Annotated in this window: 55 protein-coding genes and 1 rRNA gene (1 of these 56 only partly in view); 40 read left to right on the forward strand and 16 right to left on the reverse strand. The window is 73.3% G+C overall.

The window, feature by feature from the left end:
- Positions 1-88: ribosomal RNA gene (rrf, locus tag ACIQVD_RS03960) — 5S ribosomal RNA — on the forward strand; the annotation flags it as partial.
- Between the two features lie 81 nt (positions 89-169).
- Here the strand turns inward: rrf and ACIQVD_RS03965 are convergent.
- Positions 170-1,618 (reverse strand): FAD-dependent monooxygenase, encoded by a 1,449-nt coding sequence (locus ACIQVD_RS03965; RefSeq protein ID WP_402285878.1) that lies wholly within the window; start codon positions 1,616-1,618, stop codon positions 170-172.
- A gap of 93 nt (positions 1,619-1,711) precedes the next feature.
- On the opposite strand from ACIQVD_RS03965, the gene ACIQVD_RS03970 reads away from it, so the two are divergent.
- The 9 genes from ACIQVD_RS03970 (at position 1,712) to pstB (ending at position 12,339) form a co-directional block, all read left to right on the forward strand.
- Entirely contained in the window at positions 1,712-2,362 is a 651-nt protein-coding gene (locus ACIQVD_RS03970; protein ID WP_400682618.1) for a TetR/AcrR family transcriptional regulator C-terminal domain-containing protein, read from the forward strand.
- Positions 2,363-2,454: 92 nt separating this feature from the next.
- Positions 2,455-3,375 carry a mycothiol synthase gene (gene mshD, locus ACIQVD_RS03975; protein WP_402285881.1) on the forward strand — a complete coding sequence of 307 codons (921 nt, stop codon included), beginning with the start codon at positions 2,455-2,457 and terminating at the stop codon, positions 3,373-3,375.
- A 285-nt stretch (positions 3,376-3,660) separates the two neighbouring features.
- On the forward strand, positions 3,661-6,144 hold the full coding sequence (locus ACIQVD_RS03980; RefSeq protein ID WP_402285883.1) for an RNA degradosome polyphosphate kinase: 2,484 nt from the start codon (positions 3,661-3,663) through the stop codon (positions 6,142-6,144).
- Positions 6,145-6,257: 113 nt separating this feature from the next.
- A complete protein-coding gene (locus ACIQVD_RS03985) occupies positions 6,258-7,331 on the forward strand; it encodes a CHAD domain-containing protein (protein ID WP_400682611.1) in 1,074 nt (357 codons plus the stop codon).
- 53 nt (positions 7,332-7,384) lie between these two features.
- Complete coding sequence (locus ACIQVD_RS03990; protein WP_111554863.1) at positions 7,385-7,891, forward strand: NUDIX hydrolase; 507 nt, start codon at positions 7,385-7,387, stop codon at positions 7,889-7,891.
- Positions 7,892-8,144: 253 nt separating this feature from the next.
- The gene (gene pstS / locus ACIQVD_RS03995; RefSeq protein ID WP_400682609.1) at positions 8,145-9,290 is read left to right on the forward strand and encodes a phosphate ABC transporter substrate-binding protein PstS; all 1,146 of its coding nucleotides are present in this window, start codon (positions 8,145-8,147) and stop codon (positions 9,288-9,290) included.
- Positions 9,291-9,464: 174 nt separating this feature from the next.
- Complete coding sequence (pstC, locus tag ACIQVD_RS04000; RefSeq protein WP_400682606.1) at positions 9,465-10,448, forward strand: phosphate ABC transporter permease subunit PstC; 984 nt, start codon at positions 9,465-9,467, stop codon at positions 10,446-10,448.
- Entirely contained in the window at positions 10,445-11,521 is a 1,077-nt protein-coding gene (gene pstA, locus ACIQVD_RS04005; protein WP_400682604.1) for a phosphate ABC transporter permease PstA, read from the forward strand. The genes pstC and pstA overlap by 4 nt, the downstream gene beginning before the upstream one ends.
- Positions 11,522-11,562: 41 nt before the next feature.
- Positions 11,563-12,339 carry a phosphate ABC transporter ATP-binding protein PstB gene (pstB, locus tag ACIQVD_RS04010; RefSeq protein WP_111554838.1) on the forward strand — a complete coding sequence of 259 codons (777 nt, stop codon included), beginning with the start codon at positions 11,563-11,565 and terminating at the stop codon, positions 12,337-12,339.
- A 150-nt stretch (positions 12,340-12,489) separates the two neighbouring features.
- Here the strand turns inward: pstB and ACIQVD_RS04015 are convergent, their stop codons facing one another.
- Together ACIQVD_RS04015 and ACIQVD_RS04020 are read right to left on the reverse strand one after the other, a co-directional pair.
- Entirely contained in the window at positions 12,490-13,485 is a 996-nt protein-coding gene (locus ACIQVD_RS04015; protein WP_402285888.1) for an anion permease, read from the reverse strand.
- 5 nt (positions 13,486-13,490) lie between these two features.
- Positions 13,491-14,111 (reverse strand): DUF47 domain-containing protein, encoded by a 621-nt coding sequence (locus tag ACIQVD_RS04020; protein WP_014137429.1) that lies wholly within the window; start codon positions 14,109-14,111, stop codon positions 13,491-13,493.
- Between the two features lie 252 nt (positions 14,112-14,363).
- Between ACIQVD_RS04020 and ACIQVD_RS04025 the strand changes: the two genes are divergently transcribed.
- Entirely contained in the window at positions 14,364-14,717 is a 354-nt protein-coding gene (locus ACIQVD_RS04025) for a metal-sensitive transcriptional regulator (protein WP_400682597.1), read from the forward strand.
- 39 nt (positions 14,718-14,756) lie between these two features.
- On the opposite strand, the gene ACIQVD_RS04030 is transcribed toward ACIQVD_RS04025, so the two are convergent.
- The gene (locus ACIQVD_RS04030; protein ID WP_100836860.1) at positions 14,757-14,984 is read right to left on the reverse strand and encodes a hypothetical protein; all 228 of its coding nucleotides are present in this window, start codon (positions 14,982-14,984) and stop codon (positions 14,757-14,759) included.
- Between the two features lie 138 nt (positions 14,985-15,122).
- Entirely contained in the window at positions 15,123-15,953 is an 831-nt protein-coding gene (locus tag ACIQVD_RS04035; protein ID WP_400682593.1) for a hypothetical protein, read from the reverse strand.
- 159 nt (positions 15,954-16,112) lie between these two features.
- On the opposite strand from ACIQVD_RS04035, the gene ACIQVD_RS04040 reads away from it, so the two are divergent.
- Positions 16,113-16,313: a hypothetical protein gene (locus ACIQVD_RS04040; protein ID WP_400682591.1), complete on the forward strand. Its 201-nt coding sequence runs from the start codon at positions 16,113-16,115 to the stop codon at positions 16,311-16,313.
- 51 nt (positions 16,314-16,364) lie between these two features.
- Here ACIQVD_RS04040 and ACIQVD_RS04045 read toward each other — a convergent pair whose 3' ends face one another.
- Both ACIQVD_RS04045 and ACIQVD_RS04050 read right to left on the reverse strand, forming a co-directional pair.
- A complete protein-coding gene (locus tag ACIQVD_RS04045) occupies positions 16,365-17,117 on the reverse strand; it encodes a phosphatase PAP2 family protein (protein ID WP_400682588.1) in 753 nt (250 codons plus the stop codon).
- Positions 17,118-17,289: 172 nt separating this feature from the next.
- Complete coding sequence (locus ACIQVD_RS04050) at positions 17,290-18,348, reverse strand: NlpC/P60 family protein (protein WP_402285892.1); 1,059 nt, start codon at positions 18,346-18,348, stop codon at positions 17,290-17,292.
- Between the two features lie 250 nt (positions 18,349-18,598).
- On the opposite strand from ACIQVD_RS04050, the gene ACIQVD_RS04055 reads away from it, so the two are divergent.
- From ACIQVD_RS04055 to ACIQVD_RS04080, 6 genes are all read left to right on the forward strand, one after another.
- On the forward strand, positions 18,599-18,946 hold the full coding sequence (locus ACIQVD_RS04055) for a hypothetical protein (RefSeq protein WP_014137435.1): 348 nt from the start codon (positions 18,599-18,601) through the stop codon (positions 18,944-18,946).
- Between the two features lie 128 nt (positions 18,947-19,074).
- Positions 19,075-19,893, forward strand: a complete 819-nt coding sequence (locus tag ACIQVD_RS04060) for a hypothetical protein (RefSeq protein ID WP_402285894.1) — start codon at positions 19,075-19,077, stop codon at positions 19,891-19,893.
- Positions 19,883-21,169, forward strand: a complete 1,287-nt coding sequence (locus tag ACIQVD_RS04065; RefSeq protein ID WP_402285896.1) for a hypothetical protein — start codon at positions 19,883-19,885, stop codon at positions 21,167-21,169. Before ACIQVD_RS04060 ends, ACIQVD_RS04065 begins: the two co-directional genes overlap by 11 nt.
- 7 nt (positions 21,170-21,176) lie before the next feature.
- Entirely contained in the window at positions 21,177-22,748 is a 1,572-nt protein-coding gene (locus ACIQVD_RS04070; protein ID WP_402285899.1) for an SCO6880 family protein, read from the forward strand.
- Between the two features lie 26 nt (positions 22,749-22,774).
- A complete protein-coding gene (locus tag ACIQVD_RS04075; RefSeq protein ID WP_100836853.1) occupies positions 22,775-24,121 on the forward strand; it encodes an ATP-binding protein in 1,347 nt (448 codons plus the stop codon).
- A 144-nt stretch (positions 24,122-24,265) separates the two neighbouring features.
- Positions 24,266-26,074 (forward strand): bifunctional metallophosphatase/5'-nucleotidase, encoded by a 1,809-nt coding sequence (locus ACIQVD_RS04080; protein ID WP_402285902.1) that lies wholly within the window; start codon positions 24,266-24,268, stop codon positions 26,072-26,074.
- 66 nt (positions 26,075-26,140) lie between these two features.
- Here ACIQVD_RS04080 and ACIQVD_RS04085 read toward each other — a convergent pair whose 3' ends face one another.
- The 5 genes from ACIQVD_RS04085 to ACIQVD_RS04105 all read right to left on the reverse strand — a co-directional run bounded on the left by ACIQVD_RS04085 (position 26,141) and on the right by ACIQVD_RS04105 (position 31,656).
- Positions 26,141-27,517, reverse strand: a complete 1,377-nt coding sequence (locus ACIQVD_RS04085) for a sensor histidine kinase (protein WP_402285904.1) — start codon at positions 27,515-27,517, stop codon at positions 26,141-26,143.
- Between the two features lie 59 nt (positions 27,518-27,576).
- A complete protein-coding gene (locus tag ACIQVD_RS04090) occupies positions 27,577-28,350 on the reverse strand; it encodes a response regulator transcription factor (RefSeq protein WP_400682566.1) in 774 nt (257 codons plus the stop codon).
- Positions 28,351-28,465: 115 nt separating this feature from the next.
- Positions 28,466-29,656 (reverse strand): S1C family serine protease, encoded by a 1,191-nt coding sequence (locus tag ACIQVD_RS04095; RefSeq protein WP_402285906.1) that lies wholly within the window; start codon positions 29,654-29,656, stop codon positions 28,466-28,468.
- Positions 29,657-29,745: 89 nt separating this feature from the next.
- Complete coding sequence (locus ACIQVD_RS04100; protein ID WP_100836850.1) at positions 29,746-30,798, reverse strand: LacI family DNA-binding transcriptional regulator; 1,053 nt, start codon at positions 30,796-30,798, stop codon at positions 29,746-29,748.
- Between the two features lie 126 nt (positions 30,799-30,924).
- Positions 30,925-31,656: a response regulator transcription factor gene (locus tag ACIQVD_RS04105; protein ID WP_100836849.1), complete on the reverse strand. Its 732-nt coding sequence runs from the start codon at positions 31,654-31,656 to the stop codon at positions 30,925-30,927.
- A 679-nt stretch (positions 31,657-32,335) separates the two neighbouring features.
- On the opposite strand from ACIQVD_RS04105, the gene ACIQVD_RS04110 reads away from it, so the two are divergent.
- The 5 genes from ACIQVD_RS04110 to ACIQVD_RS04130 all read left to right on the forward strand — a co-directional run bounded on the left by ACIQVD_RS04110 (position 32,336) and on the right by ACIQVD_RS04130 (position 35,413).
- Positions 32,336-32,581 (forward strand): MoaD/ThiS family protein, encoded by a 246-nt coding sequence (locus tag ACIQVD_RS04110; RefSeq protein WP_100838544.1) that lies wholly within the window; start codon positions 32,336-32,338, stop codon positions 32,579-32,581.
- Positions 32,582-32,704: 123 nt separating this feature from the next.
- Positions 32,705-33,376, forward strand: a complete 672-nt coding sequence (locus tag ACIQVD_RS04115; protein ID WP_400682558.1) for a DUF2993 domain-containing protein — start codon at positions 32,705-32,707, stop codon at positions 33,374-33,376.
- Positions 33,377-33,890: 514 nt separating this feature from the next.
- Complete coding sequence (locus tag ACIQVD_RS04120; RefSeq protein WP_100836847.1) at positions 33,891-34,724, forward strand: sulfurtransferase; 834 nt, start codon at positions 33,891-33,893, stop codon at positions 34,722-34,724.
- A gap of 39 nt (positions 34,725-34,763) precedes the next feature.
- Complete coding sequence (locus ACIQVD_RS04125; RefSeq protein WP_014137449.1) at positions 34,764-35,054, forward strand: DUF1416 domain-containing protein; 291 nt, start codon at positions 34,764-34,766, stop codon at positions 35,052-35,054.
- Between the two features lie 77 nt (positions 35,055-35,131).
- Positions 35,132-35,413: a DUF3099 domain-containing protein gene (locus ACIQVD_RS04130; RefSeq protein ID WP_111554824.1), complete on the forward strand. Its 282-nt coding sequence runs from the start codon at positions 35,132-35,134 to the stop codon at positions 35,411-35,413.
- On the opposite strand, the gene ACIQVD_RS04135 is transcribed toward ACIQVD_RS04130, so the two are convergent.
- On the reverse strand, positions 35,407-35,769 hold the full coding sequence (locus tag ACIQVD_RS04135) for a DsrE family protein (protein ID WP_100836845.1): 363 nt from the start codon (positions 35,767-35,769) through the stop codon (positions 35,407-35,409). The two genes, ACIQVD_RS04130 and ACIQVD_RS04135, sit on opposite strands and share 7 nt — an antisense overlap.
- A 242-nt stretch (positions 35,770-36,011) precedes the next feature.
- Here ACIQVD_RS04135 and ACIQVD_RS04140 point away from each other — a divergent pair, with 242 nt between their 5' ends.
- The 3 genes from ACIQVD_RS04140 to ACIQVD_RS04150 all read left to right on the forward strand — a co-directional run bounded on the left by ACIQVD_RS04140 (position 36,012) and on the right by ACIQVD_RS04150 (position 38,183).
- Positions 36,012-36,614 (forward strand): FABP family protein, encoded by a 603-nt coding sequence (locus ACIQVD_RS04140; protein ID WP_400682553.1) that lies wholly within the window; start codon positions 36,012-36,014, stop codon positions 36,612-36,614.
- 85 nt (positions 36,615-36,699) lie between these two features.
- On the forward strand, positions 36,700-37,146 hold the full coding sequence (locus ACIQVD_RS04145; protein WP_100836843.1) for a Fur family transcriptional regulator: 447 nt from the start codon (positions 36,700-36,702) through the stop codon (positions 37,144-37,146).
- Between the two features lie 80 nt (positions 37,147-37,226).
- Positions 37,227-38,183: a glycine cleavage T C-terminal barrel domain-containing protein gene (locus ACIQVD_RS04150; RefSeq protein WP_100836842.1), complete on the forward strand. Its 957-nt coding sequence runs from the start codon at positions 37,227-37,229 to the stop codon at positions 38,181-38,183.
- A 138-nt stretch (positions 38,184-38,321) separates the two neighbouring features.
- Here ACIQVD_RS04150 and dtd read toward each other — a convergent pair whose 3' ends face one another.
- Positions 38,322-38,753 carry a D-aminoacyl-tRNA deacylase gene (dtd, locus tag ACIQVD_RS04155; protein ID WP_402285912.1) on the reverse strand — a complete coding sequence of 144 codons (432 nt, stop codon included), beginning with the start codon at positions 38,751-38,753 and terminating at the stop codon, positions 38,322-38,324.
- Between the two features lie 347 nt (positions 38,754-39,100).
- Here dtd and ACIQVD_RS04160 point away from each other — a divergent pair, with 347 nt between their 5' ends.
- From ACIQVD_RS04160 to ACIQVD_RS04170, 3 genes are all read left to right on the forward strand, one after another.
- Positions 39,101-39,619: an ABC transporter substrate-binding protein gene (locus ACIQVD_RS04160; RefSeq protein ID WP_282202210.1), complete on the forward strand. Its 519-nt coding sequence runs from the start codon at positions 39,101-39,103 to the stop codon at positions 39,617-39,619.
- A 60-nt stretch (positions 39,620-39,679) separates the two neighbouring features.
- Complete coding sequence (locus tag ACIQVD_RS04165; protein ID WP_400682544.1) at positions 39,680-40,630, forward strand: asparaginase; 951 nt, start codon at positions 39,680-39,682, stop codon at positions 40,628-40,630.
- Between the two features lie 152 nt (positions 40,631-40,782).
- The gene (locus ACIQVD_RS04170; protein WP_402285916.1) at positions 40,783-41,004 is read left to right on the forward strand and encodes a dodecin; all 222 of its coding nucleotides are present in this window, start codon (positions 40,783-40,785) and stop codon (positions 41,002-41,004) included.
- A 192-nt stretch (positions 41,005-41,196) separates the two neighbouring features.
- Here ACIQVD_RS04170 and ACIQVD_RS04175 read toward each other — a convergent pair whose 3' ends face one another.
- Positions 41,197-41,688 carry an inorganic diphosphatase gene (locus ACIQVD_RS04175; protein WP_030458155.1) on the reverse strand — a complete coding sequence of 164 codons (492 nt, stop codon included), beginning with the start codon at positions 41,686-41,688 and terminating at the stop codon, positions 41,197-41,199.
- 76 nt (positions 41,689-41,764) lie between these two features.
- Here ACIQVD_RS04175 and dacB point away from each other — a divergent pair, with 76 nt between their 5' ends.
- From dacB to folE, 6 genes are all read left to right on the forward strand, one after another.
- Positions 41,765-43,339, forward strand: a complete 1,575-nt coding sequence (gene dacB / locus ACIQVD_RS04180) for a D-alanyl-D-alanine carboxypeptidase/D-alanyl-D-alanine-endopeptidase (protein WP_402285919.1) — start codon at positions 41,765-41,767, stop codon at positions 43,337-43,339.
- Positions 43,340-43,697: 358 nt separating this feature from the next.
- A complete protein-coding gene (locus ACIQVD_RS04185; RefSeq protein WP_400682535.1) occupies positions 43,698-44,870 on the forward strand; it encodes a zinc-dependent metalloprotease in 1,173 nt (390 codons plus the stop codon).
- Between the two features lie 266 nt (positions 44,871-45,136).
- Positions 45,137-46,270 carry a tRNA lysidine(34) synthetase TilS gene (gene tilS, locus ACIQVD_RS04190; RefSeq protein WP_400682532.1) on the forward strand — a complete coding sequence of 378 codons (1,134 nt, stop codon included), beginning with the start codon at positions 45,137-45,139 and terminating at the stop codon, positions 46,268-46,270.
- 78 nt (positions 46,271-46,348) lie between these two features.
- On the forward strand, positions 46,349-46,888 hold the full coding sequence (gene hpt / locus ACIQVD_RS04195) for a hypoxanthine phosphoribosyltransferase (RefSeq protein ID WP_400682712.1): 540 nt from the start codon (positions 46,349-46,351) through the stop codon (positions 46,886-46,888).
- Positions 46,889-47,111: 223 nt separating this feature from the next.
- Positions 47,112-49,154, forward strand: coding sequence for an ATP-dependent zinc metalloprotease FtsH (gene ftsH, locus ACIQVD_RS04200; protein ID WP_400682530.1), 2,043 nt, complete (start codon positions 47,112-47,114; stop codon positions 49,152-49,154).
- Positions 49,155-49,287: 133 nt separating this feature from the next.
- A complete protein-coding gene (folE, locus tag ACIQVD_RS04205; protein ID WP_402285922.1) occupies positions 49,288-49,896 on the forward strand; it encodes a GTP cyclohydrolase I FolE in 609 nt (202 codons plus the stop codon).
- Between the two features lie 72 nt (positions 49,897-49,968).
- Here folE and ACIQVD_RS04210 read toward each other — a convergent pair whose 3' ends face one another.
- On the reverse strand, positions 49,969-51,150 hold the full coding sequence (locus ACIQVD_RS04210) for an alpha/beta hydrolase (protein ID WP_400682528.1): 1,182 nt from the start codon (positions 51,148-51,150) through the stop codon (positions 49,969-49,971).
- Positions 51,151-51,541: 391 nt separating this feature from the next.
- Between ACIQVD_RS04210 and ACIQVD_RS04215 the strand changes: the two genes are divergently transcribed.
- The 5 genes from ACIQVD_RS04215 to folK all read left to right on the forward strand — a co-directional run.
- Positions 51,542-53,386: a phosphatidylglycerol lysyltransferase domain-containing protein gene (locus ACIQVD_RS04215; RefSeq protein WP_400682525.1), complete on the forward strand. Its 1,845-nt coding sequence runs from the start codon at positions 51,542-51,544 to the stop codon at positions 53,384-53,386.
- A 137-nt stretch (positions 53,387-53,523) separates the two neighbouring features.
- A complete protein-coding gene (gene folP / locus ACIQVD_RS04220; RefSeq protein WP_402285925.1) occupies positions 53,524-54,390 on the forward strand; it encodes a dihydropteroate synthase in 867 nt (288 codons plus the stop codon).
- Positions 54,391-54,392: 2 nt separating this feature from the next.
- Entirely contained in the window at positions 54,393-54,893 is a 501-nt protein-coding gene (locus ACIQVD_RS04225) for a nuclear transport factor 2 family protein (RefSeq protein ID WP_100836831.1), read from the forward strand.
- Positions 54,894-55,057: 164 nt separating this feature from the next.
- On the forward strand, positions 55,058-55,417 hold the full coding sequence (gene folB, locus ACIQVD_RS04230) for a dihydroneopterin aldolase (protein ID WP_100838542.1): 360 nt from the start codon (positions 55,058-55,060) through the stop codon (positions 55,415-55,417).
- Positions 55,418-55,452: 35 nt separating this feature from the next.
- Positions 55,453-55,947, forward strand: the 5' portion of a protein-coding gene (gene folK / locus ACIQVD_RS04235; protein ID WP_111554808.1) for a 2-amino-4-hydroxy-6-hydroxymethyldihydropteridine diphosphokinase. 105 nt of this gene lie beyond the right edge of the window; the window shows 495 of its 600 coding nt (coding positions 1-495); its start codon is at positions 55,453-55,455; the stop codon falls past the right edge of the window.

The following is a 55,947-nucleotide window of genomic DNA, read 5'->3' on the forward strand; positions in this document are numbered from 1 at the left end:
CGGTTACATTCCGAACCCGGAAGCTAAGCCTCACAGCGCCGATGGTACTGCAGGGGGGACCCTGTGGGAGAGTAGGACGCCGCCGAACAATCTTTGAAAGAAAGGGCTCCAGCCTCACGGCTGGGGCCCTTTCTGCATTTCCGGAACGGAACTGGTCCCGGCCGCGGTATCAGTCGGAGAGGCCGAGGAGGGCCAGGTAAGGAGCGAGGTCGGCGGCGTTCCGGGTGACGAGTCCGAGGTAGCCGTCGGGGCGGATCAGGTACAGGGTCGGGTGGTCGGTGGCGGGGCCGTAGGCGTCGTGGCGGAGGGCGCGGACGCCTGCGGGGACGGCGGGGGGTTCGGTGGCGGTGGTGACGAGGGTGGCGTGAGTGCCGCGCAGGACGTCGAACAGGCGGGTGCCGTCGGGGAGGTGGGCGTCGGGGGCGCGGTCGCCGGCCTGGAGGGCGTCCTCGGGGACGGCCTCGCGGTGGTCGACGCTGAGCGGGCCGCCGCGGTAGCCGACGGCGAGCTGGTCGGTGTCCTTGCCGCGCCGGGCGCGTCGGCGGTCGGTGCCGGGCTGACCGGCGAGCGGGCCGGCCCGGTGGATCGAGGTGCTGATGTCGAGGACGTCGGCGGCGACGGGCAGCCGTTCGGCCTGGTAGCTGTCGAGTAGGAGTTCGGCGTCGGCGCCGTGCCGCAGGAGGTGGGCGAGCTTCCAGCCGAGGTTGTACGCGTCCTGGACGCTGGTGTTGAGCCCCTGGCCGCCGGCGGGGGAGTGGACGTGCGCGGCGTCGCCGGCGAGCAGGACCCGGCCGGTCCGGAAGCGTTCGGCGAGTGCGGCCCGGGGCCGGAAGTCGGAGGCCCAGCGGATCTCGGTGACGGCGTCCGGGCCGAGGTGGGTGCGGGCGGCGACCACGGCCCGGATGCCGTCCGGGCTGGTGTCGGGTTCGCCGTCCTCGTACTGGGCGTACAGCTGGAAGTCGTCGGTGCCGGGCATCGGGCACAGGGCGAGGGGGCCGCCGGGGGCCTGCGGGAAGACGTGCCAGTGCTCCCGGTCGAGCCCGGTGAGCCGGAGGTCCGCGACGAGGGAGGGCCGGGGGTCGACGGTCTCGCCGGTCATCGGGATGCCCAGGGTCCGGCGGACGGTCGACCGTCCGCCGTCCGCGGCCACCAGGTAGCGGGCGGTGACGGTGCCGATTCCGGTGATCTCGGCGGTCACGCCGGTGTCGTCCTGGGTGAAGCCGGTCAGCTCGGCGCCGAACCGCACGTCGCCGCCGAGTTCCCGGAGCCGGTCGTACAGGATCTCCTGGGTGCGCCACTGCGGGACCATCCAGGTCTCGGGGTGCGGCACCTGCTCGGTCGCGGTGGCGGTCGGGGTCAGGGCGAACGGTTCCCCGGGCCGTCCGTCGGTCCAGGGCAGCATCGCGGGGTAGCGCCGGCCCGCGGCCCGGATCTCGGCGAGCACGCCGAGGTCTTCGAATATCTCCAGGGTCCGGGGTTGCAGTCCCTTGCCCCGGGAGCCGGGGAACAGCGCGGGGGCCCGCTCGACCAGCAGGGCCGGGACGCCCCGGCGGGCGAGTTCGCAGGCGAGCGTGAGGCCGGTCGGGCCGGCGCCGGTGATCAGGACGTCCGGGTGCATCGAGCTCTCCTTAACGGTGTTAAGTTGGGGCGGTTCCGAGCCTGTCCTTAACGGTGTTAAGTTGTCAAGCGTCGAGAACCCGGAAGGCAGGCCATGGCACCGAAACTGGATCGCGCGCAGGTGGTCGACACCGCCCTGCGGCTGCTCGACGAGGTCGGCCTGGAGGGCCTGACCCTGCGCCGGATCGCCACCGAACTCGACTGCAAGGCACCGGCGTTGTACTGGCACTTCGCCAACAAGCAGGCGCTGCTGGACGAACTCGCCACCGAGATGATCCGGCGCATGGTCGCGGCCGGCGAGCCGCCCGCCGCCGAGACCCCGTGGCAGCGGCAACTCGCCCTGACCTGCCGCACCCTGCGCCGCACGCTGCTGGCCCACCGGGACGGCGCCAAGGTGTTCAGCGGCACCCGGCTGACCGACTTCGGGCACACCGACCGCTTCGAGGGACAGCTCGGGTCCTTCGTCCGGGCCGGGTTCACCCTCTCCGAGGCGGTCGAGGCGTACTTCACCGCGTACACCTTCACCGTCGGCTTCGTGATCGAGGAACAGGCCGTGCACCCGATGCCGGGGGAGCGGACGCCCGGCTACGACCCGGCCGACCGCGCCGAGCGGATCGGGCCGGACCGGCCGCTGTCCGCCGCCGCCGGCGCGGACCTGTTCACCGACTACGAGCGCCGCTTCGAGCGCGGCCTCGCCATCGTCACGGCCGGCATCGAGGTGCTGCACGCCGAGCAGCCGCGCTGAGCCGGGGCCCCGGCGCCGGGCCCCGGCACCGGCGTCCGCCGCCGTCCCGGACTCCCCGCTGAACGCGGGGCGGAGAACGTAGGCTCGCCGGTATGCAGACTTCTGAGAACACGTCAGGCGAGGGCCGGGTCGAGCGGGTCGAGGTGCTGACGGAGGGGCAGGCCGGGGCGGTGCGCGAGCTGCTCGCGGCGGCGGCCGGGGCGGACGGGCGGGAGGCGGTCTCGGAGGCCGGCCGGCTGCGGATCAGGCCGGACAGTCCGCGCGAGGGCGTGCGGCACCTGGTGCAGTCGGCCGGCGGGGCGGTGGTCGGCTACGCGCAGGTCGAGGGCGAGCGGCCGGGGACGGTGGAGCTGACGGTGGCCCCGGCCGAGCGCGGCCGGGGCCTGGGCGGCGAGCTGGTGCGCGAGGTGCTGGCCGGGGCCGGCGGCGGGCTGGACTTCTGGGCGCACGGCGGCCTGCCGGCCGCCCGGCACCTGGCCGAGGCGCACGGGGCGGTGCTGGTGCGCGAGCTGCGGCAGATGCGGCGCACCGCGGCGGCCCCGGACGCGGTGCCGCTGCCCGCGGGCGTCGAGCTGCGGACCTTCGAGCCGGGCCGGGACGAGGCGGCCTGGCTGGCGCTGAACGCGCTGGCGTTCGCGCACCACCCGGAGCAGGGCGCGTGGACGGAGCGCGACCTGGCGGAGCGGATCGCCGAGCCGTGGTTCGACCCGAAGGGCTTCTTCCTGGCGGAGCGGGACGGCCGGCTGGTGGGCTTCCACTGGACGAAGACCCAGCCGGACGGGCCGGGCGAGGTGTACGTCGTGGGGGTGGATCCGGCGGAGCAGGGTAATGGCCTGGGGAGGGCGTTGACGGCGGTGGGTCTGCGGCACCTGATCCTGGAGCGCGGCCTGCCGACGGTGATGCTGTACGTGGACGCGGACAACGCGGCGGCTGTCCGGGTGTACGAGCGGCTCGGGTTCGACGTCCACGAGGTCGACCTGATGTACCGGTGGGAGCCGTCCGGTCCGCGCTGAGCTGGGCGGACGCGGACGGGAGGGAGGAACCGCCGGCGGCCACGGGGGCGACCGACTCAGCTTTCCTCCTGGCCATGCGGTGTTTACCGTGGATTCAATCGGCGCCGCGAAGATCACAGAATGTCGTCCGTATTGCCGCGTCCGCGTCACCGCTCCACCCCCCGCCCGTCCGGGCGGGTTCCGGCGTCCCCGGGCGGGTGGACGTGGGTCGACGAGGACGAGCAGCCTGCGGAGTCATGCCCTTCGCCCCACCGGGGCCGCGTCCTGCAGGAGGAGCTGGAACCCATGAGCATCCCCCGCCCCGTCTCCGACTCGGCCGATCCGGCCGAGCGCAGCAGTGAGCAGAAGCCGGCCGTGCGGTCGGGTGTGAGGTCCGGCGCTGGTGCCGGTGGCGGCAGAGCCGCCGCCGGCAAGGACACCGGCGGCAGGGAGTCCGGCAAGGACGCCAAGGACGCGAAGGACGCCAAGGAGGCGAAGCCGCGCCCGGCGTCGGCGCGCGGCAGGACCAGGGCGGCCGGTGCCAAGGCGGTGGAGGCCAAGGCCCCGGCCGAGGCGTCCCCCGCGGTGCCGGCGGAGCCGGTGCGGGCCGCGACGGCGCTGCCCACGGCGCTGCCCACGGTGGTCTCGGCGGCCTTCCCGGCGGGCACCGCAAGCACCGCGAACGCCGCGGCCGACGGGCGGGGCCCGGAGGAGGCGGAACTGCCGCAGGGCCGGTTCCTGGACCGCGAGCGCAGCTGGCTGGCGTTCAACGAGCGGGTGCTGGAGCTCGCGGAGGACCCGAACATCCCGCTGCTGGAGCGGGCCAAGTTCCTGGCGATCTTCGCGTCCAACCTGGACGAGTTCTTCATGGTGCGGGTGGCCGGCCTCAAGCGCCGGATCGCCACCGGCGTGGCGCAGCGCTCGGCGTCGGGGCACCAGCCGCGCGAGGTGCTGGACCTGATCTGGCGCCGTTCGCGCGAGCTGATGGCGCGTCACGCGGCGACCTTCCAGCAGGAGGTGCTGCCGGACCTGGCGGCCGAGGGCATCGAGCTGGTGCGCTGGCCGGACCTGGCGGAGGCCGAGCAGGCCCGGCTGCACACGCTGTTCCGGCAGCAGATCTTCCCCGTGCTGACGCCGCTGGCGGTCGACCCGGCGCACCCGTTCCCGTACATATCGGGGCTGTCGCTGAACCTGGCGGTGGTGGTGCGCAACCCGGTGTCGGGGCACAAGCACTTCGCCCGGGTGAAGGTGCCGCAGTCGCTGTCCCGCTTCCTGGAGGCGTCGCCGCAGCGGTACGTGCCGCTGGAGGACGTGATGGGGGCGCACCTGGAGGAGCTGTTCCCGGGGATGGAGGTGCTCGCCCACCACGCGTTCCGGGTCACCCGCAACGAGGACCTGGAGGTGGAGGAGGACGACACCGAGAACATCCTGAAGGCGCTGGAGAAGGAGCTGATGCGGCGCCGGTTCGGGCCGCCGGTGCGCCTGGAGGTCGAGGAGTCGATCGACCCGTACATCCTGGACCTGCTGGTGCGGGAGCTGAACATCACCGAGGCGGAGGTCTTCCCGCTGCCCGGGCCGCTGGACCTGACCGGGCTGTTCGGGATCGCCGACCTGGACCGGCCGGAGCTGCGGTACCCGAAGTTCGTGGCGGGCACGGCGCGCGGGCTGACCGACGTGGAGTCGGCGACGCTGCCGGACATCTTCGGGGCGATGCGCGAGCGGGACGTGCTGCTGCACCACCCGTACGACTCGTTCTCCACCTCGGTGCAGGCGTTCCTGGAGCAGGCCGCGGCCGACCCGCACGTGCTGGCGATCAAGCAGACGCTGTACCGGACCTCCGGCGACTCGCCGATCGTGGACGCGCTGATCGACGCGGCGGAGTCCGGCAAGCAGGTGCTGGTGCTGGTGGAGATCAAGGCGCGCTTCGACGAGCAGGCGAACATCAAGTGGGCCCGGAAGCTGGAGGAGTCCGGCTGCCACGTGGTGTACGGCCTGGTCGGGCTGAAGACGCACTGCAAGCTGTCGCTGGTGGTCCGCCAGGAGGGCGACACGCTGCGCCGGTACTCGCACGTCGGCACCGGCAACTACCACCCGAAGACGGCCCGGCTGTACGAGGACCTGGGCCTGCTGACGGCGGACCCGCAGGTCGGCGCGGACCTGTCGGACCTGTTCAACCGGCTGTCGGGGTACTCGCGGCGCGAGTCGTACCGGCGGCTGCTGACCGCGCCGCGCGGGCTGCGCGACGGCCTGGTGGCGCGGATCAACGGGGAGATCGCGCACCACCGGGCCGGGCGGCCGGCCTTCGTCCGGATCAAGGTCAACTCGATCGTCGACGAGGTGGTGATCGACGCGCTGTACCGGGCCTCGCAGGCCGGGGTGCCGGTGGACGTGTGGGTGCGCGGCATCTGCGCGATCCGGCCGGGCGTGCCGGGGCTGAGCGAGAACGTCCGGGTGCGGTCGATACTCGGGCGGTTCCTGGAGCACTCGCGGGTGTTCGTGTTCGGCAACGGCGGCGACCCGGAGGTGTGGATCGGCAGCGCCGACATGATGCACCGCAACCTGGACCGCCGGATCGAGGCGCTGGTGCGGGTCACCGACCCGGCGCACCGGGCCGAGCTGAACGGGCTGCTGGACCTGGGCGTCTCCGAGGAGACCGACTCCTGGCACCTGGGCGCCGACGGCACCTGGACCCGGCACGCGCAGGACGCCGAGGGGCGGCCGCTGCGCCACGTCCAGGACCTGCTGATCGACTCGCGCCGCCGCAACCGCGGCTCCGCCGCCGCGCGCTGAGCGGCACCCCGCCCGCGCCGGGAGCGTCCCGGCGCGGGCGGACTGCACGCCCCGGGGCACGCCCGGGGACCCCCGGGGCAGGCCCGGGGAGGGAATCGGGGAGAGCCACAGCCATGACCGATGCGCCGACGACGGCCCCGGTGGCGCGCGCCGCGACCGCCGGGGAGGTCCTTGCCGGCTACCTGACCGCCCAGGCGGGCGCGTTCCTGCGCGCCCTGCCGCAGGCGGTCGGCGAGGCGGGGTCCAGACCGGCGGCGCTGCCGGCGTCGGCGCAGGCGGCGGCGGACCTGCTGCGGGCGGTGCGCCGGATCGGCGGGGCGCTGCACACCTTCGCGGCGGCGTTCGAGGCGCAGTGGGCGCGGGAGTCGCGCACCGAGCTGCGCTGGCTGCTCGACCTGCTGGACCAGGAGCCGGGCTACCAGCGGCGGGCGACCCGGTTGCTGGAGGCGCTGGACTCGCTGGCCGACACCTCCCCGGAGGGGGCGGGCATGCTGGCCGGGCACGCGGGCGCGCCCAAGGCCCGGGCGCTGCTGGAGCGGCAGCTGACGCTGGCCCGGAGCCGGGCGCACACCGCGCTGCTGCAGGAACTGCGCTCGGCCCGGCTGCACGCGCTGGCGGACCGGATGACGCTGCTGGCCGGGGAGGTGCCGCTGGTGGCCCAGGCGGCCGCGGAGCCGGCGGCGGCGCTGCTGCCGGCGACCGGGGCGGCGCTGGCGGCGCTGCTGGGGGCGGGCGAGCGGCTGCCGTGGCAGCGGGCGGCACGGGCGTACGGCGGGGCGGGGCTGCACCGGCTGGGGCCGGTGCGGGAGGCGGCGCCGGGCGCGGTGCCGGCGGCGCGGGCCCCGGCGGACGCGGACGCGGCGCTGGCGGCGGACGACGCGCCGTGGCTGCGGGCCCGGGTCCTGGTGAAGCGGGCCAGGTACGCGCTGGAGGTGTGCGGGGCGCCGGGCGAGGGGCTGGCGGAGCTGGACGGGGTGCTGGCGCGCCACCAGGAGGCGTCGGACGCGGCGGCGACGGTGGCGACGGCGGCGCGCACGCCGCGGATCACCCCGGCGACGGCGTACGTGCTGGGGGTGGTGCACGCCGACCAGCGTTTGGAGGTGGAGTCGGCCCGGTACGCTTTCGGGCGCCAGTGGCCGGGGGTGGCGCCCGGGCTGGTCGGTCCGGTGGCGGTGCCGTCGGACTGAGTCCCCGTTCCCCCGCCCCCCGTTCCCCCGCCCGGATGGACCGCGTGCCGCAGATGCCCGACCGCCCCTCGGCGCCCGACCGTGCCCCGGCCCGGTCGGGCGGCTCCCGCACCGACCGCCGTCCGGCGGCGGGTCCCCGTTCGACGGTGCTGGCGGCGGGGGCGGTGCTCTGGGTGCCGGGGCCGCCGAAGAAGGGCGGCAAGGGGCGCAAGAAGCCGCGGATCGCACTGGTGCACCGGCCGAAGTACGACGACTGGAGCCTGCCGAAGGGGAAGCTGGAGCCGGGGGAGGGCTGGCTGGCGGCGGCGCTGCGCGAGGTGCGGGAGGAGACCGGGATGCGCTGCGTGCTGGGGCCGGAGCTGCCGGCCCAGCACTACCTGGTGCAGGGCCGGCCGAAGGAGGTCCGGTACTGGTCGGCGGTGCCGGCGGGCGGCTCGTTCCGGCCCAACCGGGAGGTGGACCGGCTGGAGTGGCTGCCGCCGCGGCGGGCCCGGGAGCGGCTGACGCACCCGCGCGACCGGGTGCTGGTGGACGCGCTGCTGGAGCTGCTGCTCGGCTGAGCGGGGCCGCGGCCGTCCGGACGGTCCGTCCGGGCCGCCCGGGTGATCCGGCCGCGCCCCCGCCGTGACGAAACCGTTACTACCTGCCGCAGTTTCCTGACGTCCCTTCGAGGTTCACTCCCCGTTCATGTGTGACCGGCTGACGCGTCACCTGTCCTGCCTAACTTCTGGGTTACCGGAGGGCCGAAAGGGCCCCGGACCACAGCAAAACCGGTCGTTCCGAGACCGGCATTGCCTCAGAAAGGGACACCCAGTGAACCTGCGGAACGGCCGCTCCAAGGCCCTCGCCATCGGTGCCGTCGCGCTCGTCTCCACGCTGTCGCTCTCGGCGTGCGGTACGGACGACAACACCTCGAACACCACCTCGGGCGCCTCCTCGTCCGCCGGTGGCTCGACGGCGGCCGCGGCCAAGATCGCCTGTGCCGACAAGGGCGGCCAGCTGCTGGCCGCGGGTTCGACCGCGCAGACCCCGGCCATCGACGTCTGGAAGGCCGCCTACAGCGCCGCCTGCTCCAGCGCCACCCTGACCTACGGCGGCGGCGGTTCCGGTGCCGGTGTGACCCAGTTCAACCAGGGCAAGATCGCCTTCGCGGGCTCCGACTCCGCCCTGAAGCCGGCCGAGGTCGACGCCTCGAAGCAGGTCTGCGCCGGCGGCCAGGCGATCGACCTGCCGATGGTCGGCGGCCTGATCTCGATCGTCTACAACGTGGACGGCGCCGACAAGCTGGTCCTGGACGGCCCGACCCTGGCGAAGATCTTCGACTCGCAGATCACCAAGTGGAACGACCCGGCGATCGCCGCCCTGAACCCGGGCGTCACCCTGCCGGACGCCGCGATCCAGGCGATCCACCGCTCGGACGACTCCGGCACCACCGCCAACCTGACCGGCTACCTGGCCAAGGCCGGCGGCGGCGCCTGGAAGTACCCGGCTGCCAAGACCTGGGCGGGCCAGGGCGGCCAGTCCGCGAACGGCTCCGCCGGTGTCGCGGCCCAGGTGAAGCAGGTCAAGAACTCGATCTCCTACGTCGAGCTCTCCTACGCCCAGACCAACAAGCTGACCAGCGCGCTGATCAACACCGGCGCCTCCAAGCCGGTCGAGGCCACCGCCGCCAACGCCGCCGCCACCCTGGCCGCCGCCAAGGTCGTCGGCACCGGTGCCGACCTGGCGCTGGACATCGACTACGCGACCAAGGCCGAGGGCAACTACCCGCTGACCCTGGTCACCTACGAGATCGTCTGCGACAAGGGCAACAAGGCCGACAGCCTGCCGATCCTGAAGTCCTTCCTGAACTACACCGTCAGCGACGGCGGCCAGCAGGCCATCGGCGCGGTCGGCTACGTGCCGCTGCCGGCCGAGCTCGCCGCCAAGGTCAAGACCCAGATCGACGCCCTGGCCTGAGCCTGAGCACAGCGACGACCCGGCCGGGCGGCCCCCCGAAGGAGGGGGGAGGGGCCGTCCGGCCGGGGCCCTCGTCGGCACGCACCACGCACCACCACCACGAGAACGTCCGGGGCACCGCCGCCATGGTGCCGCCCTCCGCGGGGCAGCGCCGCCAGACCGGAGTAAACGACCATGACTTCTGCACCCCCCGCCGACGCGCGGGGACGGACTCGACGGAGCCGGGGCGACAGCCGCCGCGGTGACAGCGTGTTCTTCAACCTCTCCCGGGGCTCGGGCATCCTGCTGCTGGTCATCATGGCCGCCATCGCAGGCTTCCTCGCCTACCGCTCGGCCCTCGCGCTGGGCAAGAACGAGGGCAACTTCCTCACCACCTTCGAGTGGACCCCGGACGCCGCGAAGCCGGTCTTCGGCATCGCCGTCCTCACCTTCGGCACCCTGGTCAGCGCGCTGATCGCGATGGCCGTCGCGGTCCCGGTCTCGGTCGGCATCGCGCTGTTCATCTCGCACTACGCGCCGCGCCGGATCGCCCAGCCGTTCGCCTACCTGGTGGACCTGCTGGCCGCCGTCCCGTCCATCGTCTACGGCCTGTGGGGCGTGCTGTTCCTGGTCCCGCACATGGACGGCCTGACCAGCTGGATGGATCAGTACCTGGGCTGGACGTACCTCTTCGGGCAGTCCATCGCGGGCGTCCCGCCGCGCAACCTGTTCACCGTCGGCATCCTGCTGGCGATCATGGTGCTGCCGATCATCACCGCGGTCACCCGCGAGGTGTTCCGGCAGGTCCCGCGGATGCACGAGGAGGCGGCGCTCGCGCTCGGCGCGACCCGCTGGGAGATGGTCCGCACCGCGGTGCTGCCGTTCGGCCGCCCCGGCATCATCTCCGCGTCGATGCTCGGCCTGGGCCGCGCGCTCGGCGAGACCATCGCGGTCGCCACCGTGCTCTCCACCAACAGCCAGCTGTCGCTGCACCTGCTCGACCCGGGCGGCGGCACCTTCGCGCAGAACATCGCGCTCAAGTTCAACGAGGCCCAGCCGCTGGGCCGGGACGCCCTGATGGCCTCCGGCCTGGTGCTGTTCGTCATCACCCTGCTGGTGAACGGCGCGGCCCGCATGATCATCGCCCGTCGCAAGGAGTACTCGGGGGCCGCCGCGTGAGCGCGATTTCGACCGTCACCGACGCCGCCCCGCAGCTCAGCCGCCGGCTGACCGCGGCCCGGCTGCCCCGCTGGGCGCCGGCCGGCGTCGCCGCCGCCTCGATCGCGGTCGGCTGCGGCCTCGGCGCCGTCGCCGGGCTGAAGAGCCACATCCAGTGGGGCCTGATCTCCGCCCTGCTGTTCCTGCTGGTCAGCTACGCCGTCTCGGCCTCGGTCGAGGGCCGCCGCCAGGCCAGGGACCGGTTCGCCACCTCGCTGATCTGGGTCTCCTTCATCTGCGCCGTGGTCCCGCTGGTCGCGCTGACGTTCTACACCGTCCAGCAGGGCATCGGCGCGATCGACGGCAACTTCCTCACCCACTCGATGAAGGGCGTCGTCGCCACCCTCAGCCCGGACGGCGGCATCTACCACGCCATCATCGGCACCGTCGAGCAGGTCCTGCTGGCGACCCTGATCGCCGCGCCGATCGGCCTGCTCACCGCCGTCTACCTGGTGGAGTACGGCCGCGGCCGGCTCGCCAAGGCGGTCACCTTCTTCGTCGACGTCATGACCGGCATCCCGTCGGTCGTCGCCGGCCTGTTCATCCTCTCGCTCTGGAACATCCTGCTGGGCTTCGAGTACTCCGGATTCTCGGGCAGCCTCGCGCTGGCGATCCTGATGATGCCGGTCGTGGTCCGCTCCACCGAGGAGATGCTCAAGCTCGTCCCGAACGAGCTGCGCGAAGCCTCGTACGCGCTCGGTGTGCCGCGCTGGAAGACCATCCTGCGGATCGTCCTCCCCACCGCCGTGGGCGGGATCACCACCGGTGTGATGCTGGCGGTCGCCCGCATCACCGGTGAGACCGCCCCCGTGATGATGCTGGTGTTCGGCGCCGACTTCATCAACAGCGACCCGTTCCACGGTCCGCAGCAGTCGCTGCCGCTCTACATCTGGCAGCAGTACTCGCAGATCAACAACGACTACGGCTACCAACGCGCCTGGGGCGCGGCCCTGGTGCTGATCGCCTTCGTGATGGGTCTCAACCTCGTCGCCCGGGGCATCGCGCGCTGGCGCTCGCCCAAGGGCGGGCACTGACACCGACTGACGTACGAACAGACGAGAGAAGACGAAAGACCATGGCCAAGCGCATCGACGTCAGCGGACTGTCCGCCTACTACGGCTCCACCCGCGCCATCGAGGACATCTCGATGACCATCGAGCCCCGCTCGGTGACCGCCTTCATCGGCCCCTCGGGCTGCGGCAAGTCCACCTTCCTGCGCACCCTCAACCGGATGCACGAGGTGATCCCCGGCGCCCGGGTCGAGGGCAAGGTGATGCTGGACGACGAGAACCTGTACGGCGCCAACGTCGACCCGGTCGCCGTCCGCCGCTCGGTCGGCATGGTGTTCCAGCGCCCCAACCCGTTCCCCACCATGTCGATCTACGACAACGTGGTGGCCGGCCTCAAGCTGGCCGGGGTGAAGAAGAAGTCCGTGCTGGACGGCGTGGTGGAGAAGTCCCTGCGCGGCGCCAACCTGTGGAACGAGGTCAAGGACCGCCTCAACAAGCCCGGCGCGGGCCTGTCCGGCGGCCAGCAGCAGCGCCTGTGCATCGCCCGGGCGATCGCGGTCGAGCCGGAGGTGCTGCTGATGGACGAGCCCTGCTCGGCCCTCGACCCGATCTCCACCCTCGCCATCGAGGACCTGATCGGCGAGCTGAAGTCGCAGTTCACCATCGTGATCGTGACCCACAACATGCAGCAGGCGGCCCGCGTCTCGGACCGCACCGCCTTCTTCAACCTGGCCGGCGTCGGCCAGCCCGGCAAGCTGGTCGAGCTGGACGACACCCAGCGGATCTTCTCCAACCCGTCGGTCCAGGCCACCGAGGACTACATCTCCGGCCGCTTCGGCTGACCGGCCCCGCGCGCCGTCCGCGCGAGGCCGCACGAACTGCTCCGCGGCGCTGCATGGCGGTGCCGCCGCGGAGCCAGCAGGAAGGGCCCGCCCCCCCGTGCTGTGGGGGCGGGCCCTCTCCGTCCGCGGCCGGCTACGACGCGGTGGGGGTCACAGGACCAGCAGGTTCACGACCCCGTACATCGCGGCGGCCACGATCGCCGCCGCCGGCATGGTGATGAACCAGCCCATCACGATGTTCTTCGCCACCCCCCAGCGGACCGCGCGGACCCGTTTGGTGGCGCCCACGCCCATGATCGCCGAGGTGATCACGTGGGTGGTGGAGATCGGCGCCGCGTAGACGAACGAGGTGACGTACATGACCGCGGAGGCGGTGGCCTCGGCGGCGAAGCCCTGCGGCGGGTCCAGCTCGATGATCTTCCGGCCGAGGGTGCGCATGATCCGCCAGCCGCCCGCGTAGGTGCCCAGCGAGAGCATCGTGGCGCAGGAGAGCTTCACCCAGATCGGGATGCCGTTGCCGGACTGGTGGCCGGAGATGGTCAGCGCCATCACCACGATGCCCATGGTCTTCTGGGCGTCCTGCAGGCCGTGCGCCAGCGCCATCGCCGCCGCCGAGGCGGTCTGCGCCACCCGGAAGTTGCGCTTGGCCTTGTGCGGGTTGGCCTTCCGGAAGATCCACAGGATCGCCAGCATCACCAGGAAGCCGCCGATCAGGCCGACGACCGGCGAGACGATCATCGGGACGATGATCTTGTCGATCACGCCGTGCCAGACCACCCCGATGCCGCCGGCCAGCGCCGCGCCCACCATGCCGCCGAACAGCGCGTGCGAGGAGGAGGACGGCAGGCCGAAGTACCAGGTGACCAGGTTCCAGGTGATCGCCCCGACCAGGGCCGAGAACAGGATCGCCATGCCCTTGCTGCCGGTCGGGGTCTCGATGATCCCCTCGGAGACGGTCTTCGCCACCCCGCTGCCGAGGAAGGCGCCCGCCAGGTTCATCACCGCGGCCATCGCCAGTGCCGCCCGGGGGGTCAGCGCCCGGGTGGAGACCGAGGTGGCGATCGCGTTGGCGGAGTCGTGGAAGCCGTTCGTGTACGTGAAGAAGAAAGCGACGCCGATGACGACGATCAGTGCTGCCATGTCCACGGAGGTCAGGACTCCTTGACGGCGATGGTCTCCACCGTGTTGGCCACGTGCTCGAACGCGTCGGCGGCCTCTTCGAGGACGTCCACGACCTGCTTGAGCTTCAGCACCTCGATCGCCTCGTACTGGCCGGAGAACAGGTGGGCCAGCAGCTTGCGGTGGATCTGGTCCGCCTGGTTCTCCAGCCGGTTGACCTCGATCCAGTACTCGGTGAGGTTCGACATCGACCGCAGGTTGGGCATCGCCTCCGCGGTCAGCTCGGCCGCTCGGGCCAGCACCTCGATCTGCTGCTCGATGCCCTTCGGGAGGGTCTCGATGTCGTACAGCACGACCAGGTCGACGGCCTCCTCCATGAAGTCCATGATGTCGTCGAGCGAGGAGGCCAGGTTGTAGATGTCCTCCCGGTCGAACGGGGTGATGAACGAGGAGTTCAACTGGTGGAAGATCGCATGGGTGGTGTCGTCCCCGGCGTGCTCGGCGGCGCGCATGCGCTCGACGATCTCCGCGCGGGCTGACACGTCCGAGCCCAGTAGTTCCAGCAGGAGCTTCGATCCGACGACGAGGTTCTCCGCGGCGGCGGCGAACATGTCGTAGAAGCTCGTCTCCTTCGGGGTCAGGCTAAAACGCACGGAAATCTCCGATGTGCGGGGTCGGTACTTGACGATGCTAGGCGCACGCGCCCCGCTCATGGGCACGGGGTTGCCGACGCGCGCCCTAAGTGTGTCCCACGACACGCCGGTTTGCTCCCGCTCTGCAGGGGGATCTCTGTGCTGACGCCCGGACGGCGGAACACCCGGACGGTGCCGCGTGTTGGAGGATGGGGTACCTCCCGGCCGAAGACCGGGGGCGGGCCGAGCACCGAGACCAAGAGGGCGGATCGGATGACCACCATCGACACCCCGAGCACCGACGACGCCCCGGCGGCCTGCCACCCCGCGCCCGGCGGCCCGCACGGGTACAGCGGCGAGAAGGAGGCGCACCTCAAGCGGCTGCGCCGGATCGAGGGTCAGATCCGCGGCCTCCAGCGCATGGTCGACGAGGACGTCTACTGCATCGACATCCTCACCCAGGTGTCCGCCTCCACCAAGGCGCTGCAGTCCTTCGCGCTCTCCCTGCTGGAGGAGCACCTGCGGCACTGCGTGGCCGCCGCGGCCGCCGCGGAGGACGGCGGCGAGGAGCTGAACGCCAAGGTCGCCGAGGCCAGCGCGGCCATCGCCCGGCTGCTGCGCACCTGAGCGGGGCCGCCACGGCCTCCGCTGCGGGCTGACGACCGGTCAACGGCCCCGTTCCGGCGTCCGCTGCTGCGGCGCCCGCGGTTCCGGGGCCCTCGGCTCCGACCGGTCCGGTCCGCCGCGGGGGGCCAGCAGCACCTCGTCGATCTGCTCGGCGGCCAGCCGTTCCGCGCGGCTGGCCGAAGCGGCGATCATCAGCTCACCGGTCAGGTCGATCTCGTCCAGTGCGGTTCTGTCGTGGCCGCCGGTGCCGTTCTCCCCGGATGCCATGGCCTCCACCCCTTCCGCGCCCCGTCCGCCGCACTGCTCCGCCCGCCCCGTACCAGCGTAGGGAGCCGCGGGCCGGGCCACATGGCACGGACGGGCCATCTCTGCCGCCCGAAACGGGTGGGCCCGGGCGGCGGCCGGTCACTTCGGCGAGGGGCTGGCCTGCATCGAGTAGATGTCCCCGGCGGCGGGCTCGGCGGCCTCCACCGGCTTGCCGAAGTCGGCCAGCGACAGCGTGGAGACCACCTTGACCTGGTCCTTGGCCGCGGTGGAGCCGGCCACCCCGGCGAAGGTGAAGTTCTCCACCACCTTGTGCAGCCGGCCCTGGCCGTCCAGCCAGACCTCGTACGGGACCTCCTTCACCGTGAAGGTCTGGGCGGCCATCCGCAGGCCGTCCGCCCCGCGGCCGCCGGTCGCGTCGGCGGCCTTCGCCAGGTCCAGGGTGCCCCGGTAGTGCTTGAGCTCCCCGCCGTCCGCCGCCTCGGTGCCGACCAGCTCGGCGCTCTGCGCGCCGCGCAGCGCGCCCGCCGCGGTGGCCGGGTCGGTGGCGCCGGAGCTCACCAGGTTGCCGTCCGGGAGCTGGCGCACGTCCAGCCTGACCCACTTGCCCTCGGGGATCTTCGCGCCGCTGTTCTGCAGGTACACCGTGCCGGGCAGCACCACCTCGGTGATCTTCCCGGTGGTGGCGGCGCCGGGCGGCACGTCGATCTCCAGCCGGCCGATCCGCTTCACGTAGTCGTAGCCGCCGGTGCCGCTGAACACCGCCTTCTTGTCGGCGGACTCGGTGGTCAGCTCGGTGGTCGCGGTCACCGAGCCGGTGCGGCCGGTGATGTCGGCGGCCGAGCGGACCGCCGTCAGCGGATCGGCGGAGAGCCGGTCGGCGGAGCCCGACCGGTCCTGGCCGCCGCCGCTACAGGCCGACAGCACCGTGACGAGCAGGGCCGCGGCCGCGGCGCGGTTGAGCTTCTTCACTTCTTCGACAACCCCCTCGGGCCCCGGATGACCCGGCAAGCAACCGCCCCGGATGGGCAGAGCGCTTGCCAGGCAAACGAGTTGGGGCGCGGAAGGTTACGCCGGCGTTCACCGGTCGGACGGGAGGCCGGGCCGCCCGGGCGGGATACCGTGAAGGACGTGGCAGATCAGCGCCCCGGAGCGCCCGACGGGACGACGCGGACCGACCACCCGGACGGACACCGGGTGGAGGTGACGGAACGCGGCTCGTTCAGCTTCGCCCACTGCGCCTGCGGCTGGTTCGCCCCCGGGCGGCGCTCCCGGGACAAGTCCCGGCGCGACGCCGCGGAGCACCTCGCGGACCCGGACGGCGGCGGCTGAGGGCCCGGCCGGGCGAGACGGGCAGGCGGACGGACGCGGGCCGGTGCGGGGTCAGGCGGCGAGGTCGGACTCGGACCCGCGCTCCGGCTCGGGGCTCCGGTCCCGCCCGGCCCGGCGGCCGGAACGGCGGGCGGCGGGCGCGGCCTGCCGGCGGCGGCCGGAGTCCGCGGCGGCGGCGCGGGCCACCACCAGCGGGCGCAGCGCGCCGCGGGACAGCGCGTGGCACAGCGGCACCAGCACCGCCATCGCGAGCGGGGCCAGCAGCAGCACCACGGCGGTGGCCAGCGCGTAGCCGCCGAGCACGTCGGTCGGGTAGTGCACGCCGACGAACAGCCGGCAGAAGCCCTGCAGCAGGGCCAGCGCCCCGGCCGCCAGGCCGAGCCGGCGGTTGACCAGGAACAGCGCGACCGCGACGCCCATCGACATCGCCGAGTGGTCGCTGACGAAGGAGAGGGTGTCCTCCTTGCCGGGCACCAGCACGTCCAGCTCGGGGTGGGTGACGAACGGGCGGGGCCGGTCGACGAGCTGCGAGATCGGCAGGTTGGCCAGCTCGGAGACGGCCACGGCGAGCGGCGCCCACAGCACGCCGGCCACCGCGACCGGGGCGTCCGGGCGGCGGCGGGCGCTCAGCCAGGCGACCAGGCCGATCGCGGCCAGGCCGAACAGGATGCCGTACTCGGCCGTCCAGGCGACCAGCGAGTCCAGCCAGCCCGGGGCGTCCGCGGCCAGGCCGTTGACGGCCTTGAGCAGGCCGAGGTCGGGGTCGCCCGAACCGGCTCCGGCGTCGGCGAGCAGCGTCGGCACGCCGCACCTCCCTGTCCGCTCTCCGCAGTGGTCCCAGATCGTGGTGCTTCCGGGTGCGGACGACCGGTAGCCTCCTCAGTCAACGCGATCAAGGCCGCCGCGGTTTCCCCCCAAACGCACCGTTACCCAAACTTGACTCACCGTCCACCGCGCATGCACATGCCGATGCCGGTCAGCTCGCGGCGCCCGGCCCGCCGCCCCTGGTGATGGTGCCGTCGTTCGGGTTCCGGTCGGGCAGCGCGGCGGCGCCGTCCGGGGTGACCCGGGTCGCCCCGATGTAGTCCTTCTGCGCGATGGTGTCGTAGCGGACCTTGGCCCCGGTGTGCGGCGCGTCGATCATGTAGCCGCCGCCGACGTAGAGGCCCACGTGGTGGATGGTGCGCGGGTCCTCCAGGTCGTTGGCGAAGAACACCAGGTCGCCGGGGCGGAGTTGGTCCCGGGACGGGTGCGGCCCGGCGTACCACTGGTCGTTCGCCACCCGGGGCAGCTCGATCCCGACGGCGCGGAACGCCGCCTGCGTCAGGCCCGAGCAGTCGAACCGGCCGTCCTCCCAGCTCTGCCCGGTGCCGCCCCACAGGTAGTCGGTGCCCAGCTTGCCCTGCGCGAACCAGATCGCGCCCGCCGCCTCCTTGGACAGCGCCAGCTGCACGCCCGGGTCGGCCGGGGCGGTGAAGGACCTCGCCAGCGCCTGGATGCTGCGGACGTAGCCCTGGGTCTCCTTGTACGGCGGGACGCCCCGGTACTGGGAGACCGCGCCGGGGCCCGCGTTGTAGGCCGCCAGCATGTTCGCCTGCCGGTCACCGGGGACGTTGGAGACCTGCTTGGCCAGCAGACAGTCGTAGCTGGCGGCGGAGGCGATCGCGTCGAGCGGGTTCCAGACGTCCCGCTTGCCGTCGCCGTCGCCGTCGACGCTGAAGGCGTCCCAGCTGCCCGGCATGAACTGGGCCATGCCGGAGGCCCCGACCGGGCTCTTCGCCGACGGGTCGAAGCCGCTCTCCTGGTAGAGCTGGGCGGCCAGCATCGGCGCCGAGATCTCCGGGCAGAGCGCGCCCCACCGCTGGATCTGCGGCCGGTACGCGGCCGGCACCGTCCCGCCGGACAGCCCGAGGGACGCGGAGGAGCGCTCCGGCACCCCACTGGCCGCGTACGTCCCGAGGGTCACCACACCCACGAAACCGATCGCGAGCACCACCGTCGCGGCACCCGCCAGCCGAGCCTTCCGGAGCACCATCCCAGCACCATCCCGACGGAACGTCAGCGGCCATGTCCTGTTACGCAATTGCCCGGTGCAATCATCACAGATACCAGGGGCGGGCAGTATCCTCGAACCACCGGACATCCTGGCGGAACGTCCGGGCCAGCCACGGTCAATCCGCGAGAAGCAGCCAAGTCGACGTCATATCTGGCCAAGAACAGGCCCTGCCCCTTCGCTCGGCCGTGGTCCGGGGCCTTGAATTTTCCTGATCGGGCGGTGAGATGGGATGGACCTGAACGTGGACAGCACAGTGATCCGGTACCTGGCGGAGGACCCGCCCAAGAAGGCCGACATCGACACCATCATCGGCGGGATCGCCCCGGACTGGGGCCCGTTCGCCACCCTCGGCTCCTCGGCCCGGGTCATGGTCCAGGTCGTGATGGCGGTGGCGATCCTGGTCTGCCTCGCCATCGCCATCTGGGGCGCGGCCAAGCAGCGGATCGGCGCCACCGCGATGCGCGACACCTTCAGCGCCGAACAGGGCAAGGGGCTGATCGTCGCGGGCCTGACCGGCGTGTTCATCATCGGTTCGCTCGGCACCCTGTTCACCATTGTGTACGGCATGGCCATCTGACGAGCGGACAACTCCCCTCCGACCAGCGCTGATCCGGTCCGCCGCACCCCGGCCCCCGCACTTCCCCGCCGAGCAACCCGTCACGCCGCCGCGCGCCCCGCGCGGCGGCGCCCCACCAGGAGGGCCCCGTGCCGTTGTCCGACGACCAGCCGCACACCCGTACGCGGCTACCGGTCGCCGAACAGACCGCCCCCGCGACCGGCCGTCAGGCCCGGCCGCTGCGCACCCTCCTGACCGTCCTCGCCGTCGTCACCCTGCTGGTGGTCGCCGTCGCCGTCGCCAACCGGGACAAGCCCCCGGTCGGCCGCACCGGCACCGGCACCTCCGGCGACCGCGCCCCCGGGGCCGCCGCCTCCCCCGACCGCACCGCCGCCAGCGGACAGCAGCCGGTCACCACCACCTCCAACGGCGTCGGCACCGGCTACCCGCACACCGACCAGGGCGCGCAGTCCGCCGCCGCCAACTACGCGGTCGCCCTGGGCTCCACCGACATGTTCCGCACCGACAGCCGCAGCACCGTCCTGGCCACCATCGCCGACCCCACCGCGGTCCAGTCCCTCCAGGCCCGCCTCGACCAGGCGTTCACGCCGGAGACGAACGCGCGCTACGGGCTGGACGCGCAGGGCCGCCCGCCCAAGGGGCAGACCTTCGTCAACCGGGTCGTCCCGGTCGGCACCCGCACCACCAACGGGGCCGACACCGCCACCCGGGTCGACGTCTGGTGCACCGGCCTGTACGGCCTGACCGGCGAGGGCTCCGTCATCCCGGTCACCCAGGACTGGTACACCCTGACCGTCACCATGCGCTGGACCGGCAGCGACTGGAAGCTCACCGACTACTCCCGCGCCGCGGGCCCCGCCCCCCTGCCGGGCGACCAGCAGGCGGCCACCGCGAAAGAGATCGCCGATGCCGTCCAGCAGTTCGGAGGGTTCCGCTATGCCCGCTGACGCGTCCAGACTGCGCTTCCTGCGCCGGGCCGGGACGCTCGGCGCCGCGCTGAGCGTCCTCCAACTCACCGTGCTGCTGGCCCTGCAGGGGGTCGCGGCCGCCGATCCGACACCGAGTCCGAGCGGCTCCAAGTGCGCGGGCAACGACGCGACCGTCCTCGGCGCCGACAAGCTGTGCGCCCCGCCCGGGGCCACCGTGATCCCCGGGACGGGCGCCGTCTCCGGCGTCACCGATCCGCTGGGGTCGCTGGCGAAGGGCTGCGCGCAGGCGGCGGCCTGGGTGGTGCGGCAGTTGTCGGGGGCGATCGACGGGACGACGAAGGTCGACTTCACCAACGCGGCGTTCCTGCAGCAGTACGCGGTGGTGTTCGCCGTCTCGACGGTGATCACGCTGGTGCTGTGGCTGCTGGCGGTGACCAAGCGGGCGGTGCGCGGCGCGGCGCTGGGGCAGGCGTTCGCGGAGGCGGTCGGGTTCCTGTGGCTGACGGTGATCGCCTCGGCGTTCACGCCGCTGATCCTGTACACGGTGGTGACCGTCACCGACGGGCTGACGGACGCGATCTCGGCGGGCACGAAGTCGGACACGGGCACCTACCTGGGCGGGTTCGCGGACACCCTGGAGAAGGGGAGCATCGGCGGCGGCCCGCTGATCCTGATCCTGGTGTCGCTGGTGGCGGTGCTGGCCGCGGCGGTGCTCTGGGTGGAGCTGGTGATCCGGGCGGCGATGCTGTACGTGGGCGCGCTGCTGGGGACGGCGGTGTACGCGGGCCTGGTGGACAAGCAGATGTGGAAGCACGTGCGCCGGTGGGCGGCGATGATGCTGGCGGTGGACCTGGCGAAGCCGATCGTGGTGATCATCCTGGGGCTGGCGGGCGCGGTGGCGACCGGTGCGGGGGCGGACGACGACTTCGGCCGGGTGCTGGCGGGGCTGGCGATCCTGTTCCTGTCGATCTTCGCGAGCGCGGCGGTGTACCGGTTCGTGCCGGGCTTCGGCGACGAGCTGATGGCGATGCGGCGGGCCCGGGCGAGCGCCGTGCAGGCCGGCAGCGCGATGATCAACGGCCCGGCGAACTTCGTGAAGCAGGGCATCTCCACGCACGGTTCGCGCGGCGGCGCGGAGGGCGGGGGCGGCGGTTCCGGCTCCCCGGCCGGCGGTGGCGGGGCGGGCGCGGGCATCGCGGCGCACGCCTCCCGGCCCGCGAACCCGCCGCGCCCGGCGGCGCCGCCCGCGCAGGCCCAGGTCCAGGCTCCGGTCAACAACCCGAAGGGAGGGTGACGGGGAGATGAGCAGCGAACAGCTCGGCCAGTACGGCACCCAGTACGCCCATCAGCGCCGCAGTTACCTGATCGGCAAGGCGCGGCCGAACGCGCCGATCGGGCGCAACCGGGAGAACGGCGAGATCGTGCTGATCATCGCCGGCGCCGGCCTGGGCATGGTGTGGGGGCTGGTCCCGAGCCTGTTGCCGCTGCGGATCGCCGGCCTGGTGGGCTTCCCGCTGCTGGCGATCATGGCGGTGTACGTGCCGTACCGGCGGCGGACGTTCTACAAGTGGGTGGAGATCAACCGGACCTTCCGGCGGACGATCCGCAGCGGCCGGGCGGTCTGGAAGCCGGACGTGCACGAGGCCGGGACCAGGCTGGACGGGCGCGAGGTGGAGGTCGGCCCGCCGCCGGGGGTGGGGCGGCTGCGCTGGCTGACCGCGCCGTTCGGGCCGGACGAGGTCGCGGTGCTGATGCACCTGGAGCGGCGGACGGTGACCGCGGCGATCGAGATCGAGGGCCCGGGCGTGGGCCTGCGCGACTCCGAGGACCAGGAGGCGCTGGTCGACCGGTTCGGGACGCTGCTCAAGCACGTGGCCAACGGCGACGGCTTCGTGACCCGGCTGCAGATCCTGGCCCGGACGCTGCCGGCCGACCCGGACGCGCACGCCAAGGACGTGGCGCGGCGCGGCGACCACGACGCGCCGCGCTGGCTCCAGGAGAGCTACGACCAGCTGCAGTCGATGGTGTCGACCTCCTCGGAGCAGCACCGGGCGTACCTGGTGGCGTGCATGCACTACAGCCGGGACCTGGCGGCCGAGGCGCACGCGATGGGGCGCACGGCGTACGGGCGGGGCGAGAAGCGGGCCCGCGACGACGACGGCCTGGCGACCGTGATGGCGCGTGAACTGACCGACATCTGCGCCCGGTTGGCGGAGGCGGACATCCGGGTGCGGCAGCCGCTGGGGCAGGCCCGGCTGGCCTCGCTGATCCACTCGATGTACGACCCGGACCACCCGATCGACCACATCCAGGCGATGAGCAGGCGCAACGCCTGGCCGGCCGAGCTGGACGCCACCCACCCGCAGTACCTGCAGGCGAAGACCCGCGAGGCGGCGACCCGGGAGCCGTGGTGCCACGCCACCGCGTGGATCAAGGAGTGGCCGCTGACCCCGGTCGGGGTGAACTTCCTGGCGCCGCTGCTGGTGCACACGCCGGACGTGATCCGGACGGTCGCGGTGACCATGGACCTGGAGCCGACCGACGTGGCGATCGAGCGGATGCTGACCGAGAAGACCAACGACGAGGCGGAGGCCAGCCGGGCGGCGAAGATGAACCGCACGGTCGACCCGCGCGACCTGGCGCACACCGGCCGGGTGGACCAGCGCGGCGACGACCTGGCCTCGGGCGCGGCCGGGGTGAACCTGGTCGGCTACCTGACGGTCTCCGCGCGCAGCCCGGAGGCGCTGGCCCGGGACAAGCGCACCATCCGGGCGTCGGCGGGCAAGAGCTACCTGAAGCTGGAGTGGTGCGACCGCGAGCACCACCGGGCGTTCGCCAACACCCTGCCGTTCGCCACCGGCATCCGCCGCTGACGCCGCTGACCCCCGGAGGCCCGTCGATGCTCGGCAAGCTCACCGATTCCTTCACCAGCACCCTGTTCGGCCGGGTGGAGACCACCCGGCTGCCGGTGCGCACCTCCAGCGGCCAGGCGCAGGCGGTGTACCTGCCGACCGCGGCACCCGGCCTGGGCGACTCCGGGGTGATCATCGGGCGCGAGGTCTACAGCGGCAAGGGCTACGTCTACGACCCGTTCCAGCTGTACGGCCAGCAGCTGCCGGCCCCGCACTGGCTGGTGCTGGGGGAGTCCGGCAACGGCAAGTCGGCGCTGGAGAAGACGTACGTGCTGCGGCAGTTGAGGTTCCGCGACCGCCAGGTGGTGGTGCTGGACGCGCAGGGCGAGGACGGCGTCGGCGAGTGGAACCTGATCGCGAACGCGCTGGGGATAAAGTCCATCCGGCTGGACCCGCAGGCGGCCCTGGGCGGCGGCGTGAAGCTGAACCCGCTGGACCCGGCGATCACCACCAGCGGCCAGCTGTCGCTGCTGCGCACCATCATCGAGGTGGCGATGGGCCGCGGCCTCGAGGAGCGGGCCGGGTTCGCGCTGAAGGCCGCGCACGCGTACGTGCTGGCCACGGTGACGGACCGCCAGCCGGTGCTGAACGACATCATCGACACGCTGCGCAGCCCCGACCTGTCGGCGGTGGAGTCGCTGGGCGTGGAGGTCGGCGAGGTGCAGTCCTGGGGCCTGGACGTGGCGCTAGTGCTGGACCGGCTGGTCGACGGCGACCTGCGGGGCATGTTCGACGGCCCGACCTCGGCGGGCATCGACCTGGACGCGCCGCTGATCGTCTTCGACCTGTCGCACATCGACCGGAACTCGATCGCGATGCCGATCCTGATGGCGATCGTCGGGGTGTGGCTGGAGCACACCTGGCTGCGGCCGGACCGGGTGAAGCGGATCTTCCTGGTGGAGGAGGCCTGGCACATCATCAACAGCCCGTTCGTGGCGCAGCTGTTCCAGCGGCTGCTGAAGTTCGGCCGGCGGCTGGGCCTGTCCTTCGTCGCGGTGGTGCACCACCTGTCGGACGTGGTGGACGGGGCGGCCGCGAAGGAGGCGTCGGCGATCCTGAAGATGGCCTCGACCCGGACGATCTACATGCAGAAGGCGGAGGAGGCGAGGGCCACCGGCCGGGTGCTGGGCCTGCCGCGCTGGGCGGTGGAGATCATCCCGACCCTGTCGCCGGGCATCGCGGTGTGGGACGTCAACGGCAACGTGCAGGTGGTGAAGCACATCATCACCGAGGCCGAGAAGCCGCTGGTGTACACCGACCGGGCGATGACCGAGGACGCGGTGGCCGAGCGGGACCGCGCGGACCAGCAGCTGGCGGCGCAGCCGCGGATCTGACGGCCCGTCGCGCGGGGTGACCGTCAGCTCGCGGAAACCAGCTCGTTACTTCCGGGTTCCTGACAGCTACGCGCGTTGACCCTAGGCTGCACCCAGACAACGCCAGGCCGCGCTGCCGCGGCCCCGACGGTCCAGGGGACAGCCATGCCCATTTCCGGTTCCACCGGCCGCCGCTCGACCGCCCTCGCGGTCGCCGCGGCCGCCGCCCTCTTCGGCACGATGGCCCTCCCGGCCGCCGCCGAGGCCCACGGCCGGGGCCACGACAAGCCCAAGTACGAGGACCTCCAGCTCCTCGCCATCAACGACTTCCACGGCAACCTGGAGCCCCCGGCCGGCTCCTCGGGCACGATCAACGAGATCGACCCGGCCACCGGCAAGACCGTCGCCACCCCGGCCGGCGGCGTCGAGTACCTGGCCACCGCGCTGCGCGACGCCCGCAAGGGCCACCCCAACAGCCTCACCGTCGCGGCCGGCGACATCATCGGCGCCAGCCCGCTGGTCTCCGGCCTGTTCCACGACGAGCCGACCATCGAGGCGATGAACAAGATCGGCCTCGACGTCACCTCGGTGGGCAACCACGAGTTCGACGAGGGCTCGGCCGAGCTGCTGCGGATGCAGAACGGCGGCTGCCACCCGACCGACGGCTGCTACGAGAAGGGCCGCAAGTTCAAGGGCGCGGACTTCCCGTACCTGGCGGCGAACGTCACCAACGAGAAGACCGGCCGGACGCTGCTCAAGCCGTACTGGGTGACCAACGTCCACGGCGTCAAGGTCGGCTTCATCGGCGTGACCCTGGAGGGCACCCCGAACATCGTCACCGCCGCCGGCGTGCAGGGCCTCACGTTCGGCAACGAGGTCACCACCATCAACAAGTACGCCGCCGAGCTGAAGCGGCAGGGCGTCAACTCGATCGTCGCGCTGATCCACGAGGGCGGCCTGCCCGCCAGCAACGTGTACAACTACGACTGCGGCCCGGCCGGCGCGGGCGTCTCCGGCCCGATCGTGGACATCGCCCGGAACATCGACCCGGCCGTCGGGGCGATCGTCACCGGCCACACCCACAACTCGTACGCCTGCATGGTCCCGGACCCGAAGGGCGTGCCCCGCTCGGTCACCAGCGCCGCCTCGTTCGGCCGCCTGTACACCGAGATCGACCTCAAGCTGGACAAGCGCAGCGGCAGCATCGTCCGCCCGACGGTCACCGCCGCCAACCACGTCGTGCGCCGCGACGTGCCGAAGGCGCCGGACCTGACCGCGCTGCTCGACCGGTACACCAAGCTGGCCGCGCCGATCGCCAACCGGGCCACCGGCTACATCACCGCCGACATCAACGGCCGCGGCTCCACCGCGCTGGAGAAGCCGCTCGGCGACCTGATCGCCGACGCCCAGCTGGCCGGCCTCTCGCCCGCCGACAAGGGCGGCGCGCAGGTGGCGTTCATGAACCCCGGCGGCATCCGCGCCGACCTGGTGTACCGGGCCACCGGCAGCGAGGGCGACGGCGTGGTGACCTACGGCGAGGCGTTCGCCGTCCAGCCGTTCACCAACATGATGCAGGTCAAGACGCTGACCGGCGCCCAGCTGGTGCAGGTCCTCCAGCAGCAGGTCTCCGGCGTCAACGAGGCCGCCCCGAAGGTGCTGCAGATCTCCTCGAACCTGCACTACACCCTCGACCTGAACCAGGCCGGCGCGGCCCGGGTGGTCGTCGACTCGATCCGCCTGAACGGCGCGCCGCTCGACCCGAACGCGAGCTACCGGGTCGCCGCCAACGAGTTCCTGGCCGGCGGCGGCGACGGCTTCCCGGCCTTCACCGCCGGCACCGACAAGCTCGTCGGCGCCTCCGACCTGGACCTGTTCAACGCCTACCTGACCGGCCACAGCTCGGCGAGCGCGCCGATCGCCCCGCCGGCCGCCGACCGGATCAAGGTCATCGGCGTCGGCGAGGACAACGGCTGACCCCGGCGCGGCGACGGGGGCGGGGCACCGGCGGTGCCCCGCCCCCCGTGCGTCCCCGGCCTGTCCTCAGCGCGGCTCGGTCGGCTCCCCCGGCAGCACCACCACCGCCTGCGCCCCCGGCCCGCCGTGCGGGGCCGGACCCAGCGAGACCTGCCCGCCGGTGTCCCGCACGGTCTGCGCCACGATCGACAGCCCCAGCCCCGAACCCGGCAGCTGACGCGAGGACGGCGACCGCCAGAACCGGTCGAACACGTACGGCAGTTCCTCCGCCGGAATGCCGGGCCCGTGGTCCCGGACCGTCAACCGCCCGTCCCGCAACGACACTTCGATCGTCCCGGCGGGCGGCGAGTACTTCACCGCGTTGTCCAGCAGGTTGATGACCGCCCGCTCCAGCGCCGCCGGGTCCCCGTGCACGTACCAGGGCCGCACGTCCGTCTCGAAGGTCAGCGACGGTCCGCGCAGCCGCCCCCGCTCCAGCGCCCGCCCCACCGTCTCGTGGAACGGCACCACCGTCCGCACCGCCTCCGGGTTCGGCGTGTCCGGCCGGGACAGCTGCAGCAGGTCCCCGATCAGCACGGTCAGCTCCTGCATCTGCGCCTTCATGTTCCCCAGCATCCGCGCCCGGGTCTCGGCGGGCAGCGCCCGCCCCTGCGCGTCCGACCGGATCAGCAGGTCGACGTTGGTCCGCAGCGAGGTGAGCGGCGTGCGCAGCTCGTGCCCGGCGTCGGCGATCAGCCGGGTCTGCCGCTCCCGGGAGTTGGCGAGCGCGGTCGACATCGAGTTGAACGAGGTGGCCAGGCGGGCGATCTCGTCCTTCCCGTTGACCGGGATGGTGGTGCCGACCTCCTCGGTCCGGGCGATGTGCTCGACCACGTCGGTGAGCTGGTCGACGGGCTTGAGCGCGGAGCGGGCGACGACCCGGCCGGCGATCCCGGCCCCGACCACGCCGAGCCCGGCGACACCGGCCATCAGCAGGGCGAGGGAGTTCAGCGAGTCCTGGACGTTCCTGAGCGGGGTGGCGGTCAGCATGACCGCGTTCGAACCGTTCACCGCGACCGGCAGCACCCGGATCATGGCCGGCTCGCCGTCGGCGTACTGGCCCTCCCGGTAGGTGGCACGGGGCGAGCCGCCGTGCGTCAAATCCGCGGGCAGGGTGTCGATCGCCTTGGTGGAGCCGATCGGGAAGCACACCTTGCCGCCCTCGACGAGCACCTGGATGTCCCACGCGTTCTGGTGGAACTTGTCGTTGCTGGACGGCACGCGGGCCAGGGCCTGCTCGGCGTTGTCCCCGCACGCCGCGAGCCCGATGTCGCGGTCGGGACCGGGCTTGGGAGCGTCCTCCAGTTTGGTGCGCGCCTGCTGGTAGAGCGTGTCGCGGACCAGGAACCAGCACGCCGCCGCCGCGACCGCGATCGCCACCGCCACCGCGGCGGCCGTGAGCATGGCCAGCCTGCTCCGCAGCGGCTTGCCGCGGAACCACCCCGTGAGCCGGCCGATCGGCTTCACGCCGCGGCGCCGGTCGCGGCGCGCAGGGCGTAGCCGACGCCGCGGACGGTCTGGATGATCCGGGGCATGCCGTGCTGCTCGGTCTTGCGGCGCAGGTACATGACGTAGACGTCGAGGGAGTTGGAGGAGGGCTCGAAGTCGAAGCCCCAGACGGCCTTGAGGATCTGTTCCCGGGTCAGCACCTGGCGCGGGTGGGAGAGGAACATCTCCAGCAGCATGAACTCGGTGCGGGTGAGCTCAATGGGCGTGCCGTCCCGGGTGACCTCGCGGGTGGCGGTGTTCATCCGCAGGTCGCCGAAGGCCAGCACCTCGCCGCCGTCCTCGTCGGCGGCGGTGCGGGCGGCGGCCTCCGCGGCGAGCGCGTTGCGGCGCAGCAGGGCGCGGACCCGGGCGAGGAGCTCGTCGAGTTCGAAGGGCTTGGCGAGGTAGTCGTCGGCGCCGACGTCGAGGCCGGTGACGCGGTCGCCGACGGCGTCGCGGGCGGTGAGCATCAGGACGGGCACGGTGTCGCCGCGGGAGCGCATCCGGCGGACGGCGGTGAGGCCGTCCATCCGGGGCATCATGATGTCCAGCAGCACCAGGTCGGGGTGGTCGCGTTCGACGGCGGCCAGGGCCTCGTAGCCGTCGGTGGCGGTGGCGACCTGGTAGCCCTCGAAGGCGAGGCTGGATTCCAGCGCGTCGCGCAGCGCGGGTTCGTCGTCGACCACGAGGACGCGGGCGCCGCCGCCCGGGGCCTCGGCGGGGGTGCGGTCGTCGGCGGGGGGAGTCATCGGCTCGGGGCCCTTTCTGAGTCCGGTGCTGTCCTGGCCATTGTCCGTCGGGTGGGACGGATCGGGGGAGACGGCCGGCGGAGGTCGGTCGGCGGGGTGCGGTCGGCGGAGGCGGTCAGACCGTCTTGCCGGCCTGCATCTGGGACAGCACCTGCTTGACGCTGTTGATCGGGATGGCGAAGCCGAGCCCGACGCTGCCGGCGTCGGAGCTGGAGCTGGAGCCGCTGCCGGAGTACATCGCCGAGTTGAGGCCGATGACCTGGCCGGCGGTGTTGATCAGCGGGCCGCCGGAGTTGCCGGGGTTGAGCGCGGCGTCGGTCTGCAGGGCCTGGTAGGTGGCGGTGTCGGCGGAGGAGCCGGAGGAACCGGAGGAGCTTCCGGAGCCGGAGGAGCCGCGCCGGCCGGGCAGGTCGGGGAAGCCGAAGCCGCCGTTGTTGCTGGTGGTGCTCTCGTCGACCTGGACGGAGACCTGCCGGTCCTTGGCGGAGATGATGCCCGAGGTGACGGTGCCGGTCAGCCCCTCGGGGTTGCCGATGGCGACCACCGAGTCGCCGACGGCGGTGCTGTCGGAGTCGCCGAGGACGGCGGTGGTCAGGCCGCTGACGCCGGAGGCGGTGATGACGGCGGTGTCCAGGGACTTGTCGGTGCCGGTGACGGTGGCGGGGGCGGTGGAGCCGTCCTGGAAGGTGACGGTGGTCTGGCCGCCGCCGCTCACCGCGCCGGAGACGACGTGGTAGTTGGTGAGGATCTGGCCGTCGGCGGTGAGCACCACGCCGGTGCCGGTGGCGGTGCCGCCGCTGGTCTTGACGGTGATCTGCACGACGGCGGGGGAGACCGCGGCGGCGATCGCCGAGACGTTGGCGCTGCCGTCGGCGTTCGCGGAGACCGGGCGCACCAGGGTGCTGCTCGCGCCGGTGGTGCCGGAGCGGTCGCCGACCAGGGCGCCGCCGCTGACGCCGCCGACCAGGGCGGCGATCGCGGCGACGGCGGTGACCAGGGCGAGCCGGCTGCGCAGCAGGCCGCGGCGGGCGCGGTGCCCGGCGGGCGGCTGCTGGTCGGCACCGGCTCCGGCGTCGGCGGTGGCGGCCCCGGGCTCGGCGGCGGGGGCCGCGGGCGGCAGCGCCGGGTAGGCGGCCTCCTGGTAGGGCGGGTACGGCTGCTCCGCCGGGTGCGCGGGGTACGCCGAGGGTGTCGGGGGCACCGGGTACGCCGGGTGCGCGGGGACGGTGGGCGGCTGCGGCGGGAGCCAGCCCGCGCCGCCGTCCTGGGGGTGGGGCTCCTGGGTGTTGCGGTGCTGGTCGCTCATGACGACCACGTTCCGCGCGGTTCATGAAGACCGGATGAGAGGGTGGTACAGGTTCCCCGAGAAGCGCGTCAGCTTCTCATAAAGCCTGGTCAGGCGGGAGATCCGGCCCGGTCGCCGGCGCAGCCGCAGGAACGCCGCACGACCAGGCGCGACGGGAACTTGCGGACCCGCTCGGTGTCGCTGCCGGGCACCATCAGCGAGTCGTCGAGGACCAGGTCGACGGCGGCCCGGGCCATCGCGTCCCGGTCGGAGGCGACGGTGGTCAGCGGCGGGGAGGCGAAGGCGGCCTCGGGGATGTCGTCGAAGCCGGCCACCGCGAGGTCCTCGGGGACGCGCAGGCCGAGTTCGGTGGCGGCCCGCAGCACGCCGATCGCCTGGTCGTCGGTGGAGCAGAAGATCGCCGGCGGGCGCCGGTCGGAGCCGAGCAGCTCCAGCGCGACCTGGTAGGCGCCGTAGCGGTGGAACGGGGCGTCCACCAGGTACGGCTCGGTGGGCAGGCCGTGCGCGGTCATGGCCAGCTCCCAGCCAGCCACGTGGTCGATCACCGGGTCGCCGGGGGCGGGGGACTCGACCGGGCCGCCGAAGCAGGCCACGTACGGGTGGCCGTGCTCCTCCAGCAGGTGGCGCACGACCAGTTCGGAGCCGCCGACGTCGTCGGTGACCACGGCGACGTCGTCGATCGCCTCGGGGCGGCGGTGCAGCAGCACCACCTTGGCGCCCTCCATGGCGGCGAACTCCTCGGCGGCGCGCTGCGAGGGGCCCTGGCTGACCAGGATCAGGCCGGAGACCCGCATCCCGAGGAAGGCCCGGACGTAGTGCACCTCGCGGTCGTCCACGTAGTCGGAGTTGCCGATCAGCACCAGCTTGCCGCGCTCGGAGGCGGCGCGTTCCACGGCGTGGGCCATCTCCGCGAAGAACGGCTGCCGGGCGTCGGGGACGACCATGCCGATCAGGTTGGTGCGCCGGGAGGCCATCGCCTGGGCGACCGAGTTCGGGCGGTACCCGAGCTGCTCGATCGCGGCGAGCACCTTCTCCCTGGTGGCCGGGGCGACCGGCCGGGGACCGTTGTTGATCACATAGCTGACGACCGCGGTCGAGGTGCCAGCCAGTCGGGCTACGTCGTCGCGCGTCACCTTGGCCACGGGGGGAGTCTACGCGGGTGGTTCGCCGGTCCGGCCCGGGGTGACACCTGGTGGGACGGCGGTTTCGGGAGCGATCCGGGCAAAGCCGGGCGAGTGTTTCCGCGGTGCGGCCCGCCCGGCCGTGCGTCAGTGCTCGCGGGTGGCGCCGGTGCGGTTCGGCTCGGCCCGCTCCGGCCCCTTCTCGGGCCGCTCGGGCACCACGAACCGGTAGCCGACGTTGCGGACGGTGCCGATCAGCTGCTCGTTCTCGACCCCGAGCTTGGCCCGCAGCCGGCGGACGTGGACGTCCACGGTGCGGGTGCCGCCGAAGTAGTCGTAGCCCCACACCTCCTGGAGCAGCTGGGCCCGGGTGAAGACCCGGCCGGGGTGCTGGGCCAGGTACTTGAGCAGCTCGAACTCCTTGAAGGTGAGGTCGAGGACGCGGCCCTTGAGCTTGGCGGAGTAGGTGGCCTCGTCGACCGAGAGGTCGCCGTTGCGGATCTCCATCGGGCTGTCGTCGGTGGCCGCGTTCAGCCGGCCGAGGGCCAGCCGCAGCCGGGCCTCGACCTCGGCCGGTCCGGCGGTGTCGAGCAGCACGTCGTCGACGCCCCACTCGGCGGTGACGGCGGCGAGGCCGCCCTCGGTGACCACCAGGATCAGCGGGCTGCCGATGCCGGTGGAGCGCAGCAGCTGGCACAGGCTGCGGATCTGCGGCAGGTCGCGCCGGCCGTCGACCAGGATCACGTCGGCGCTCGGGGTGTCGACCAGGGCGGACCCCTCGGCGGGGGCCACCCGGACGCTGTGCAGCAGCAGCCCGAGGGCGGGCAGCACCTCGGCGGAGGGTTGCAGGGCGTTCGTCAGCAGGAGCAGAGAACTCATACCCGGTTAGTCCCCTTTCCGGGTCGTCGCGGTCGCGGCCGCCTGGGAGAGCGGTGGCCGCGGTACAGGGTGGGGGGGAACGCCGACCGGGTCGGCGGGGGCGTCGGCGGGCGGGGCGGCGGTGGCTCGCCCGAGGTCCCGCAACCCCTGGCGTCCCGCTGGTGCCCCGTCCATCGGCGTACCCTCCGGTCTGGTCCCGTCCCGGGGTGCGCACCTCGTCGTGCGGCCCGCGGCGGTGGTGTTCCGGCGGCGGGTGCGGGTGGGGCACCGTTCGCAAGAACGTCCGTATGGCGTCCTGAAAGCACGAAAGGACCCGGGGGCGACTCTGCCCGGATCCCTCATCGCGTTCGAGGATAGCCGACCGGCTGCGGCCTGGGGAGAGGCGCGAGCGGGGCGCGCGGCGGCGATCGGCGCTCCGGGCCGTGAGGCGCGTTGCTCCGGCGGGGCGGCGCGGCCCCGGGGGGTTTGCCTCCGGGTGGGGGGAGCGCGCGATGATGGGGGCCGCACCGGCCGCACCGTACGTGTACCCCGATTCCACGGGTGGGCCGGCCGGCACCGGGCCGGCCGCCGTACCGGGCGAGGACCGTCGAGAGGGGTTGCCGTGACCGCGACCGCCGAAGCACGCACCGCCGCCGGGGAACCCGCCGCCGCCGGCTCACCCGGACGAGTGAGCGGGACGGTGCGCTACTGGGCCGCCGCCAAGTCCGCGGCCGGCCGGGCCGAGGAGGCCGTCGAGGCCGCGACGCTGGCCGGGGCGCTGGCCGCGGTGCGCGCCGCGCACGCCGACCGGCCGGAGCTGCTGCGGCTGCTGGGGGTGTGCTCGTTCCTGCTGGACGGCGAGCAGACCGGCGGCCGGGACCACGCCGAGGTGCCGCTGTCCGCGGGCTGGACGGTCGAGGTGCTGCCGCCGTTCGCCGGAGGCTGATCACCGGTTTCCCCGGCTGCCGTTCCGGAACTGGGGCACGCGTGCGATCGTCCCTATGTCCGTAGCCCGAATGCCGTTCGTCTCCGAACGGACGTCGGATCGACCGTCTGCTGGGGGAGTGCGATGCACGGCTCGGTGAAGTTGCTGATCGGCCTGGGGGTGGTGGCCGGCCTGCTGGTCGGCGCCGACCGGATAGCCGTCGGGGTCGCGGAGGACCAGGCGGCGGACGCGGTCGTCTCCTCGGGCTGGATGACCACCAAGCCGGACGTCAGCATCGACGACTTCCCGTTCCTGACCAGCGCGCTGGCCGGGGAGCTGGACAAGGTCACGATGAGCTCGGACGGGATGACCGTGACCGACGGCCGCGAGACGGTGACCGTGCACGCCTTCCGGGCCGACCTGTCCGACGTGAAGTTCACCGACTCCTACCGGGGCGTCACCGTCGGGCGCGGCGACGGCCGGGGCGTGATCGGCTACCAGGACCTGTCGAAGTTCATGGTGGGCGGCGGCCGGCTCACCCTGGCGTACGCGGGCCCGGGCAAGGTGAAGGCCGAGGTGCCGGGCGGCTCGATCGAGGGCCGACTGCGCAGCGAGGGCAACCAGGTGATCGTGGACAACCTCCAACTCACCGGCGCGGCCTCCAAGTTGAACGGCCTGGCCGGCGACCTGCTGAAGCCCCAGCGGTTCGCCCTGACCGGCCTGCCGACCGGCCTCGCCCTGGCCGAGGCCACCCCGGAGCAGGACGGCGTCCGGCTGCGCTTCACCCTCGCCCCCGGCACCACGCTCGGCCACTAGGCCGGACAGGGCCTGGCGTCCGCTGGGCGAGACGGGCTGTCCAGGCCGGCTGCCGGAACGTCCCGAATCACCCGTCCGCCCGGTCCCCGCACCGGGCCCGGGCCGCTTCGGCTGAGGACGGAAATCGGTAAATCCCACCATGCGGATGTTCCGGTCTCAGCATTCGACACAATGATGACAGCGCCCCCTCCGAGTCCCTAGCATCGTGGTCATGAAGCGACAGGCGGACCTCACGAAGCGGCGGGCGGTAGACCACTGCCGCGTGTCGAGCTGCCTGTGTCGAATGCGCTGACCCGGCGGTCGCGCCCCGTACTCCCGGCACGTCCGCCCCGCTCCGACGCCGCGAACCGGTAGCCACGGGCACCGGTGCGTCCGGAGCGGCGAGAACCCCGTCGTTCCACCCCGGCCGAAGCCGCACCCACCTCCGTCCCAGCATGCGGACAGATGTGCGGACGCGCACGGTCCGGAGCACTCCCGCAGCCTTCCGCCAACCGCCCCCGGATGGAGAACCCACATGAGCCGCAGCGACGTCCTGGTCGACGCCGACTGGGTCCAGGCCCACCTGGACGACCCGAAGGTCGTCATCGTCGAGGTCGACGAAGACACGGCCGCCTACGACAAGAACCACATCCGCAACGCGGTCCGGATCGACTGGAAGAAGGACCTCCAGGACCCGGTCCGCCGCGACTTCATCGACCAGGCCGGCTTCGAGGCGCTGCTGTCCGCCAAGGGCATCGCCAACGACGACACCGTGGTCCTCTACGGCGGCAACAACAACTGGTTCGCGTCCTACGCCTACTGGTACTTCAAGCTGTACGGCCACGGCGACGTCCGCCTGCTGGACGGCGGCCGCAAGAAGTGGGAGCTCGACTCCCGCGAGCTGGTCGTCGAGCAGCCCGAGCGGGCCGCCACCCAGTACACCGCGCAGCCGGCCGACTCCTCGATCCGCGCCTTCCGCGACGACGTGGTCAACGCGATCGGCAGCCTGAACCTGGTCGACGTCCGCTCGCCCGACGAGTTCTCCGGCAAGCTGCTCGCCCCGGCCCACCTCCCGCAGGAGCAGTCGCAGCGCCCGGGCCACGTCCCGTCCGCCAAGAACATCCCGTGGGCGAAGAACGCCAACGACGACGGCACCTTCAAGAGCGACGACGAGCTCAAGGCGCTCTACGAGGCCGAGGGCGTCGACCTGGCCACCGACACCATCGCGTACTGCCGGATCGGCGAGCGCTCCGCGCTCACCTGGTTCGTGCTGCACGAGCTGCTCGGCCAGGAGAACGTCAAGAACTACGACGGTTCGTGGACCGAGTACGGCAGCCTGGTCGGCGTGCCGATCGAGCTCGGCAACTGAGCTCCGGCTCGCACGACGGCAAGGACGAGGGAGACAGACATGTGCGGTGCGAAGGCCGGCGGCCCGGACCTGGCAGGAGTTGACGTGGCCAACGAGACGATCATCCAGGGTTCCGTGACCCGCAACGACGAGCCGGTCAACGGCTACGTGCGGCTGCTCGACGAGAACGGCGAGTTCACGGCCGAGGTCCCGACCTCGGCGACCGGGCAGTTCCGGTTCTTCGCCCGCCCGGGCAAGTGGACGCTGCGGGCCCTGGTGCCCGGCGCCACCGTGGACCGCCAGGTGGTCGCCACCCAGGGCGAGTTCACCGAGGTCGCGATCGCGGTCTGAGACGACCGCACCAGGCAGTGCACCGCGGGGCCCCGGCCGTCTTCAACGGCCGGGGCCCCGCGGCCTACCCTGGAGGGGTGCAGGCACATCGACGGCACGTGCGCTACTTCGTGATGATGGGCGTCTGCCTGACGCTGTTCGTCCTCGCCTGGGGCGTGGTGCGCTTCTGGTCGGTCGGCGCCGCCATCGGCATGTGCGCGGTCGCCATGGTGATCCCGCCGGTGGCCGCCGTCCTCGCCAACCGGCGCGACCGCGACGACGACTGGTGGAACGACCCGCGCTGGGACGACCCGCGCTGGGAGCGGCGCGGCCACGACCGGGACGCGCCGGACCGCGAGCCCCCGGAGGAGCGTCAGTAGACCAGCGCCCGGGCGTCGTCCGCCATCACCTCGGACAGGAACACCTGCGCACCGGCGATCCGCACGCCCTCGATCACGTCGGCCTGCGCGATGTCCCGGCGCGCCGCGCACTGGGTGCACAGGGTGACGCTCCCGGCCGCCAGGACGGCCTCCAGCAGGTCCGGCAGCGGCGCGGAGTGCGGCAGCTCGAATTCGGCGGCCCTCCCGGGCAGGGCGAACCAGGCGGACTCGCCGGTCAGCCAGAGCGAGACCGGCACGCCGCTGGCGACGGCGACCGAGGCGACCGTGAAGGCCTGCGAGCAGCGTTCGGGGGCGTCCGCCCCGGCGGTGACCTTGATGACCAGCTTCTTCGACATGCCCCAGAGACTACGGGCGCGGGGGGCGCCGGATAGACTCGCGCCGTACCACAGCCCGTCGAACCCGCCCCTGGGAGCGCACCGTGTCCGGTCTTGAGATCTTCTTCGACAGCCTGCTGGCTCTGATGGCCGTGCTGATCACCTGGTTCGCCATCTTCTCCGTCATGAAGCTCTACCAGGGCCAGCGCTGACGACTGCCGTACGGTTGACCCGGTAACCGTCCGACGACACCAGCCAGGACCATGATCGAGATTCCTTCCGACCTCCACCGCGACGTCGTCCCGCTCGCCTTCCTCCTCGGCACCTGGGAGGGCGCGGGCGTCCACGCCCCCCTTCCCGGTCAAGAGGGCCCCGGCAGCGAGAAGTGCAACTTCGGCCAGGAGATCGTCTTCCGGCACGACGGCCGTCCCTTCCTGGAGTTCCGCTCCCGCACCTGGGTGCTGGACGAGCAGGGGGAGAAGGTCCGCCCGCTGGAGACCGAGCACTCCTTCTGGCGGGTGACCAGTAACCAGCACGGCACCAGCGGTGAGCGCGAGATCGAGGTCTCCTCGGTCCGCGACGACGGCACCGTGGAGATCTGGTACGGCAAGCTGCACGACGGCAAGCCGCAGATCGACCTGGCCACCGACGCGGTCGCCCGGATCGAGGACGCGGCCCCGTACAGCGGCGGCAAGCGGCTCTACGGCCTGGTCAAGGACGAGCTGCTCTGGGTCGGCGAGAAGGCCGCCCCCGAGGTGCCGCTGCGGCCGTACATGTCCGCGCAGCTGAAGAAGGTGCTCAACCCGGCGCAGCTGATCCACGACATCAACGACCTGCCGGACGACGGGATCGCGTTCTTCCGCTGATCCACCGTCCACGCACGGAGTGGGGACCGGCCCGGCGGCCGGTCCCTACACTTGTCATACGACCTCTCACCGGGCAGGGACACACGTGGCGAACAGCGAGAGCACCGACTGGAAGTCCGACCTGCGCGAGCGCGGCTACCGGCTGACGCCGCAGCGCCAGCTGGTGCTGGAGGCCGTCGACCTGCTCGACCACGCCACCCCGGACGAGATCCTGGGCCAGGTCCGCAAGACCGCCAGCGGCGTCAACATCTCCACCGTCTACCGGACGCTGGAGCTGCTCGAGGAGCTCGGCCTGGTCTCGCACGCGCACCTCGGCCACGGCGCCCCCACCTACCACCTGGCCGGCCGGCACACTCACCTGCACCTGGTCTGCCGGGACTGCGACCGGGTCACCGAGACCGACACCGAGATCGCCGCCCCGCTGATCGACAGCCTGCGCACCGAGCACGGCTTCGACACCGACCTCAAGCACTTCGCCATCTTCGGCCGCTGCGCGGACTGCACCGCCAAGCTGGAGGACGGGCAGCCGTAGGGCCGACCGGGCACGCGGGGGGCGAGAGCCATCGGCCCGCGACGCCGTCCTCCTGCGCCGGTCGGTCTAGGCTGGCGGGTATGAAGAGCCCGCTGCTTGCCCTGCCCGGCGCCGTCCCGGCCGAAGGTCCCGACGAAGGGGTCGCCGCCCACTACGGCGACCTGTTCCGCGAGCAGCGCGCGCTGGCCGCCGGGCGCGGCTTCACCGACCTGTCGCACCGCGGCGTGATCACCGTGACCGGCCCGGACCGGCTGAGCTGGCTGCACCTGCTGCTCACCCAGCACGTCAGCGAACTGCCGCCGCAGCGGGCCACCGAGGCGCTGGTGCTCTCCCCGAACGGACACGTGGAGCACGCGCTCTACCTGGTCGACGACGGGGAGACCACCTGGATCCACGTGGAGCCCGGCGGCGCGCCCGCGCTGGTGAAGTACCTGGAGTCGATGAAGTTCTGGAACCGGGTCGAGGTCGCCGACGCCACCGAGCGGTACGCGGTGGTCTTCCTGCCGGCCGGCTCCACCGCCCCGGTCGAGCGGGCCGCCGCGGTGCGCGAACTGCCGTGGGGCCGCGACGTGTTCCTGCCGCGGGCCGAACTGGCCGCGGCAGCCGAGGAGTTCGGTCCGGCGGCGGGCGTCTGGGCGTACGAGGCGCTGCGGGTCGAGGGGCACCGGCCGCGGCTCGGCTTCGAGACCGACCACCGGACCATCCCGCACGAGGTGGACTGGCTGGACAGCGCCGTGCACCTGCAGAAGGGCTGCTACCGGGGCCAGGAGACGGTCGCCCGGGTGCACAACCTGGGCCGGCCGCCGCGCCGGCTGGTGTTCCTGCACCTGGACGGCACCGAGGAGAAGCTGCCCGCGCACGGCACCGAGGTCCGGGTCCAGGGCCAGGAGCGGCCGGTCGGCTTCGTCACCTCCTCGGCCCGGCACCACGAGCTGGGCCCGATCGCACTGGCCCTGGTCAAGCGCAACACCCCGGTGGACGCCGTGCTGCTGGCCGACGGCGTCCCGGGCACCCAGGACGTGATCGTCCCGGCCTGAGGGGTCTTCGCCTCCGTGAGGCCCTCTCGCCGACGTGAGAGGGCCTCACTTGCTCGATGGCCTCTCACTCTCGGAAGAGGCCCTCACTTCCGCGATAACCTCTCACTACTGCGACGGGACCTCACTCCCGCGAGGGGATCAGACCTCCAGCAGGACGGTGAACGGCCCGTCGTTCACCAGCGACACCTGCATGTCGGCGCCGAACCGCCCGGTCGCCACCTCGGCGCCCAGCGTGCGCAGTTCGGCCACCACGGCGTCCACCAGCGGTTCGGCGACCGGGCCGGGCGCGGCGGCGTTCCAGGTGGGGCGGCGGCCCTTGCGGGCGTCGCCGTAGAGGGTGAACTGGCTGATCACCAGCAGCGAGGCGCCCAGCTCCGAACAGGACCGCTCGGGGCTGCCCGGGAACAGCCGCAGCGTCCAGAGCTTGCGGGCCAGTTGGGCGGCCTGCCCGGGGGTGTCCTCGTGGGTGACGCCGACCAGGACGCACAGGCCCGGCCCCTCGATCGCGCCGACCGTCTCGCCGTCCACCGTCACGGCCGCCCGGGCGACCCGCTGCACCACTGCTCGCATGCCGCCATTGTGCCGGTGCGCCCACCCAGGGGGCGCACGGCCTCCGGTTGCGCGCCGGGGTCGCGCATGGTGCGCCCCGATTCGTGCAGGTGAGCCGGTGGCGCGGGTTCTTCGTACTAGCCAGGGGTGTTCGCCAGGGGGCCGTTCGGGTACTCGGGCGTGCGGCGCCGGGGCCCGGGGTGGCACGCTGTGCGACGGTCCGGGGCCACCCGGGCCCCGCCGGGGCGTCCGCCGTCCCGGCGAACCGCGTCACCCGCACGAGTGGCAGCGCCCGCCGGGGGGAACCCTGGAGGTCGGGCGGCCCGTGCTACCGGCGGGCACTGGTACTACGGCAGGTGGTCGGATTGATGGACGTGAGCGCGGTCGACGGGCTGGCCGGCCTGGCCCTGGAGGAACTGCGGGTGCTCCGCCGGGACGCGCTGGAGCAGGAGGCCGACCTGTCCTACCTGCGCCGCCTGCTGCACGGCCGGATGGACATCCTGCGGGCCGAACTCCAGCGCCGGGAGATCCCGCTGACGGGCGCGAGCGAGGCCCAGTGCGCGCTGCTGGACCGGCTGCCGGCCATCCTCGCCGACGCCCCGTCCGCGACCCGCCGCCCGGCCCGGCACCTCACCCTCGGCCCGCCGCGCGGCGAGCGCTACCGGCGGGAGGCGGACGCCCTGATGGGCGACGTCCAGCTGGCCGACCTGTCCGCGCACGCCACCGCCGACCTGCTGGCCGCGATCGAGCGGCTCGACGTGCACCAGCGCGAGGTCTCCGGCCGCCGCCACGCGCTCCAGCGCACCGCGGACGACTGCGGGGCGGAGATCACCCGCAGGTACCGTGAGGGGGAGGCCCGGGTCGACGACCTGCTCAGCGAGCGCTGAGCGGGGCGGACGCGGCCGGGGTCCACCCACCCTCACCGCACCCGCCCTGGAGAACCACCCGTGTCGCAGCCCGCCCCGCCCGCCCTCGCCGAGGTCATACGCTCCGGCTTCACCGAGGGCCGCCACCGCGGTTCGCTGGTCCTGCTCGACGCCGACGGCGCCGTCGAGTACGCGCTCGGCACCCCCGAGCTGCCGGTCTACCCGCGCTCCACCGCCAAGCCCTTCCAGGCGGTGGCCACCCTCCGGGCCGGCCTCGACCTGCGCGGCGAACAGCTCGCGCTGGCCGCCTCCAGCCACTCCGCCGAGCCCTTCCACCGCGCCGCCGTCCGCAGGGTGCTGGCCGACGCCGGCCTCACCGAGTCCGCCCTGCGGCTGCCCGCCGACCTCCCGCTGGACCCGGTGGAGGCCGAGGAGCTGCTGCGCTCCGGCGGGGAGCGCGCCCCGATCCTGATGGACTGCTCCGGCAAGCACGCCGCCTGGCTGGCCGCCTCCGCCGCCAACGGCTGGGACCTGGCGACCTACCTCGACCCGTCCCACCCGATCCAGGTGCTGGCCCGCACCGCCCTGGAGCAGGCCACCGGCGAACCGGCCGCCCACCTGGGCACCGACGGCTGCGGCGCCCCGCTGCTGGCCGTCTCGCTCACCGGCCTGGCCCGCGGCTACCGCGCCCTGCTGCTGGCCGACCCCGGCACCGAGCGGCGCCGGGTCGCCGACGCGATGCGCGCCCACCCCGAGTACGTGGCGGGCACCCGCCGGGCCGACACCTGGCTGATGCGGGCGGTGCCCGGGGCGCTGTCCAAGATGGGCGCCGAGGCCGTCCAGGTGGTGGCGCTGGCCGACGGCCGGGCCCTCGCCTTCAAGATCGAGGACGGCGCGGAGCGCGCCCGCGGCCCGGTGCTGGCCGCCGCGCTGCGCCGACTGGGCGTCCAGGACCCGGTGCTGGACCGGATCGCCGCCGCCCCGCTGCACGGCGGCGGGAACGTGGTCGGCGAGGTCCGCGCGGCGTTCTGAGAGCCCGTCGGCGCCCCGGTCGAGCCCCGGTCGAGACCCCGCCGACGCCGCGGCCGACGCCCCGTCGGCGGAAGCCGGGATGCCCGGGGCGGCGCTTCGGTGCACGGTGGACGGCGGGGGAGCCACCCGTCGCCGCACAGGGAGAGACCGCCATGACCGACCACACCTACCGGGTCACCGAGATCGTCGGGTCCTCGCACGAGGGCGTGGACGCCGCGATCCGCAACGGCCTCACCCGGGCGAACCGGACGCTGCGCAACCTGGACTGGTTCGAGGTGGTCCAGGTCCGCGGCCACCTCAAGGACGGCGAGGTCGAGCACTACCAGGTCGGCCTCAAGGTCGGCTTCCGGCTCGACGACAACGACGGCGCCTGAGGACCGTCCGGGCGCAGCGGGAAGGCACCGGGAAGGCACCGGGAAGGCACCGGGCACGCACCGGGCACGCACCGGGCACGCAGCGGGTACGCACCGGAAGCGCCACCGGGAAGCAGCAGGGGCGGGAGCCCGGAAACTCCGGACTCCCGCCCCTGCGCGTGCGGTGCGGGCCACCCCGAGGGGTGTCACGGCTCAGTGGCCGCCCTGCTCCTCCAGGCGCTTGATCGAGGCCGTGATCTCGGCCTCGGCCTCGGCGCGGCCGACCCAGTCGGCGCCCTGGACGGACTTGCCCGGCTCCAGGTCCTTGTAGACCTCGAAGAAGTGCTGGATCTCCAGGCGGTCGAACTCCGACACGTCCTGGAGGTCCTGGAGGTGCGACCAGCGCGGGTCGGTCGCCGGGACGCACAGCAGCTTGTCGTCGCCGCCGGCCTCGTCGGTCATGTGGAACATGCCGATGGCGCGGCACTTGATCAGGCAGCCCGGGAAGGTCGGCTCCTCCAGGATGACCAGCGCGTCCAGCGGGTCGCCGTCGTCCGCGAGGGTGCCCTCGACGTAGCCGTAGTCGGCCGGGTAGCGGGTCGAGGTGAAGAGCATGCGGTCCAGACGGAGCCGACCGGTCTCATGGTCGACCTCGTACTTGTTGCGCGAGCCCTTCGGGATCTCGATCAGGACGTCGAACTCCAACGGTTCCTCCAAGGGTTGGGACTGACAGAATCAAGTGTCTCCTACGGCGGGGTGTGCTCGGGAAAGGGGCCGGTCGGTGAGAGCAGGGACAGGGGTGGGACGCGGGCGCAGAGCCGCCCTGGCAGCCGCGCTGGGGGTGGTGCTGGCCGCCGGGACCCTGGCCGCCGACCCGGCCCTGGCCCAGCCCACGCCGGGCGCCGGGACGAGCCGGCCCGCCGGGGACGGCCACGGCCGGAGCGAGGACCGGCAGGGCGGCGACGCCGGTGACCACGGCGACGGCAAGGGCGACGGCAAGGGCGACGGCCGGCAGCACCGGGACGACCGGCACCGGGCCGTCCCGGTCAAGGGCCCGGTGCTGGCCGAGGGCGACGCCGCCGACAGCAAGGCCCCGACCGGCGGCGGGCTGCGCACCGCGCTCGGCGGCACCGTCCAGGACAAGGCGCTGGGCACCCTGAACTTCGCGGTCGCCGACGCCGCCACCGGTGAGTTCCTGTTCGGCGCGCAGGAGAACACCCCGGCCACGCCCGCCTCCACCACCAAGCTCGCCACCGCGGTCGCCGCCCTGGCCCTGCTGCCCGCCGAGCACCGGATCGCCACCACCGTGGTCCGGGGCACCGCCCCGGGCGAGATCACCCTGGTCGGCGGCGGCGACCCCACCCTGACCGCCCTGCCCGCCGACCAGGTCCGGATCGGCGGCCTGCCCGTCGACCCGGACAGCGACCCCGCCTCGGTGGCCGAGCTGGCCCACCGCACCGCCACCGCGCTCAAGGCCGCCGGCACCACCGAGGTGCGGCTCTCGTACGACACCTCGCTCTACACCGGCCCGCTGCTGCACAAGGACCACGACGCGATGAACATCGCCGCGGTCACCCCGCTGATGGTCGACGAGGGCCGGATCGACCCGCGCTCGCCCGACGAGGCCCCGGCCCGGGTGTTCGACCCCGCCGGGCAGGCCGCCGACTCCTTCGCCGGCTTCCTCAGGGCGGAGGGCGTCGCCGTGCAGGGCAAGCCCGCCGCGGCCACCGGGCCCGCCACCGCGCCCGCCGGGACAGCCGCGGGCACGGCCACGGGCACGGCCGCCGCGACCGAACTGGCCCGGGTGGAGTCGCCGACGATCGGGCGGCTGGTCGAGCGGATGCTCACCACCTCCGACAACACGCTGGCCGAGGCGGTCGCCCGGCAGGCCGCGATCGCCGCGAAGCAGCCCGCCAGCTTCGAGGGCGCGGCGAAGGCGGTCAGCACCGAACTGGCCGGGCTCGGAGTCCCGTTGGACGGCGTGGTGCTCACCGACGGCAGCGGCCTGGCCAAGGCCAACCTGATCCCGCCGATCACCCTGGTCAAGCTGCTCGCCGCGGCCGCCGCCCCCGCCCACCCGGAGCTGCGCCCGGTGATCACCGGCCTCCCGGTCGCCGGATTCTCCGGCACCCTGGTGAACCGTTTCGGCGCGAAGTCCGGCGCGGCGGAGGCCGCCGGCATCGTCCGCGCCAAGACCGGCACCCTCCAGGGCGTCAACACCCTGGCGGGCACCGTGGTCGACGCCGACGGCCGCGTCCTGGCCTTCGCCCTGATGACCCGCACCGACGCCGACCCCACCGCGGCCCGCGCCGCCGTCGACCGCATCGTCGCCAAGATCGCCGCCTGCGGCTGCTGACCCCCGCCGGTCCGGCCGGGCGGTGCGCGGCTCCGGGGCGGTGGCGGGGCGGCTGTTTCCCGGGGCGGGCGCGGCGTCCTGCGGACGGCCGCGCGCGGACCGGTCGCCGCCGACCTCGCGCAGCCCCGGTCGGACGGGGATGCCCGCCGGGACGCAGCCGCCCCGCCGCTCCCCGCCGGGCCGGACCGCCGAGGCGCGGGCGGCCCGGGGACGGGGGAGCGGCGGCCGCTGTGCGGTGGGTGGGCCGGGCCCGGGGTGCTCCCGGTGTCCGGCGGCGGAGCGTTGACGGGGTGTCACGGCACGGAGCGGCGAGGGTGCGCGCCTCCCCCGGGCGGGGGTGAGCACGTACGGTGAAGACATGACGAGCGCGAGCGGCAGTGCGGAGATGGTCGACTGGAATCTCGCCGTGGCGACCGCGGTGCGGCTCGCCCGGCCGGGGCCGCGGATCGGGCGGGACGAGGCCCGGGCGGCCGTCGCCGAGTTGCGCCGGCACGCGGCGGAGGCCGAGCGGCACGTGCGCGAGTACACCCGGATGGGGTCGACCGGGGTGGCGGGCACGCCGGTGCTGGTGGTGGACCGGCCGGGCTGGGTGCGGGCCAACGTGGCGGGCTTCCGGACGGTGGTGCGCCCGCTGACCGAGAAGCTGGCGGCCCGCCGGGAGGGCGGCGGCCGGGGCGCGGCGGCGGCCGGTTCGGCGGGGGCGAAGGCCACCGGGGTGGAGGTCGGCGTGGTGCTGGCCTTCCTGTCGGCGAAGGTGCTCGGCCAGTACGAGACCTTCGCGCCGGCCGAGCTGCCGAGCGCCCCGGACAGCCCGGAGGGCCTGTTCGACCAGCCCCGGCGCGGTCTGGCCGCCCCGCCCGGGCGGCTGCTGCTGGTGGCGCCGAACATCGTCCAGGTGGAGCGCGAACTCGACGTCGCCCCGCACGACTTCCGGCTCTGGGTGTGCCTGCACGAGGAGACCCACCGGACCCAGTTCACCGCGGTGCCGTGGCTGCGCGACCACATCCAGTCCGAGGTGCAGGAGTTCCTGGCGCAGACCGACGTCGACCCGGCGGCCTTCCTGGAGCGGCTGCGCGAGGCGCTCGGCGGCCTGCCGCTCCCGGGCCTGGGCGGCCGGCGCGAGGGCCGCGCGGGCCGGGAGGGCGCGCCCAGCGTGACCGACCTGGTGCAGACGCCCGCGCAGCGGGAGATCCTGTCCCGGCTGACGGCGGTGATGTCGCTGCTGGAGGGCCACGCGGACGTGGTGATGGACGGGGTGGGGCCCGCGGTGGTGCCCTCGGTGGCGGAGATCCGGGAGAAGTTCCAGCGCCGCCGCGACCGCGGCAGCGGCCGGCTCGACCTGGCGCTGCGCCGGCTGCTCGGGATGGACGCCAAGCTGCGGCAGTACCAGGACGGCGCGGTGTTCGTCCGGGGCGTGGTGGAGCGGGTCGGGATGGACGGCTTCAACCGGGTCTGGACCTCGCCGAACACGCTGCCCACCAAGGAGGAGATCCACGACCCGGCGTCCTGGGTGGCCCGGGTCACCGGCTGACCGGGCTCACCGGGGCTCACCGGGGCTCACCGGCCGGGCCTGTCCGGACCGGTCGGGCCCGGTCACGACCGGTCCCTCCGTCCGGTGAGTCGTACACCTGAGGCAGCCGTAACGTTTCTCCATTCACCCGTACGTGGGACGGTGGATCCGCCGTTGGCGCGGGTGGCGTGGGCGGTGGCCGGATTCTGCGACCATCTGTGAGCGCCTGGTGACCGAGAGCTGACAGGCGGCCGACACAACCCTCCCTCCGCCAAGGAGTGCCAACCATGGGCCCACACCCCGCTGTCGCGGCGATACGCCTCGCCGTCCGCCGTACCCTCGCCGAACTCGCCGCGGAGGCGGGTGTCGTCCCCGGCGGGCAGGCCCGCCCGCGGACGCCCGCGCCCGTGCCGGTGCCCGCGCTGGCCGGCACCGCGACGGTGCCCGGCACGCTGATCGGCAACGCCCGCCGGCACCCCTCCGGCCTGCCCCGCACGCCCGCCGCGCCAGGCTCCCCGCTGGTGCTGGTGGCGGTCTCCGGCGGCGCCGACTCGATGGCGCTGGCCACCGCCACGGCCTTCGAGGCCCCCAAGCTCGGCCTGCGGGTCGGCGCGGTCACCGTCGACCACGGCCTGCAGGCCGGTTCGGCCGAGCGGGCCGAGCAGGTCGCCGTCCGGCTGCGCGAGCTCGGCCTGGACCCGGTGGAGGCGGTCGCCGTCCGGGTGGGCCGCGAGGGCGGCCCGGAGAACGCCGCCCGGGACGCCCGCTACGCCGCGCTCGACCTGGCCGCCGAGCGGCACGGCGCGCTCGCCGTCCTGCTCGGCCACACCCGTGACGACCAGGCGGAGACCGTGCTGCTGGGCCTGGCCCGCGGCTCCGGGGCCCGCTCGCTGGCCGGGATGCCCGCCCAGAAGGGCCGCTACCGCCGCCCGCTGCTGGAGCTGGACCGGGCCGCCACCCGGCGGGCCTGCGCCGCGCAGTCCATCCCGGTCTGGGACGACCCGCACAACACCGACCCGGCGTACACCCGCTCCCGGGTCCGGCACGAGGTGCTGCCGGTGCTGGAGAAGCACCTGGGCGGCGGCGTGGTGGAGGCGCTGGCCCGCACCGCCCGGCTGTTCCGCGACGACGCCGACGCCCTCGACCAGTGGGCCGCCCTCGCCGAGCGCGACCTGCGCTCCCCGGACGGCGCCCTGGACGCGGGCAAGCTCGCCGAACTGCCCCCCGCGGTCCGCCGCCGGGTGCTGCGCCGGGCCGCGCTGCGCGCGGGCTGCCCGGCCGGCGACCTGTTCGCCCGGCACCTGGAGAGCGTGGACCTGCTGGTCACCGGCTGGCGCGGCCAGGGCCCGCTGCACCTACCCGGGGGCGTCGAAGCCGTGCGCCGGTGTGGCACGCTGGTGTTTCGGCGGCAGGGCGACTGAGCACGAACAGGTCGTACCGCCGCCGCCGAACCCAGACCCCGAACGTTTGAGGACGTATCCCCGGTGGACCAGAACGACATGGGCGCAGACCTCGCGAAGGTGCTCATCAGCAAGGACGAGATCGACGCCAAGCTGGTGGAGCTGGCCGCGCGGATCGACCAGGACTACGCGGGTAAGGACCTCCTGCTGGTGGGCGTCCTCAAGGGCGCCGTGATGGTGATGGCCGACCTGGCCCGGACGCTGCACAGCCAGGTCACCATGGACTGGATGGCCGTCTCCTCGTACGGGATGGGCACCAAGTCCTCCGGCGTGGTGCGGATCCTCAAGGACCTGGACACCGACATCGCCGGCAAGGACGTGCTGATCGTCGAGGACATCATCGACTCCGGCCTGACGCTGTCCTGGCTGCTCGGCAACCTGGGCTCGCGCGGCCCGGCCTCGCTCAAGGTCTGCACCCTGCTGCGCAAGCCGGACGCGGCCAAGGTGGAGATCGACGTCGAGTACGTCGGGTTCGACATCCCCAACGAGTTCGTGGTCGGCTACGGCCTGGACTACGCGGAGAAGCTGCGCAACCTGCCGTTCATCGGCACGCTCGCGCCCCACGTGTACGGCGGCTGAACCGTTCGGGCGACGGGTGGGAACAGTGCCCCGTTCCCACCCGTTGTGCGGGGGTAGGAAAATAGCCCGCACCGTGGTGCGATCCCGCCGGGACCGGGGGTCGCTGCGGTACGGTCCAATCAAACGCTCGTCTTACGAGCACATATCGGATGCGCCGAGGCCCCACAGCCGAGCAGCGCCCGTTGAACTGGCAGGAGGGACGGGGCGGTGACGCCCCGCATGGATGGACGTCAAGCGATACTTCCGTGCGCCGATCATGTGGGTCGTGCTGGCCGCCCTCGCCGTGTTCGCATTGATGGAGCTCGTCTCGGATTCGAGCGGCTACAAAACTGCGGACACCGGGCAGATCGTCAGCGCCATCGACAACAACCAGGTGAAGTCGGCGCAGCTCACCACCGGTGACTCGAACCTCATCAAGATCCAGCTGCAGGACGGCCAGAAGCTGAAGGCCGGCTCGAACGGCAAGTCGCCGTCCGGCACCCGCTTCCAGGCCTCCTACACCGGCGAGCAGCAGGCCGCCGATCTGGCCAAGACACTCCAGGACAAGTACGCCGGCGGGCAGATCGCCGACGGCTACACGGTCAGCCCCGAGAAGCAGTCGACGATCGTCAGCCTGCTCTTCTCGATGCTCCCGATCGTGATCATCGTCCTGGTCTTCCTGTTCCTGATGAACCAGATGCAGGGCGGCGGCTCCCGGGTCATGCAGTTCGGCAAGTCCAAGGCCAAACTGCTCACCAAGGACACCCCGAAGACCACCTTCGCGGACGTCGCGGGCGCCGACGAGGCGGTCGAGGAGCTCCACGAGATCAAGGAGTTCCTCCAGGAACCGGCCAAGTTCCAGGCGGTCGGCGCCAAGATCCCCAAGGGCGTGCTGCTGTACGGCCCGCCCGGCACCGGCAAGACCCTGCTGGCCCGCGCCGTCGCGGGCGAGGCGGGCGTGCCGTTCTACTCGATCTCGGGCTCCGACTTCGTCGAGATGTTCGTCGGCGTCGGCGCCAGCCGGGTCCGCGACCTGTTCGAGCAGGCCAAGGCGAACGCCCCGGCGATCATCTTCGTCGACGAGATCGACGCCGTCGGCCGGCACCGCGGCGCGGGCCTCGGCGGCGGCCACGACGAGCGCGAGCAGACCCTCAACCAGCTGCTGGTCGAGATGGACGGCTTCGACGTCAAGGGCGGCGTCATCCTGATCGCCGCCACCAACCGCCCCGACATCCTGGACCCGGCGCTGCTGCGCCCCGGCCGCTTCGACCGGCAGATCGCCGTCGACCGCCCGGACCTCCAGGGCCGACTGGACATCCTCAAGGTGCACCAGAAGGGCAAGCCGATCGCGCCGGACGTCGACCTCTCGGCCGTCGCCAAGCGCACCCCCGGCTTCACCGGCGCCGACCTGTCGAACGTGCTGAACGAGGCGGCGCTGCTCACCGCGCGCTCCGAGAAGAAGCTGATCGACAACCAGACGCTGGACGAGGCGATCGACCGCGTCGTGGCCGGTCCGCAGAAGCGCTCGCGGATCATGTCCGAGAAGGAGAAGAAGATCACCGCGTACCACGAGGGCGGCCACGCCCTGGTCGCGGCGGCCTGCAACTACTCCGACCCGGTGCACAAGATCACCATCCTGTCCCGGGGCCGCGCCCTGGGCTACACGATGGTGCTGCCGGACGAGGACAAGTACTCGACCACCCGCAACGAGATGCTCGACCAGCTGTCCTACATGCTGGGCGGCCGGGCGGCGGAGGAGCTGGTCTTCCACGACCCGACCACCGGCGCCTCGAACGACATCGAGAAGGCCACCGCCACCGCGCGGGCCATGGTCACCCAGTACGGCATGAGCGAGCGCCTGGGCGCGATCAAGTTCGGCACCTCCGACTCCGAGCCGTTCCTCGGCCGTGAGATGGGCCACCAGCGCGACTACTCGGAAGAGGTCGCCGGGCTGGTGGACGAGGAGGTCAAGAAGCTGATCGAGACCGCGCACAACGACGCCTGGGAGATCCTGGTCGAGAACCGGGACGTGCTGGACAACCTGGTGCTCGAACTGCTGGAGAAGGAGACGCTGAACAAGGAGCAGATCGCCGAGATCTTCACTCCGGTGATCAAGCGTCCCCCGCGTCCGGCCTGGACCGGGTCGGCCCGCCGCACCCCGTCCACCCGGCCGCCGGTGCAGTCGCCGAAGGAGCTGGCGCTGACCAACGGCGCCGCGCCGGCCGCGGGTGACCCGGTCGACGTCGTGAAGCTCCCGCCGGTCGACGGCGGCCAGGTCGAGAGCTGATCGGGCCGACCACCGGTTCGGAATGGATGCCGCGTTTCCGGGGTTTGTACCCTGGAGGCGCGGCATTCGTGCTGCGCCGACCCTCTCCACCCGCTTGACCGAGATTTCCCGACTGACGAGCAGCGAGGCACGCATGATCGATCCGGTGACGCTCGACGGTGAGTCCCCCGGCCGCGAGTTCGACCAGAAGCGGGCCGAGAACGCCGTCCGCGAGCTGCTCCTCGCCGTCGGGGAGGACCCGGACCGCGAGGGGCTGCTGGAGACCCCGGCCCGGGTGGCCCGCGCCTACCGGGAGATATTCGCCGGCCTGTGGCAGCAGCCGGAGGACGTGCTGACCACCACCTTCGACCTCGGCCACGACGAGATGGTGCTGGTCAAGGACATCGAGGTGTACTCCACCTGCGAGCACCACCTGGTGCCGTTCCGCGGCGTCGCGCACGTCGGCTACATCCCGTCCACCAGCGGCAAGATCACCGGCCTGTCCAAGCTGGCCCGGCTGGTCGACGTGTACGCCCGCCGGCCGCAGGTGCAGGAGCGGCTGACCAGCCAGGTCGCCGACGCGCTGATGCGCATCCTGGAGCCGCGCGGCGCGATCGTGGTGTTCGAGTGCGAGCACATGTGCATGTCGATGCGCGGCATCCGCAAGCCCGGCGCCAAGACGCTCACCTCCGCCGTCCGCGGCCAGCTGCGCGACCCGGCCACCCGCAACGAGGCGATGAGCCTGATCATCGGCGGTCGCTGACGCGCCGTCGGCCCGCTGACCGGGGCGCCACCCGCACGGGTGGCGCCCCGGTGCGTCTCCGGGAGCGGGGGCTCAGGAGTGCGGCTCGCGGTCCGGCGGCGGGTCGAGGTGGTCGCCCAGCCACTCCAGGGTGGCGGGCAGCTCGCGCCGCCAGGTCTCGAAGGAGTGCCCGCCGTCGGGCAGGAAGATCGAGTCCACCTTCAGCTCGGGGTGGGCCGCGGCCACCTGCCGGGCCGCGGCCAGGAACCGCTCGGTGGCCGCGAAGTCGGCCTCGGCCCGGGTGGAGACCAGCAGCAGGTCGGCCCGCGGCGCGGGCAGGTTCCTCAGCCGCCAGGTCAGGTCGGACCGCCGGGCGGCGTCCTGGTCGCCGCGGAACAGGTCGCCGTCCGTCCAGCGGTCGTTCGGGACGGTGTAGTCGGCGTGCATCCCGGCCGCGGTCCGGAACGTGCCGGGGTGCCGCATCGCCAGCCGCAGCGCGCAGGACCCGCCGGTGGAGTAGCCGAACACGCCCCAGGAGTCCGCCGAGCGGCTGACCCGGTACGCGGAGCGGACCGCCGCCGGGACGTCCTCGGCGAACCAGGTCTCCGCCTTCGGCCCGCCCGGGACGTCCACGCACTCGGTGTTGCGCGGCGGGGCCACGGTCGGACGGGCCATCACGATCACGGTCGGCGCCAGCTTCCCGGCGCGCTGCAGCTCGGCGGCGGTCCGCGGCAGCCGCAGCCCCTCGACCAGGTGCAGCGAGGGCCCGGGGTAGCCGGCCAGGGCGAGCAGCACCGGGAAGCGCTCGCGGACGTAGCGCGGGTTGAAGTACTCCGGCGGCAGGTAGACGAAGACCTGGTCGGACAGGCCGGAGGCGGGGCCGGTGATCCGCACCGAGTCGACCCGGCCGACCTCCTCCGGCGGCCCGGCGGGCAGCACCTCCTTGACGGTCTCCAGCCCGCCCTCGTCGGTGGGCCGCACCAGCTGCCCGGTCTCCGGCGCGGCGCCCGGCACCTGCGCGGCGACCGGCGCGAGCGCCGCGGCGCCGGGGTGCAGCAGGTCGTTCCAGGAGCTGTAGAAGCCGTAGGCGTTGTTCACCGACAGCAGCAGCACCCCCAGGACGGCCAGTTGGGTGACCGACAGCAGGGCGAGCCGGCCGAGCACCGGCAGCGGGCGCTGCCGGGCCAGCCGGGGCCACAGCCACAGGGTGCCGAGCAGGGCGGCCGCGGCCGCCGCGGTCAGCGCGTACACCAACGTCCGGCTGGTCAGCTCCATGCCTTCCGGTCCCTCCTCGACTCCCGCCCCGCCATCGTCATCTGACGGACCGTCGGAAGCGATTCGGGGTACGCTGACCGGGCGTCGGATGCCCGTGCGAATACGTGCCGCGGGTGGGGGAACCGCCGCACTGGGCCGCGGCGTCCATCGGGATGCCGGACGCGCCGAACCGCCGGACAGGCGGTCACGGGTGCGGTCGGGCCGGGGCGCCGTGTCCCCCGGACCGATGAGCGCAACCGTTCGAACCGGGCCCCCGGCGAGCGGACCCGAACCTCCCGTGGACCGCGCTTGACGTGCGGATTGCCAGAAAAAGGAACAGTCATGAGAGTCCATCACGCCCCGGCTCCCGGAGTGCGCGCCCAGCGCCCCGGTGCCTCTAGGCTGAGTTTCCATGAGCGCTCCCGTGTCCGCTGAGACGACCCCCGACGCACCCCGCCCGCGCGGTCTGCGGGCGCTCCGCAACCAGGCCGCCGCGGTGCCGCGGGCCTGGCTGCCGGGGGCGGTCGGGTACGCCTGCCTGGCCATCGGCCTGATCGACATCGCCTGCGCGGTCTCCCCCAGGCTGCGGTTCACCAGGGTGCACACCGTGGTCGGCCAGCTGCCCGGCGGCACCACCACGCTGGCCGCCGCCGGCACCCTGATGGTCGGCGTGCTGCTGGTGCTGCTGGCGCACGCGCTGCGCCGCCGCAAGGCGCGGGCCTGGCGGGCGGTGTGCGCGCTGCTGCCGGTCGGCGCGGCGCTGCACCTGCTGCGCTGGCACCAGTTCGGGCAGGCCGCGATCTCGCTGGCGCTGCTCGCGGTGATGCTGGTGCACCGGCGCGAGTTCTACGCCAAGGCCGACCCGCGCACCCGCTGGCGCGCGGTGCTCAACTTCGCCGTGCTCGGCGTCGTCTCGGTGCTGCTCGGCCTGGTCGTGGTCTCGGTCCGCTGGAAGGCGGAGATCGGCGACCCGTCGCTGTTCCAGCGGCTGGAGCAGGTCGGCTACGGCCTGTTCGGCTTCGGCGGCCCGATCCACTACACCTCCGACCGGATCGCCGACCTGGTCGGCTACTCGCTCGGCGCGCTCGGCCTGGTCACCGCCCTCACCACCGCGTACCTGGCGCTGCGCCCGGAGAAGCCCGAGCCCGAGCTCACCCCCGAGGACGAGCTGCGGGTCCGCGAGCTGCTGGCCCGGCACGGCCGGCGCGACTCGCTCGGCTACTTCGCGCTGCGCCGCGACAAGAGCGTGCTGTTCTCGCCGACCGGCAAGGCCGCGATCTCCTACCGGGTGGTCTCCGGCGTGATGCTGGCCTCCGGCGACCCGGTCGGCGACGTCGAGGCGTGGCCCGGCGCGATCAAGGTCTTCATGACGACCGCCCGCGAGCACGCCTGGGTGCCCGCCGTGATGGGCTGCTCCGAGGTCGGCGGCGAGGTGTGGACCCGGGAGGCCGGGCTGGACGCGCTCGAACTCGGCGACGAGGCGATCGTCGACACCGCCTCCTTCTCGCTCTCCGGCCGCGCGATGCGCAACGTCCGCCAGATGGTCAAGCGGATCGAGCGCAACGGCTACTCCTGCAAGGTCCGCCGGGTCGGCGACCTCACCCTCGACGAGAAGCGGCAGATCGGCGACGCGGCGGCCCGCTGGCGCGGCACCGACACCGAGCGCGGCTTCTCCATGGCGCTCGGCCGGTTCGGCGACGCCGGGGACGACGACTGCGTGGTCGTCACCGCGCACAAGGCCCCCGAGGAGGGGGAGGCGGGCGCCGACGCCGCCGACGACCTGAAGGCGGTGCTGCACTTCGTCCCGTGGGGCGAGGACGGCATCTCGCTGGAGCTGATGCGCCGCGACCGGGAGGCCGACCCCGGCCTCAACGAGCTGCTGATCGTCGCCGCCCTCCAGGAGGTCGGGGCGATGGGCGTGCGGCGGGTCTCGCTGAACTTCGCGATGTTCCGCTCGGCGCTCGCCCGCGGCGAGCGGATCGGGGCGGGCCCGGTGCTGCGGGCCTGGCGCGGGCTGCTGGTGTTCCTCTCGCGCTGGTTCCAGATCGAGTCGCTGTACAAGTTCAACGCGAAGTTCCAGCCGAGCTGGGAGCCGCGCTTCCTGGTCTACCCGCACACCCGGGACCTGCCGCGGATCGGCTTCGCCGCGATGCAGGCGGAGGCGTTCATCACCCTCGGCATGCCGCGCTTCGGCCGCAAGCGGCAGCGCCAGAGCCTGACGGCGGAGCCCGCGGCGCAGTTGGGCAGGGCCGCGTAGGCGCGCGGCGGGGTCGCGGGGCGGGCGGCGGGCCGCCTCCTCCTCGCGACCCCGCGGCGGGCGCCGGGCCGGTCGCGCGGTTCCCCGCGCCCCCGTCGGCCCCGCCCGGGGGAGTCGTTCCACCCGGTGCGTCGATAATGGGACGCATGAGCGAGAACGTCCCCGGTCTGCCCGTCCTTGAGCGCTGCGCGGTGATGGGAGTGGTCAACGTCACGCCGGACTCGTTCTCGGACGGGGGGCTGTGGCTGGACCCGGCGCGGGCGGTGGCGCACGGGCTGGACCTGGTGGCGCGCGGGGCGGACCTGGTGGACGTGGGCGGGGAGTCGACCCGGCCGGGCGCGGTGCGGGTGACCGAGGCGGAGGAACTGCGCCGGGTGGTGCCGGTGGTCACCGAGCTGGCCCGGGCCGGGGCGGTGGTCTCGGTGGACACCATGCGGGCGGGCGTCGCCGCGGCGGCCCTCGCGGCGGGCGCCCGGCTGGTCAACGACGTGTCCGGCGGGCTCGCCGACCCGGAGATGGCCGGGGTGGTGGCCGACACCGGCGCGCCGTTCGTGGTGATGCACTGGCGCGGCCAGTCCGCGGACATGGACGCCCGCGCGGTGTACAGCGACGTGGTCGCGGACGTGGTGCGCGAGCTGACCGTCCGGGTGGAGGAGCTGCTGGCCGCGGGGGTGAAGGAGGAGCAGCTGATCCTCGACCCGGGCCTGGGGTTCGCCAAGACCGGCGCGCACAACTGGGCCCTGCTGGGCCGGCTGGACGCGCTGACGGCGCTGGGACGGCCGGTGCTGGTGGCGGCTTCGCGCAAGCGCTTCCTGGGTACGCTGCTGGCCAACCCGGAAACCGGGGAGCTGCGCCCGGCGCGGCAGCGGGACGACGCCACGGCGGCGGTCTCGGTGCTGGCGGCGAGGGCGGGCGCCTGGGCGGTGCGGGTGCATGACGTGTCCGGCACGGCTGACGCCGTACGAGTCGTCGCGGCCTGGCAGCAGGCGGCGCAGAGGGGGTAGACGTGGCGGATGCAGTGAGTGGCGGCAACGACCGGGCGGCGGCGCCGGAGGCGGACGGGGAAGCGGTCCTGGCGGTCAACCAGGCGCTGTACGAGGCGCTGGAGAACGGCGACCTGGAGGCCGTCGAGGCGATCTGGCTGGGGCCGGACGAGGCGGACGACAAGAGCGGGGTGTTCTGCGTCCACCCGGGGTGGCCGGCGCTGATCGGCCGGGCCCAGGTGACCCGCTCGTACATGCTGATCATGGCGAACACCGAGTACATCCAGTTCTTCCTGACCGACGTCGAGGTGGACGTGCAGGGCGACGTGGCCCTGGTGACCTGCACGGAGAACATCCTGTCCGGCGGCGAGCCGGAGGAGGAGGGCGAGCTGGGGCCGCTGGTGGGCGGCAAGGTGGTGTCGACGAACCTGTTCCGGCGGACGCCGGCGGGCTGGAAGCTGTGGTCGCACCACGGCTCGCCGGTGCTCACCAGCGGGGACGACGAGGACGACGAGGACGAGTAGCGCCGCGGCGTCAAGGGCCGCGGCGGCCGGTCCGATCGGGTGGGCGGACGGGGAGGCGGTCCCGGGCGGTCGGTGCTCGAAGGTAGATTCGAGGGGCGGCGGGCGACGGTGCCCGCCGTTCCCCGCCCCGGCGGGGCCGTCAGCTGGGAGCAGTGATTCTTTTGCTGGACCGCGTCACCCTGCGCGGGCTCCGTGCCCGGGGCCACCACGGCGTCTTCGAACGGGAGCGGGTCGAGGGGCAGACCTTCGTGGTCGACCTGACGCTGTTCCTCGACACCCGGCCGGCCGCCGCGGGCGACGACCTGACCCGCACCGCCCACTACGGCGTGATCGCGGAGGAGGTCACCGCGGTGATCGCGGGCGACCCGGTCGACCTGATCGAGACGCTGGCCCAGCGGATCGCCGACCAGTGCCTGCGCCACGAGGTGGTCGAGGAGGTCGAGGTCACCGTGCACAAGCCGGACGCCCCGATCACCGTCCCGTTCGACGACGTCACCATCACGATCCGCCGGGGCCGCGCCTGACCGCGCCCGGTGGAGCCCGAGCAGAGGGAACTCCATTGGCCACGACCGACCCGACCGCCACGCCGACCACGTTCGACCTGCAGGGCAGGGTGGACCGCGTGGAGTCCACCCTGCACGACTCCCGCACCGCCGCCGTCGCGCTCGGCAGCAACCTGGGCAACCGCCTGGAGACCCTCCAGGGCGCCGTCGACGCGCTGGCGGACACCCCGGGGGTGCGGGTGACCGCGCTGTCCGCGGTGTACGAGACGGACGCCGTCGGCGGCCCCGAGGACCAGCCGAGCTACTTCAACGCCGTCGCCGTGCTGCGCACCTCGCTGCCCCCGCGGGACCTGCTGGAGCGGGCCAACGCGGTGGAGGACGCGTTCGGCCGGGTCCGCACCGTCCACTGGGGCCCGCGCACCCTGGACGTCGACGTGCTCGCCTACGAGGGCGTCACCAGCGACGACCCGCACCTGACGCTGCCCCACCCGCGGGCGCACGAGCGGGCGTTCGTGCTGGCGCCCTGGCAGGACGCCGACCCGGCGGCCGAG

It is taken from the genome of Kitasatospora sp. NPDC090308 (genome assembly GCF_044769485.1).
Classification (GTDB): domain Bacteria; phylum Actinomycetota; class Actinomycetes; order Streptomycetales; family Streptomycetaceae; genus Kitasatospora; species Kitasatospora fiedleri.

Bases quoted from the DNA above. Each gene is read 5' to 3' on its own strand.
- ACIQVD_RS03965 (WP_402285878.1), bottom strand. From the start codon at position 1,618: ATGCACCCGGACGTCCTGATCACCGGCGCCGGCCCGACCGGCCTCACG.
- ACIQVD_RS04075 (WP_100836853.1), top strand. From the start codon at position 22,775: ATGCTCGGCAAGCTCACCGATTCCTTCACCAGCACCCTGTTCGGCCGG.
- ACIQVD_RS04160 (WP_282202210.1), top strand. From the start codon at position 39,101: ATGGACGTGAGCGCGGTCGACGGGCTGGCCGGCCTGGCCCTGGAGGAA.
- ACIQVD_RS04210 (WP_400682528.1), bottom strand. From the start codon at position 51,150: ATGGAGCTGACCAGCCGGACGTTGGTGTACGCGCTGACCGCGGCGGCC.
- ACIQVD_RS04150 (WP_100836842.1), top strand. From the start codon at position 37,227: ATGAAGAGCCCGCTGCTTGCCCTGCCCGGCGCCGTCCCGGCCGAAGGT.
- mshD (WP_402285881.1), top strand. From the start codon at position 2,455: ATGCAGACTTCTGAGAACACGTCAGGCGAGGGCCGGGTCGAGCGGGTC.
- ACIQVD_RS04185 (WP_400682535.1), top strand. From the start codon at position 43,698: ATGACGAGCGCGAGCGGCAGTGCGGAGATGGTCGACTGGAATCTCGCC.
- pstB (WP_111554838.1), top strand. From the start codon at position 11,563: ATGGCCAAGCGCATCGACGTCAGCGGACTGTCCGCCTACTACGGCTCC.
- ACIQVD_RS04025 (WP_400682597.1), top strand. From the start codon at position 14,364: ATGACCACCATCGACACCCCGAGCACCGACGACGCCCCGGCGGCCTGC.
- folP (WP_402285925.1), top strand. From the start codon at position 53,524: ATGGGACGCATGAGCGAGAACGTCCCCGGTCTGCCCGTCCTTGAGCGC.
- ACIQVD_RS04030 (WP_100836860.1), bottom strand. From the start codon at position 14,984: ATGGCATCCGGGGAGAACGGCACCGGCGGCCACGACAGAACCGCACTG.
- folE (WP_402285922.1), top strand. From the start codon at position 49,288: ATGATCGATCCGGTGACGCTCGACGGTGAGTCCCCCGGCCGCGAGTTC.
- ACIQVD_RS04065 (WP_402285896.1), top strand. From the start codon at position 19,883: ATGCCCGCTGACGCGTCCAGACTGCGCTTCCTGCGCCGGGCCGGGACG.
- dtd (WP_402285912.1), bottom strand. From the start codon at position 38,753: ATGCGAGCAGTGGTGCAGCGGGTCGCCCGGGCGGCCGTGACGGTGGAC.
- ACIQVD_RS04215 (WP_400682525.1), top strand. From the start codon at position 51,542: ATGAGCGCTCCCGTGTCCGCTGAGACGACCCCCGACGCACCCCGCCCG.
- ACIQVD_RS04095 (WP_402285906.1), bottom strand. From the start codon at position 29,656: ATGAGCGACCAGCACCGCAACACCCAGGAGCCCCACCCCCAGGACGGC.
- ACIQVD_RS04120 (WP_100836847.1), top strand. From the start codon at position 33,891: ATGAGCCGCAGCGACGTCCTGGTCGACGCCGACTGGGTCCAGGCCCAC.
- ACIQVD_RS04105 (WP_100836849.1), bottom strand. From the start codon at position 31,656: ATGAGTTCTCTGCTCCTGCTGACGAACGCCCTGCAACCCTCCGCCGAG.
- ACIQVD_RS04080 (WP_402285902.1), top strand. From the start codon at position 24,266: ATGCCCATTTCCGGTTCCACCGGCCGCCGCTCGACCGCCCTCGCGGTC.
- ACIQVD_RS03985 (WP_400682611.1), top strand. From the start codon at position 6,258: ATGACCGATGCGCCGACGACGGCCCCGGTGGCGCGCGCCGCGACCGCC.
- ACIQVD_RS04055 (WP_014137435.1), top strand. From the start codon at position 18,599: ATGGACCTGAACGTGGACAGCACAGTGATCCGGTACCTGGCGGAGGAC.
- ACIQVD_RS04070 (WP_402285899.1), top strand. From the start codon at position 21,177: ATGAGCAGCGAACAGCTCGGCCAGTACGGCACCCAGTACGCCCATCAG.
- ACIQVD_RS03990 (WP_111554863.1), top strand. From the start codon at position 7,385: ATGCCCGACCGCCCCTCGGCGCCCGACCGTGCCCCGGCCCGGTCGGGC.
- ACIQVD_RS03980 (WP_402285883.1), top strand. From the start codon at position 3,661: ATGAGCATCCCCCGCCCCGTCTCCGACTCGGCCGATCCGGCCGAGCGC.
- ACIQVD_RS03970 (WP_400682618.1), top strand. From the start codon at position 1,712: ATGGCACCGAAACTGGATCGCGCGCAGGTGGTCGACACCGCCCTGCGG.
- tilS (WP_400682532.1), top strand. From the start codon at position 45,137: ATGGGCCCACACCCCGCTGTCGCGGCGATACGCCTCGCCGTCCGCCGT.
- ACIQVD_RS04090 (WP_400682566.1), bottom strand. From the start codon at position 28,350: ATGACTCCCCCCGCCGACGACCGCACCCCCGCCGAGGCCCCGGGCGGC.
- hpt (WP_400682712.1), top strand. From the start codon at position 46,349: ATGGGCGCAGACCTCGCGAAGGTGCTCATCAGCAAGGACGAGATCGAC.
- ACIQVD_RS04115 (WP_400682558.1), top strand. From the start codon at position 32,705: ATGCACGGCTCGGTGAAGTTGCTGATCGGCCTGGGGGTGGTGGCCGGC.
- ACIQVD_RS04140 (WP_400682553.1), top strand. From the start codon at position 36,012: ATGATCGAGATTCCTTCCGACCTCCACCGCGACGTCGTCCCGCTCGCC.
- ACIQVD_RS04125 (WP_014137449.1), top strand. From the start codon at position 34,764: ATGTGCGGTGCGAAGGCCGGCGGCCCGGACCTGGCAGGAGTTGACGTG.
- ACIQVD_RS04135 (WP_100836845.1), bottom strand. From the start codon at position 35,769: ATGTCGAAGAAGCTGGTCATCAAGGTCACCGCCGGGGCGGACGCCCCC.
- ftsH (WP_400682530.1), top strand. From the start codon at position 47,112: ATGGACGTCAAGCGATACTTCCGTGCGCCGATCATGTGGGTCGTGCTG.
- pstC (WP_400682606.1), top strand. From the start codon at position 9,465: ATGACTTCTGCACCCCCCGCCGACGCGCGGGGACGGACTCGACGGAGC.
- ACIQVD_RS04170 (WP_402285916.1), top strand. From the start codon at position 40,783: ATGACCGACCACACCTACCGGGTCACCGAGATCGTCGGGTCCTCGCAC.
- ACIQVD_RS04050 (WP_402285892.1), bottom strand. From the start codon at position 18,348: ATGGTGCTCCGGAAGGCTCGGCTGGCGGGTGCCGCGACGGTGGTGCTC.
- ACIQVD_RS04085 (WP_402285904.1), bottom strand. From the start codon at position 27,517: ATGCTCACGGCCGCCGCGGTGGCGGTGGCGATCGCGGTCGCGGCGGCG.